Below are 56,831 nucleotides of genomic sequence, written 5' to 3' on the forward strand. Positions count from 1 at the left end.
ATGCCGGGGTGACGACCGCCGCCGGTGTCAGGCCGTTGAAGTTGGTGTTGAAAACACTTTTGGCCGAAGCGAATTGCCCGCCGCTGTCCGGAAGTACCACTTTCCCGTTGATGGCAGCCGAGAGGTCACCCCAGCCGGCCGGATCCGCACTGGCCCGGCTCGACCCGAACACCGCGCCGACGGCCAACGCGCCCACGGCGCCGCGCAGGAACGTCTGACGCGAGACCCCACGCGGCGACTCCCGCGGTTCCGTCATATCCGCATTGTGAGCTGCCCGGGATCAAAAGCCCCGCTCATGCTTGGCGTGTCGCGTCAATGGTCGTTGACGGGCGGAGCCGATGGCGCGTGTCAAATCACCCGAATCACGATGTTGCGATCGGAGATATACGCTCCGCCCGACACCCAGACTTGGTCAGAGCCATCGTCAAACTTCTTCCGCCACAACTCCTTCCCACTGGCGTCGACACAGATCACATCCCGTTGGTCACGGTACAAGTACCGCGCACCATCGGATCCGAGGAAGAAGGTCATCTGCACATTCGCGGTTGGCGCAACGTTGACATCCTGGCAACTACCAGCCTTCAGCTTGGCATCCGAGGTCTCCTGCACACCGATCACGCACAATTCGCCACTGCCGAATCCCCCGATCATGTTGGCAAGCACCGCATCTGCGCCGGCGGGATACGTCCAGAGAATGCGTCCGGATTGCCCGTCGAACGCACGGAATTCGCCGGTAGATCGGTTGTAGGCCAGCGGATAGTAGAAACCTGACGACCCGTACGGGTCGTTGTCGGGACGCCCCAAGGGAAATTGGTATATTCCGGAGCCCGCATTGCCCATCAGTGTGTATCCCTCGCTGGGCACAGTGGCGGTGTTTCTACCGCTGAAGTCAAAGAACTTGAACGAGTTTGCAAATGCCACCGCGAATCCCGATGCAAAAGCGGTATTCGAGGTGCTCGGTTCGCTCACGATGGGCTTCCCGGTGTTGGCGTCAAGCACCTCATGCTCGGTGATGACGACCCCTTGATCGCCGAACACCGAGACGCCGTCATGCCGAACACGCCATGCCTCGTTGCCGTCCGCGCCATACGAGACCAGTTCATTGCGAAAAACGACAGCGATGCCGTCACCGCTTCCTTGAAGATTGGTTATCCGGTCCGACGGCAACGAAGGCTGGCTCAATATGCGTCCGGTTGCCACGTCGAGGAACACCAGCACCTCGGGATCTCCACAGCAGAGATTCAGATTGAGTCCACATCCCATGGTCTTTGCCGAGCGGGTGATGACGCACTTGGCACTCCCAAACCGGTTGATATTGACCGTGGGCGGCTTGACTCCTTGCGACCAGCGTGGTTCGCCGGTCTCCTTGTCCAAGGCCATCACGCCTTGATCCGACCCGACCACCACGGTGTAGGCATCGCCGCCGAGCACGTAGGCATCAATGCCGGTCTCGTAGGTCCAGCGTGGTGTGTCGATCGGCTGCTCAAGCGAGGGCAACGCTACGTCGGCCGGCGGCCGTAAGTCGCCCAGCGGCGGCACGGACGCCGGCAGCGGTCCCCCGCCGGCCGCAGTCACCTCGCCGGCCCCGCCGCCGCCGCGGTTCAACCACCACAGAAGAGTGCCGATCCCCGCGGACGCGACGACGACGGCAGCCACCACGGTGAGCACCAACCACACCTTGCGCTTCTTGCGCGGAGGTTCAGGCGGTGGCCCTGCCGGTTGATATCCGGCCTGAAAAACCGGAGGAAACTGACCGAACGACGGGTCCGCCGGTGGGAATTGAGGACCACCGCCCTGGAACGGACTCGCCGGCGGCTGGTTGCCGAAGGGGTTCGAGTGAGGGTTCGGCGCGCCCCCCGCCGACGAAAACGGGTCGTTCGGATAAGTCACCGTCATTCCGTACCACGCCGCCAGGCCGGTAGCAATGTTGTGCGGTTTGCCGACGTGGCTGCCATCCCCCGCTTTTCGTGCACGCGTCGACTCGTAACCGCGGTTACGATCGCCCCGCCGGGCGGATTCGCTCGTCCCCACAACATCTGGAGGCCAGCGCTGTGAGCGCACCGTCGAACCCGAACGTGATCCCCGCGTACGCCGCGCTTCCCGACCTCGCGTTGGACGACGAGGACCGCGCCACCTTGACCTCAGAGATCTGGGGCATGCTGGTCACCGGCAACGACGACGTCGAGGACTTCCTCGACACCTATGCCGAGGACTACGAGCTCACCGAGGAACAGCTCACAGTCGCCTTCACGTCGCTACGCGAAGCGAGACTGCGCCAGCAGACCGAGATCGGTGACTACCGGTCCCGGACACACGCGGCGTTCGAGGAACTCAACGCCAACGGCGTGATCGCCCGCGCCGACTTTTCCTGCTGCGGAACCTGCGCGTCAGCCGAGATCGGCGACGAGCGCGACGACAGCCGCCACTGGAGCGGCTACATCTACTTCCACAGCCAGGACACCGACCGCCTGGTCGAGGACGGCGCCACCTATGTCGGCTATGGAGCGTTCGAGCCGGAGAACTTCGACGAGGAGGCCTACAACCGGCTGAGCGATCAGGCGAAGGAAGACCTTTACACCAGCGACGTGACCCGGATGCTCGACGAGGTGGTGTTCCCCATCGTGCGGCACCACGGCATCGAGCCGGAGTGGAACCGCGACCTCGGAACGCGGGTGCTGCTCACCAACGCCGACTGGTACGCGCCGATCGAGAGCTGACGATCTGTAACTCCTGTGGCGGGCGCGCCGACATACAGTTCAGCGCGTCCGAAGGAGGTTAGCCCGATGCCGAATCATCGTCGCCGCGCAATGACCGCCGTCGGTGCTGCGCTTGCCGTGCCGGCCGTCCTGAACATCGCCACTGCCCATGCGGCCCCGCTGCCCGGTTTCTGTGTGCCGCCCAACGTCGTCGACAACGTGTGCACAGCGCGACTGACATCCGTGACGGCCGACGTCATCGACGGGACGATCACCGGGACGCCGGTCGGCGGCGGGTCGGCGATCACCCTTGCGGGACAAGCGGATGCGTACCTGAAATCGACCGGATTCGGCGATACGCCGCCGGACCCGGTTCAAGAATGGGACACCCAGATCGACGAGGTCGGCAACCTCGACACCTCGCCCTCCAACCCCAATTGGTACGGCAACGCGAAGGCCAGGGTCTTCCTGCCCCGGACACTGAACGACCTGGCCACCAAGTTTCCTCCCGACACCTTGATCGTCCGGTTCGTGTCCGACGACGCCCGGCCGGACGCGTTGCGGTTGGTGTCGATTCAGCCGACCGCTACGCCCGACGCTGCGCCAACCCGGCCAGGTGCTTGAGCGAGTTGTCCAGGTGCTGCCGGTCGAACGGCGGGAACTCGATCTCTTCGCGAAGCGCGGGCGGCACCGCCGACCAGTCGTACGTGAGGGTGACCTCGGTCCGCTCGTCGCCGCGCGGCTCAAGGTCATAGCGCCAGATCCAGCCGCCGAACTCGATATTGGCGTCGTCATCGCCCTGGCCCGGTAGCCACGCAATCGCACGCGGAGGCTCGAAAACCTCGACCCGGTTGGCCATTTCGTAGTGCATGCCGCCGTAGTTGTCGTGGTACATCGCCATCCGGAAGATCTGGCCGGTGTCGGTCAGCGGCTTGCCGTCGAGTGACTCGCGCACCCAGCCGGTGCCGTCGATCGCCTGGTGGGTGGTCGGGTCCGCCAACACCGCGAACACGGTTTCCGCCGGCGCGTTGATGGTGCACGTGGCGCTCATTGTTTCGTCAGTCATATCGGTACCGACCCGCGATGGCTCACAAACTCATCGACGGATCAAGCGCGAATACCTGTACCGCTGCTGACTTGCCTTTCAGCTCGTGAGGCCCGCGATCGGCGAGTCCGGCTGGACGCACGTACATGGCGTCGACGGTCGGCTGGGTCAGCAGGATCAGATCGCCGGTTGCCTTGTTCAGTTGCTCGACGCGCGCGGCCACATTGACGGCGTCACCGATCAGCGTGAACTCCAACTTGCCCCCGCCGCCGATGGTGCCGGCGATCACCACGCCGGTATTGATACCGATCCCGATCCGTAGTGCGCCCTCGAATCGTTCGGCGACCAGTCGCTGCATCGACACCGCGGCACTTACCGCGGCGTCGGCATGATTGGCAAGTTCATTCGGCGCCCCGAACACCGCCAGCGCGCCGTCACCGAGGAACTTGTTGACGTGCCCTTCTGCGTCGACCACAGCGGGCACGACGATTTCGAACAGAGCGTTCAAGCGTGCCACGGTGTCTTCTGCGGTGTTTGCCTCGGCGAACGGAGTGAAATCTCGGACGTCGATGAACATCACCGTCACCTCACGACGCTCACCGGTGAACACATCGTCGCCTTGTTCAAGTAGCCGCGTGGCCAGGACCGGGTCGACATAGGTGCCGAATGCCGCGTGAAGCCGCTGCCGCTCGGCCAAGCCCGCCTGCATCCGGTTGAACGACGCCGCCAGAGCGCCCAAGTCATCGTCCTGAACCACCGGTAGCCGTTGGCTATAGTCGCCCACCGCAACACGTTCCGTCCCCTCGGCGAGGTCGCGAAGGGGACGCAACGACGGCGCGAATGAAGCGCCGACGGTGATCGGTACGGCGAAGACGAGCGTCAGCCCCGACCCGATCACGACGACGAGCACCGGTATTTCACTGACCCGATTGACAGCCGCCGCCAACATGGCGCCGGCGAGCGCGAAAATGAACGCCGTGGCAAGCACCGACAGGTCCGACCACCGGGCGAAAGTTGGGTGCGCGCGCGGCAGTTCGTCACCCGCTGCAGTGTCAGCAGTGAGCGCAACCCTGGCCGGCCGCATGGCGGCTTCCGGATAACTGTGTACTGCGACCAGCACCGCCGAAGCCCCCGAAGCCGCGCCCAGAATCGCGTACTGGACCAACCGTGCTCCGGTCGCCCCGGCGATCGCACCCACAACGACGAATGCCAACGCGATGAAAACCCCATTGGCCCACAATGCTCGGCGCCCTGCCAACCGACTCCAGGTGTAGGTGGCGTCCAGCACCCGAACCCGATCGACGTCGTGCCCGGCTACCCACCGCTCCACGAGACGGCTTCCGCCGAACCCTGGCAGGGCCGTCACATATTCGGTCACCACTACCGCACCAAGGGTCACCGCGGCCGCCGCGACATAGCGGTCCGACCGCTCCAGAGCCACGATCATGAGCGCCAACACCAGGTAGACCGAGAGCAGTTCGGCGACGGTGACCGCGAAGATCACCCACGAGTACCGCGCTGCATAGCGATCCCACGCCCACTGCCAGATGCGATTCATGGCACGACAGCAGTCAGCCCACGTAGTGGTGGGTTTCGCCGCACCCGCGTCCCCAGGCCGACGGGCCACCGCTCGACTGCCATCCTGGCCTCCCTCGGTGGTTACCAGGAAACGCTATTTCGCTTTGCACAGTGGCGAATGAGTAGCCTCCTACTCGTTTCGGAGGACAATCTCATAAGCCATCGCGCAATGCAGTGACAACCTCTGCGAACGCTCCTCAAGAGTGGCCGGATGGGGTTGCTCCCAGGCGAAGTAAAACATCCACGCCCATCGGTCCGAGGGACTTTCCCCGCAGCCAAGGGGCGACAGACTGAGTACGTCCACGTTCGCAGCCTCACCGCGTCCCACCACGAAAACACCCCCGGCCCAAAAGGACCGGGGGTGTTCTACGTGACTACTTAGTGAGCGTGGCCGTGATGGCCGTGCCCGTGATCTTCTTCCTCGGCCGGCTTGTCCACGACGGCCGTCTCGGTCGTCAGGATCATCCGCGCCACGGATGCGGCGTTGAGCACCGCCGAGCGGGTCACCTTGGCCGGATCCACGATGCCCTCGGCGACCAGGTCACCGTAGGTCAGGGTGGCGGCGTTGAAGCCCTGCCCGTTGGACTGCTCGCTGACCTTGTTCACCACAACGGAGCCGTCCAGGCCGGCGTTGGTGGCGATCCAGTACAGCGGGGCCGACAGCGCGGAGGAGAAGACGTCGACACCGAGAGCCTCGTCGCCCTTGACCTCGCCGCGCAGCTTGTCGAGGGCCGCGCGGGCCTGCACGAGTGCCGCGCCACCACCGGTGACGATGCCCTCCTCGACGGCAGCCTTGGCCGCCGCGACGGCGTCCTCGACCGCTTCCTTGCGCTTCTTCAGGTCGGTCTCGGTGGCCGCGCCGACCTTGATCACCGCGACGCCACCGGACAGCTTGGCCAGCCGCTCCTGCAGCTTCTCCCGATCCCAGTCGGAATCGGTGGTCTCGATCTCGGCCTTGAGCTGCTTGACGCGGTCGGCGACCGCGTCCTTGGAGCCGCCACCGTCGACGATCACGGTGCTGTCCTTGGTGACCACGACGCGACGGGCCGAGCCCAGCACGTCGAGGCCGGCCTCGCGCAGCACCAGGCCCACGTCGGGGTTGACGACCTGGCCGCCGGTGACGATGGCGAGATCGTCCAGGAACGCCTTGCGACGATCGCCGAAGAACGGCGCCTTGACGGCGACGGCCTTGAGCGTCTTGCGGATGGCGTTGACGACCAGCGTGGACAGGGCCTCGCCCTCGATGTCCTCGGCGATGATCAGCAGCGGCTTGCCCGATTCGGCGACCTTCTCCAGCAACGGCAGCAGGTCGGGCAGCGAGCTGATCTTGTCGCGGTGCAGCAGCACCACCGCGTCCTCGAGCACCGCTTCCTGCGAGTCGAAGTCGTTGACGAAGTAGGCCGAGATGAAGCCCTTGTCGAAGCCGACACCCTCGGTGACCTCGAGCTCGGTGTTGAGCGTCGAAGACTCTTCGATGGTGACGACACCGTCGTGACCGACCTTGGTCATGGCCTCGCCGACCAGCTGGCCGATCTGCTCATCGCGTGAGGACACCGTGGCGACCTGGGCGATGGCCTTTTCGTCCGACACCGGGGTGGCCGCGGCCAGCAGGGCCTCGGACACGGCGTCGGCGGCCTTGCTGATGCCCTGCCCCAGGGCGATGGGGTTGGCACCGGCCGCGACGTTGCGCAGCCCCGCCTTGACCAGAGCCTGTGCCAGGACGGTGGCGGTGGTGGTGCCGTCGCCTGCGACGTCGTTGGTCTTGGTGGCCACCGACTTCACCAGCTGGGCACCGAGGTTCTCGAACGGGTCTTCCAGGTCGATCTCGCGTGCGATGGTCACACCGTCATTGGTGACCTGCGGGCCGCCGAAAGCCTTGGCGAGCACCACGTTCCGACCGCGCGGACCCAGCGTCACCTTGACCGCATCGGCGAGCTTGTCGACGCCGGCCTCCATGGCACGGCGCGCAGTCTCGTTGAACTCAATCTGCTTGCTCATAAGTCTCTTTCATGACTCCTAACGCATACCGCCCCGGAAACCGCCCGCATTGAGCGCGGGGATCTCCGGGGCGGACGCACGAGTACTTACTTAGCGACGACAGCCAGCACGTCGCGGGCGGACAGGATCAGGTACTCCTCGCCGTTGTACTTGATCTCGGTGCCGCCGTACTTGCTGTAGATGACGGTGTCGCCCTCGGCAACGTCCAGGGGGATCCGCTTCTCGCCATCCTCATCCCAGCGGCCGGGGCCAACTGCGACGACGGTGCCTTCCTGCGGCTTTTCCTTGGCGGTGTCGGGGATAACCAGACCGGAAGCGGTCGTGGTCTCGGCCGCGTTGGCCTGAACGAGGATCTTGTCCTCGAGTGGCTTGATGTTGACTGCCACGATGGAAGCCCTCCACTTGTTTGGGTATCGAGTCCCGGTGTGCTCCGGGGCCCTCGGGTTAACCAGGTGTTCGGCATGCGCCCGTACCCCTCGCTCCGTCGTCGCGGGTGCCGGCGCTGGGGGTTGGCCGCGTGCCACCTAGCACTCTATACATGCGAGTGCTAGCACTCAAGGGTGGGTTGTGCGCCGCCCGCGAACTCATCTACGGGCTGAAACCCTGTCAAAAGGTTCGAGTCAGTGAACAGTGCTACACTCGAACACATGTTCGAAGTTGGTTGGAACATCGACCCCGACGCCACGGAGGCGGCGTTGGTCGACCAGCTAGCTGCGATGACCCGCGCGACCGCCGGTATTGCAGCGGCACAGGCCAGAGTGACGACGATGCTGGAAGCCAAGCGTCTCGCCCGTAAGGCCGCTGAGGGTGTGCCTGCCGCCAGACGCGCTCAAGGGCTGGCGTCCGAGGTGGGGCTGGCCCGCAAATCCTCCCCTTGGCACGGGGCCAAGTATCTGAAGATGTCCAGGATCCTGGTCGACGACATGCCCTACACGCTCGCGGCTCTGCAGTCCGGCGTGCTTACCGAAGACCGGGCGATGATCATCGCGGACCAGGCCGCCTGCCTGTCACCAGCAGATCGACACGCGATGGACGCCGAACTGTGCGCGGATCCTGCCGTGCTGGATGGTCTGGGGGACAGAAAGGTTGAGGCTGAGGCCGGCCGGGTGGCTTTTCGGCTCGACCACGACGCGGTGATGTCGCGCATCAGCCGCCATCAGTGCGATCGCACTGTCACGCTGCGTCCGGCCCCGCACGGCATGGCGTACGTGACGGCGCTGCTGACCTCCGCAGAAGGCGTTACGGCCTATCAAGCGCTGCAGGCGGAGGCCGCCGCCGCCGGGGCCGCCTCGATCGCCGCCGGAGGTGGATGCCAGGGGCGAGGCCCGTTGATGGCCGATGCCTTCTACCGACGGGCCACCGGGCGTGAGGTCGAAGCCGCGGTCCCGGTCGCGCTCAATCTGGTGGTCTCCGACGAGAGCTTGTTGGCCCAGGGTTCCGAACCGGCGGTGCTGCAGGGATACGGCCCCATCCCGGCAGAGGTGGCCCGACAGATGGCCTTGGCGGCGCTGCTGGACCCCCAGGCCGAGGCCGCGGTGCGCAAGCTCTACGCCGATCCGGCCAGCGGCAACCTGGTCGCCATGGAGTCCACCGCCCGGGCGTTCCCCAAGGGGCTGCGCTGGCTGATCGCCATGCGCGACCAAAAGTGCCGCACGCCGTATTGCGACGCCCCCATCCGGCACATCGACCACATCACCCGGCACGCCGACGGTGGCGCGACCACCTCCGTCAACGGGCAAGGGCTTTGCGAACGCTGCAATTACACAAAGGAAAGCCCCGGGTGGCAGACCGCGACCACCTACGACGGTTACGGCCGGCACACCACAGAACTCACTACGCCGACCGGCCGGACCTATCGAAGTACCGCCCCGCCGCTACCCACCGGCGCGCGGGTGTTCACCAGCGACATCCACGTCGTGCGGATTCACGCTGCCGCCTGACCGGTCGACCCGGTCCAGCTCTTCATCCCTCGGCGCGCCGGCAGGCATCTGCGCCGCCATGGCCACCAGTCCGTAGGCCACCGCGAACCGATGCCCCAGCTGACCGGCCACGTTTCCCCGGCCCACACTCACGTCGTGGCCGAGCTGCTCGCTGACGGCCCGGACCAGTTCGTCGTCACTGGCGCCACCTCCGACGAGCAGCACTCCGGTCACGCCGGGGGCCGCCTGCTCGATACCCCGCATCACGTTGCCACCGATCACCTGTCGTTTGGCGGCCAGGCGCCAACTGCGCCACTCGGCACCCGACAGCCGTGACGTGAAGGGCAGCCAACCGCTGGGGGCGGCCGTCAGCAACCACCCACTGCACCGGCCGCTGACCGGCGTGTCCAAGAACTGTCGCCGGCCGTGTTCGTCCTCGATGATCTGGACGGTGACGGCCGTGACCGCCTCCGCCCGTTTGGCGTATTCGGCGGCGCTTCGGGAGATGTCCAGGGCGGTGGCCGTCGCCGCCGTCAGCAGCTGTCCCGCACCCGGCAGCACGATGCGGGATCCGTCGGACACGACGTCGACGGTGCCCCCGCCGACATCCACCACTACGACCTCGGGGGTGATCCCGGGAGTGGTGAGAGCGCCGACGCGGGCCGCTGCGGCTTCCGAGTCGACGCGTGTCACCGGCACACCCAACGCCCGGGCCAACTCGTCGGCCCCGGCCGGCGGCTCCTGCTCGCCGGCCATGTTCGCCATCACCAGGCTGTCCACGGTGACCGATCCGCGCCGCGAGTTGGCTTGCGCCGCGATGTCGGCGAGGTAGACCACGTGGGCGCCCTCCCCCATGGGCCGGACGACGGGTGCGGCAGCCACCGGTTCGGAATCGCCGAGGCTGACCACCGCACAGGCACTGTCGAACAGTTGATCGGCGATCACACGGGCATCGGCCCGCTCGGCCTCACCCAGCCCGAACGCATCGGCGAGCCAGAAGGGATCGGTGAGGTGTTGCAGAGGTGCGACGCCCTGGCGTACTTCGACGGCGACGCGGGCAGCCGGCAGCAGCGACTTGATATCGACGTCGTCGACGACGGGCAGAGCAGTGTTCAGCCGATTCGACACCAGCACGGCCTCATCGTTGGCCGTCAACACCGCGGTGACGTTGCATCCTTGGGCTACAGCGTCATTCACGCGCTGCGCGACCTCACGGTATCCCCACTGCGCCGTGGCGCAAGCGACGACCGGGCGGCCGGGATCCACGTCACCGAGGCACTCGACCGGAACCGGCTGCCCCACACCGACCGCATCCCCCGCGGTGGTGGCGGCCGACCGGGTGACGATCGTCAGCCTGCCTGTCTGTCGGGTCTCGAGTTGAACCTGTTCGACGGTGGACTTCACGGGCGGAGTCGGGGCGAAGGCCGCCCGGTCGATCACCAGCCCATGCGACTCGGCCAGGCGCCGCACCAACTGCGCAGCGCCCTGCACCGCCCGGGGCGATCCCTTGCCACCACGGGTCGGGGTGCGGGCGCTGGCCAGCACCGTCAGTTCGGCGTCCATCCGGCAGAGCACCACCTCGGTGGTGGAGTTGCCGATGTCGACACCGGCCCAGACGGTCACCGCAGCAGGCCGCGCCGCTGGTAGGCCGTCGCGGCCTCCCGGACGAGTGCGGCGCAGGTGGGTGCGTCCCGGTCGGCGAGACGTTGTGCCAGTTCCTGCAATTCGGCGAAGCTCGACCGGCGGGGCCTGAGCGCCTCGTAGGCGTCAAGCATCTCCTCGGAGCTGAGTGCGGTCATCTCAGCAGCCCGCCGCAGGTTCATCGCCAATTGCAGGGATCCGGAGCGCTCCGCGATATCGGCTTGGGACAGAAGGGTTTCGCGGCTGATCCGGATGTCGTCGAGAACCAGTTCGCCGTTGCGGGCGGCCTCGACCGTCACCTCGGTAAGGCTGCGGCCCGAGTGTGCGGTGATCGTCATCGCTTGAGCTCCAATTCCATGTTCAGGCCGTGGTCGTCGCACTCGGACCGTTCGATCGCCACCATCGACACGACTCTGGTGTGGTAGCGGGCGGTGATCGCCTCGTCGGTGTACGCGTTGCGCATCGGGGCAGGTGTCGCACCCTTGGCGTGCCGGCCGGCGTTGATGCCGATCAGCCGGTACATCTCCGGGGTGATCAGTGGTGCCACACTGAGCAATTCGAGGTTGGCCAACGGCGGGAGATCACGGCGGTGGATCAGTGTGGTCCCCTTGGCCTGAAGCCCGACACCGATCCCGGATCCGGACAGCCGGGCCGCGGACTTGCCGATCACCCCGAGATCCACGGAGTCGGCGATCCGAACCAGGCGCGGTACACACTGCTCCTCTTCCAGTCCGGCCAGGATCTGTTCCAGCGCGTCGTAGACGGTCATCCCCGACAGGGTGCGAAACAGCTTGACGCCGAACGCGGGAGACACCCCGATGACCACTTCGCGGGGATCTTCTCCCACATCCGCGACCCCGCTCACGATAAGCCGATCCGGATGGGCGAAGGTCGCCTGCTCCTTGACCAGGTCCGTCACCGACCGCGCCTGACGCACGGCATCGATCTGAGCCTGACGCTCCGCCGTCGGCCGGTACCCGGTGCCGGGACCGCGGTAGTCGTTCGGATCCTGCAGCGCTGACAGCACATTCATCTGTTCGTCGAAGATCGCCGCGGTCTGCAGGTAGTCGCCGGTGACGCGGGCCTTGGCCATGTTCAGGACCCGTTCGGCGATATCGGTGAATCCCGTCTCGGCGAGCGCGGCGACGATGTCGAGGACCGTCAGACCCGACTGCTCGATCATCCGGGCGGCGCTGAGCACCTTCACCCCGTCGGTGGGCGGCAGGTCCTTGGAACCCGCCGCCCCGACAACGGTTTCCACATGCTCGTCGTCGAAATCGGCCAGCCCCAGATATTCGAATACCGCACGGGTGGCCTCGGCGGCCTGCCGGCGCATGGCTTCCAGAGTCGTCGGGTCCACCGACCGCAGCCCGCCGTCGACACCCCAGTCGCGCTGCATCACCAGATAGTCATCGAGGTCGGCGGCATTGAAGTTGGACGGGCCGAACATGTTGTCGTAGGCCACCACCGAACCGAAGCCGGAGAAGATGAAATCCGATCCGGACAACAGAACCGGCAACGTCCGACTGGTTCGCCGCATCGTGGACTCGGAGACCAGCGAGTCGTTGCCGCTGCAGGATTCCAGCCCGCGCAACATGACCATCAGGTTCTCGGCGATGAGTTCGCGGACACCGCCCGGCACCGACGCGGTGATCGAGGCGCCGTCGATGCCACCGTTCTGAACCCCCTGTGCGCCAATCCCTTTGGCCAGGGCGACGCAGCGGGACTCCAGGTAGTTCATCGACTTGCGCTCGGCCTGGCCCATCAGCACCTCCGAGCCTGCCCCGCTGGACAGCCGCATCTTGATACCGCGGGAGGCGTAGGACGAAGTGAGAAACGCCTTTGACCACGGGGTGTCGTCACCGTCGGTGAACACCTGCTCGGTGCCGTACACCGAGACCGTCTCGGCGTAGGACACCAGGCCGCGGACCCCGAGTTCCAGCTCGCGCGCCTCCTCGACCGAGCACTGTGTCAGCGCCCCGGGCGCGGGTACCTGCGACCCGATGAGCAGGCCGACAGCGACGGCCGGGGCGTCGTCGAGCACCGGGACGGTGGCTTCCAGCTCCCGGAACCCGTAGACGACTGCGGTGGCGGCATCGGCCGCGATGAGCAAGGGGTCGTCGAGGCGGTTGGTGACATGGGCCTGGTTCGCAGGCGTGCGGCGGGCCCGCATCTTCATCATCGCCATCTGGATCTCGACGGGCTGCAGGAGCGCCACCACCCGGGCCATCTTGGCCGGGGTCAATCCGCCGCAGACTCGCAGCACCTCCTCGCGCGGCACATCCGAGTGGACGATCATCCGGGCCAGCTCGACGTCACTCATCGCCATCGATCGCGGTGCCTCCGCAGGATCGACGGCGTAGCGGACGATGAACTCGTCGATGGTGTCGAAGTCGGCGACGGGCTTCGAATCCATCTCCACCACGGTGCCGTCGTCGGCCACCTTCCAGGACGGTTCCGGATCGTGGGGCGACAGATGGGAGATCATGCCCAGCTCGGGGTCGGCCTGGGCGAATCCATCCAGGTTGACGCGCTGCTCATCCAGCAGTCGGATGCGTCCCAGCCGGTGATCCTGCTCGGTTTCGCTGCTGTCCGGGTTCATTGCAGTCGTCGTACCTCTCTGTCGGCGCGACGGATGCGTCGCGTAACCGGCCAAGCATCGACTGGATGCCGCGGTGGAAACAACATCCACTCGGCACCTTCCAACAAAGTGTGTGACTGCGCGGCGGCCGATGTGAACTGGCTTACAACAAGGTGTTGGAAAGTGACCTACTGCAGTGGCGAAGCGGCCTGTGATTCTCGCAAACTTGCCCCGGACTTCACCCGGCCGCCAACTGCGGTCGGCAGTTAGGAGGAATCAACCCAATGACCGAGGTTGTCAACGCGGGCCAGAAGACCCCACCTGATACGTCATCGGACGGCCGTCCGGCCAAATTGCGCGGCCACCTCGGCGTGCCCGCGATCGTGCTGATGGTCGTGGCGGCCTCGGCGCCGCTGTCGACCATCGGCGGCAATGTGCCGATCGCGATGGCGTTGGGCAACACCACCGGCATCCCGGTCGCCTTCATCGTCGCGGGCGTCATCTTCGGCCTGTTCGCGGCCAGCTTCGTCGCGATGTCGAAGTACGTCACCGACGCCGGGGCCTTCTACGCCTACATCCGTGAGTCGCTCGGCCGGGCGGCCGGAACCGGAGCGGCCGTGCTCGCGCTCCCGGCCTACATGGCGACTCTGATCGCCGTGGCCGCCTACGACGGCGTCATCCTCAACGAACTGATCACCCGGTTCGGTGGACCCGATCTCCCCTGGTGGCTGTTGACCGGCGTAGTGCTGGCGGCCGTCGGTTGGCTCGGCTACCGCGACATCGACCTCAGCGCCAAGGTGCTCGGTGTCTTCCTGGTGTCCGAGGTCGCGATCCTCATGGTGGTGGATCTGGTCATCGTGGTGCGCGGCGGCGAGCACGGGCTCACCGGTGACTCGTTCACCCCGCAGGGCATCGCCGGCGGATTCGGCATCGCCCTGCTCTACGCCCTGTGGGGTTTCGTCGGCGTCGAGGCGACCGCGGTTTTCCGGGACGAGGCCAAGGACCCCGACCGCACCGTGCCCCGGGCCACCTACTGGGCGGTGGGCATCGTCGCGGTCTTCTACGCCTTCACCAGCTGGGCCCTCGTCGAGGGCAACGGCGGGCACGACGCCATCCAGCTCGCCACCGACGACCCCGACAACTTCATGGTGAACACCGCGGGCAAGTACCTCGGCATGGTCGGACGTGACCTGAACACCATCCTGTGGTCGGTCAGTGTCTTCGCATGTGCCCTCGCGTTCCACAACATCGCGTCTCGGTACGCGTTCGTGCTCGGACAGAGCGGCGTGTTCTCGAAGAAGATCGGCAAGGTGCACGAGCGTCACGGCTCACCGTCGAACGCCTCGCTGGTCATCACCGTGGCCTCGTTCGTCGTGATGGGGATCTGCGCCGCGCTTCAGCTGGACCCGGTGTTGCAGATCTTCGGACCGGGCGGTGGCCTCGGCATCCTGGCCCTCGCGCTGCTGTGGCTGCTGACCACGATCTCGGTGGTGATCTTCTTCGTCCGGCGGGGCAATTCGACCGGCAAGGTGGTGCTGGCCTCGTTCGCGACGCTCGCCCTGGCGGCGGCCCTGGTGCTGGTGGTGTCCAACCTGACCCTGGTGGTCGGCGGCACTCCCGCCCTGGCGGCGATCTTCGGTGTGATGCCACTGATCTTCTTCGCAGTAGGCATGCTGCTGAGCCGACGGTCCACCGAGGAACTAGCCTCGATCTCGTCCGTCGGCTGAACCAACCCCGACGGCGGTGGCCACCTGCCGGGCAGGTGGCCACCGCCGTCGCTGGTCGCTGATACCGTCGGCTTCGACCCACCGCCGAGCAGTTGATCAGAAGGGAAGCGGCATGTCCGAGGACTCGTCGCTGAGCGTGGCGGCGGTCTTGACGATTCCACCCCTGGACCAGGGTTCAGTGGTCGCCGGCCACCGCGGACTGGACCGCGAGGTCCGCTGGGTGGACATCATCCACGCACCCGCCGAGGACTTCGTCCGGCCCGGCGACCTGGTGCTCACCACCGGCGCCGACCTCAAACAACCCGGTGTGCGCGAATTCCTGGTCTCCCTGGTGGCCTCACCGGCCGCCGGCATCATTCTCAGCCCGCCCCCCGACGTGGACGCCCACGACCTCCTCGAGCTGCTGATCCCGCTCGCCGACCAGCATGCGTGTCCATTTGTGCTGCTGCCCTGGGAGATTGCCTTCGCCGACGTCCAGAAGACCATCCTGCCGCTGGTCGGTCCGTCTCCGCCGGAGACCGGGGTGCAGATGGTCATCGGTCGCCGCGTGCGCGACGATCCTCAGTGGGGCGAAGCCGCCGACAGGTTCGCCAACGCCCTGCGCGAATTGGCGCTCGCCGCCGGCCTGACAGTCACGTCGTCGGTGACCGACGACCTGGTCATGGGTCATTTCTCTTCGGCCCCAACGGAATCCACGGTTTCCGGGTTGGTCGATTCCGCACAGCGACTCAGCGGGCTCCCCGAGGATCTCGTGACCTGGGCCCTGTTGGCGCCCGCACACGGCCATGCGGTCACCGTCGCGGCTCCGGTTTCGTCGCCACTGCCCGAAGGCCCGGTCGGTCCCATGCAGTTCGCCGAGGTGCTGCGTCAGCACCCGCGCAGCATGGCCACTGTCCTGCAGACGTTGCAGCCACTCGTCGAGTACGACAAGACCCGACGTGGGCAACTCGTGCACACCCTGGAGATCCTGCTCGACGAGGCCACCAACACCAGTGCGGCGGCGCGGGCGCTGTTCCTGAACCGCCACTCGCTGCTGTACCGGATCAAACTCATCGAGGAACTCACCGGGCTGTCACTCAAGAACCCCGCCGACCGTTTCCAGCTGGAGGTCAGTGTGCGGGTTCACCACATCAACGAAGCGCGCTGACCTAGCGTCCGTACTGTCGCGGGTCGACGTTCAGATGCGCCGAGACATCCCCCACCATCTCCACGTCGACCTTGCGTTCGGTGAAGTGCCAGCCCTCGTCATCCCGCGCGAACGTGTCGATGTACCGCCCGACCACGATGGGCTGTAGGGGAACGGGACTCGGGCCGTCCGGGACGTGCTGCACGACGCAGAACGTCGACCGGGCTTCGGCCCGATCGCCGTCGAGTTCGACGATCGGATTGAGCACCAGGTGACGGGTCCGGGTGCGGTTGTCGTGGTCGGGGAACCTGCGCGTCGTGTGGGCGAACAACTTCGCGATGGTCTGGGCTGCAGACACGCTGCCAGAGGCCGGGCCGCCGAACGTGGCCCGGCCCAGTAACTGCCCGACCCCGTCGAAGTCGCCGGCGTCGATCAGTTCGGCATAGCGGTACAGCAGCTCGGTGACTTCAAGCTTGTCCACAACCGAACTCATGCCACCTGTCCCTTCACCACCGGCAATCCCGGATCACTGGCCGCATCCAGCGGCGACGGTTCCGCGCCGGCTGCGATCAGGTGCGCCGCGAACGAGGCGATCATCGCGCCGTTGTCGGTGCACAGCCGGGGCCGCGGCACCCGCAGCGTCAGACCCGCTGCGGCGCAGCGTTCCTCAGCGAGTTCCCGCAGCCGTGAGTTGGCTGCCACCCCGCCCGCGATGAGCAGGGTGGACGCCCCGAGATCGGTGGCGGCGCGCACAGCCTTGGCGGTCAGCACGTCGGCGACGGCCTCCTGGAAGCCGGCGGCGACATCGGCCTGCGAGGCCTCCGGGTGGGCCTCGACGTACCGGGCTACCGCGGTCTTGAGTCCCGAGAAGCTGAACACGTACGGGTCGTCGCGTGGCCCGGTCATACCGCGGGGGAAGACGATGGCGTCACGGTCCCCGGTGCGGGCCAGCTCGTCGAGCACCCGTCCACCCGGATAGCCCAGTCCGAGCAGCCGGGCCACCTTGTCGTAGGCCTCACCGGCGGCGTCGTCGACGGTGCTGCCGAGCTCGATGATGGGCTCCCCCAACGACCGGACATGCAGCAGATGGGTGTGACCACCCGAGACCAGCAGACCGACACTTTCGGGCAGCGGCCCGTGGTCGTACACGTCGGCGGCCAGGTGCCCGCCGAGGTGATTGACCCCGTAGAAGGGAACGTTCCAGCCGGCCGCGTATGCCTTGGCGGCCGCCACCCCGACCAGCAGCGCCCCGGCCAGTCCGGGGCCGATGGTCGCGGCGACGACGTCGGGCCGCTCGATGCCTGCGGCGTCCAGCGCCCGGCGCATGGTCGGCCCCAGCGCTTCCAGATGCGCGCGTGAGGCGATCTCGGGAACGACACCGCCGAAGCGGGCGTGCTCGTCGACGCTGGAGGCGACCTCGTCGGCGAGAAGCGTTACGGTTCCGTCGGCGGCGAGATCGGCGATGCCGACTCCCGTTTCGTCACAAGAACTTTCGATGGCCAGAATAATCACGTCGGGCCCCCTTGGGGAAGGCGTTGCATGGTGTAGGCGTCGGCGCCGCTGGCGCGGTAGTACCGCTTGCGCAGGCCGATGTTGACGAATCCGACGCTCTCGTAGAGCGCGATGGCCGGTTCGTTGTCGGTGCGGACCTCCAGGAAAACCGTTCCGCCCGAGGCGTAGTCGAGCAGGTCGTCGAGCAGCCTGCGCCCGATCCCCTGCCCCTGGAACTCGGGATCGACACCGATGGTGTGGATCTCGTACTCGTACGGGCGCATCCGGCCCAGCCGGGAGATGCCGGCATAGCCGACCAGAACGCCGTCGTTGCGGGCCGCGATGTAGCGATTGTGCTTGGCGTCGAGTTCGGCCAAAAACGCCCGGGCCGGCCACGGGTCGTCGCCGACGAACAGCTTGGCTTCCAGCTCGGCGCACCGCGTGGCGTCGGCACGGGTCAGCGCGTCGAACACGGTCACTTCCGCACCGCCGCAGAGGGTTTCGCATCGGGCCGGCGCAGATACAACGGCACCAAAGACTGCGGGGCGCCCCAGTCGCCGACCGCAAGCACCAGTCCCGCCGGCGTCGGGTACACCACGTCGAGCCGGGGCAGCGCGAACAGGGCCGCATGATCGGGTGAACCGGCCACCGCGGCCGAGGACTCCGGCGCCACATCGGCAGGTGCGTTGACGGCGGGCCCGTCGACCCGAACTCCGTCGCGGTAGCGCGCCCAGTACACCTCGCGCCGCCGCGCGTCGGTGACCACCAGCACGTCGCCGTCGGTGTGGACACCGATGGCGTCCAGGCTGCACACCCCGTGCACCGGAACGCCCAATGCGTGGCCGAAGGCTGCGGCACTGGCCATCCCCACCCGCAGCCCGGTGAACGGGCCCGGCCCGCAGCCGACGACGACCGCGTCGAGCTCCGCGACAGTGATCCCGGCATCGGACACGGCACCGAGCACGTTGGGTGTGAGCTGCTCGGCGTGGGCCCGGGCGTCCAACGTCACCCGTTCCGCGAGGGTGCGCACGGCGCCATCCTCGGCGCGGTGGACCACGCCGGCGCTGACCGCCGGGGTCGCGGTGTCGATGGTCAAGATGTTCATGGCGCGCTCCACTGCCAGATCACCGTGCGCGTCTCGGTGTCGGTGTCGCGCTCGATGCGGATGTCCAGGTGATGATCGGAGAGCCGTTCGGCCAGGCCCTCGCCCCACTCGACCACCACTACGGCGTCGTCGAGATCGGTGTCGAGGTCGAGTGCATCGAGCTCCCCCAACAGGTCGACGCCGGGATGGTCGAGCAGCCGGTACATGTCCACATGCACCATCGCCGGTCGGCCGGCCTGCCGGGCGGGATGCACCCGGGCCAACACGTACGTCGGCGAGACCACCGGCCCGTCCACATCCATCGCCGCCGCGATGCCCTTGGCCATCACCGTCTTGCCCGCCCCCAGCGGGCCCGACAACACCACCACGTCACCGGCTTTGAGCCCCGCACCCAGCGTCGCGCCCAGGGCGATGGTGTCCTCGGTGGTGGCGAGCTCGGCCGTGCCGGCGCTGCGCTCAGCCACGGAACCGGACCCGATCGCGGACCCGGCGGGACAGTGTGACCAGTTTGGAGGGCGTAGCCCGCTCCACCAGACGGACCAGTGCGTCGTCGATCACCACGGGCTCCTCAAGCTGGACCAGATGACCGGCTCCCCCGACGATCACCAGTTCGGAGCGGGGTAGCTGTGCGGCCATGGCCTTTGAGTATTCCATCGGGGTGAGCAGGTCCCGGTCACCGCAGGCGATGAGTGTCGGCACCTTGGCAAGTACCCGTAGGGCGCCGGCCTCGTCGTGGACCTCGAGGGCGTGCAGGAATTCGACCAGCGTGGTGATCGACGTGCCGTGCATCATCCGCTGGGAGAACTCGACCACGCTCGGACTGACCGACTCGTCGCCGTAGGACGCGGCGCGCAAGATCGGCCCGATCACCGAGCGGGCCGCGCCGCGGGTGCGGTGCACGGCACCGGGGGCATAACGGGCCAGGAACCGCACCGCCTCCAGCGCCGGGTTGCGCAGGATCTCGCCCAGCGGTGAGCGCGCCACACCCTCGACTGCCGAGGAGATCACCGCGGCACCGACAATCTGCTTCGGGTAGCGGTGCGGGAACTGCCGGGCATGCGAGAGGACCGTCATGCCGCCCATCGAATGGCCGACGAGCACCGCGGGCCCGCGCGGAACCGTCACCGCCAGAACGGCTTCCAGATCACGTCCGAGTTGTTCGACGGAATATGTGTCCGGTGGCGCCGTCCCCGACTGGCCGTGGCCGCGCTGGTCGTAGAACACCATCCGCACCTGCGGGCCCCACTGTTCGGCCAGGCGGGTGCGCTGAAAGTAGAAGGCGCCCATGCGCAAACAGAATCCGTGGGCGAACACCACCGTCAGCGGTGCGTCGTTGGGGCCGACCTCACGCACGGCCAGCGGCACCCCGTCATCCGTCGTGACCACGGAACTGCGGTCTGCGTCCAGGCGTTCGAAATCTTCGCCCAGGTAGGGATCCTCGTCGGTGCTGCGCCGGGTCAATGAGCGCGCCACCGACCTGCCCGCCACCGTGCCCACGGCGGTGAGCCCGGCGGCACCGGCCAGCCACTGAGCATTGCGACTCAACGCTCGCGACCTGCCTGCAGATAGGTGCGGGCGATCCGGCCACGCGGGCTGGTGGCCACCTCGTAGTTGATGGTGCCGAGCAGTTCGGCCCAGTCCTGGGCGGTCTGTTCGCCCTGGGTCCCGGGACCGAACAGGATCGCGTCGTCGCCTTCGGCGACGTCGGTGGCATCCGGGCCCAGGTCGACGACGAACTGATCCATGCAGATCCGCCCGACGGCCTGGCGACGCCTGCCCTTGATCAGCACCTCGATTCTCCCGCTCAACGAGCGGAAGATGCCGTCGGCGTAGCCCACCGGCAGCAGCGCCAGCGTGGTGTCCCGGTCCGCGATCCACCGGTGGCCGTAGGACACCCCGTCGCCAGCATGTACCGAACGGACCAGTGCAACAGGGCATTTCACCGTCATGGCAGGGATCAGACCCATATCGCCCAGCTCGGGGATGGGGCTCAGCCCGTAGACCGCGATCCCGGGCCGCACCATGTCGAACGCCAGATCCGGCCGGGTCATGGCTGCCGGCGAGTTCGCGATATGGGCCACCTCGAACACCACACCCTGCTCGGCGGCCTGCTCGCGCATCGCGGTCAGGCGCTTGCCCTGCATCTCGTTGAACGGGTTGTCGGGGTCGTCGCCGTGCACCAGGTGACTCATGATGCCGCGCACCCGGATCGCGCCGTCGGTCTGGGCCCGGGCCAGCGCAGCGACCATCGCGGGGAAATCTGCCGGGCTGACACCGTTGCGGCTCAACCCGGTGTCCACCTTCACCGTGACCGTCGCGGCGCGGCCGGTCTGGCGCACGGCGGCCAGCACGTCGTCGAGCTGGCGCACCGCGGACACCGCGATCTGCACATCGTTTTCCAGCGCCGGCGTGAAGTCGGTGCCCGGCGGGTGCAGCCAGCACAGCACCGGCGCGGTGATCCCGCCTGCCCGCAGCGCGACTGCCTCGGCGATGGTCACCACCCCGAGTTCGGCGGCTCCGGCGGCCAACGCGGCCGTACCCACCTCTACGGCGCCGTGGCCGTAACCGTCGGCTTTGACCACAGCCATCACGCGGGCGCCGCCGGCATGTTCCCGCAGCAGGCGGACGTTGTGGTCGATCGCGCCGAGGTCCACCACCGCCTGCGGCGATGCGTGCGGGGTCAGCGAGGTCGCGAGTTCGGTCGTCTGCATGTCATATCACCGCCGACCATTGTCCCAGAGGTACCAATCCGGCCTGATCAGCGGACCGGGCCGGCCCATCTAATGCGCAAACGGCTGCAGGTCGTCGAACGCTCCGCGCGGCTTGAGCGCGTCGAGCCGGCCGAGCACCGTAATGGTGTCCTCCTTGAGCGCCCGGGCGAGATCGGCCGAGAACCCCTCGCGCACGACGACCCGCAGCACCACGACGTCGGTGGCGCCCTCGGGCATGGAGTAGGCCGGCACCTGCCAGCCGAAGGAACGCAGCCCCTCGGACACGTCGAACTCGGTGTAGCCCGGTTTTCCCTTGAGCCGGAAGCTGACCACGGGGATGGCGGAGCCGTCGGTGATCAGCTCGAAGTGCTCGCTGTCGCGCAGCTCATCACCGAGCCAGCGGGCCGTCTGCGACAGGCACTGCATCACCTGGGTGTATCCGGCCCGGCCCAACCGCAGGAAGTTGTAGTACTGGCCCACCACCTGGTTGCCGGGCCGGGAGAAGTTCAGGGTGAACGTCGGCATGTCCCCACCGAGGTAGTTGACCCGGAACACCAGGTCCTCGGGCAGGTATTCCTTGCTGCGCCACACCACGAAGCCGATACCCGGGTAGGTCAGCCCGTACTTGTGACCGCTGACGTTGATCGACACCACGCGCGGCAACCGGAAATCCCACTCCAGGTCGGGGTGCAGGAACGGGACGACGAATCCGCCGCTGGCGGCGTCGACGTGCACGGGGATGTCCAGGCCCTTGTCTTGCGAGAGCTGGTCCAGCGCCGCGCAGATCTCCGCGATCGGCTCCAGCTCGCCGGTATAGGTGGTGCCGAGGATCGCGACGACGCCGATGGTGTCCTCGTCGACCGCGTCGAGCACCTGCTCGGGGGTGATGACGTAGCGCCCCTCTTCCATCGGCAGGTAACGCGGCTCGACGTCGAAGTACCGGCAGAACTTCTCCCACACCACCTGGACGTTGGACCCCATCACCAGGTTGGGGGTGCGTCCCTTCCAATCCTTCCCGACCTTCTCGCGCCAGCGCCATTTCATGGCCAGCCCGCCCAGCATCACTGCCTCGCTGGAACCGATCGTCGAGACTCCACATGCGGCCGAAGCGTCGTCGTCGCTCAGGCCTTCGGCATGAAACAGGTCGGCGACCATGCTCACGCAGCGCGCCTCGATCGCCGCGGTGGCCGGGTACTCGTCCTTGTCGATCATGTTCTTGTCGAACGTCTCGGCCATGAGCTTCTCGGCCTCGGGGTCCATCCACGTGGTGACGAAGGTCGCGAGATTCAACCGTGAGCTGCCGTCGAGCATGAGCTCGTCGTGGATGAAGCGGTACGCCGCACCGGGTTCCATCGCATCGTCGGGTAGGCGGAGTGAGGGAACCGGCGCCATCGCCAATCTGCCGGTATAGGCGGGCGAGATGTGCGGGGCGCGATGGTGCTTGTGCGGCATGGAGTTCCTTTTCTTCTACAGCGCGGCGATTGCCGCGCGGACATGAGCGAGGATGCGTGACGCCGAGGTCGGCGCCGGGTTGGGACCGGGATCGGCCGCCGACAAGTTGGCGGCGCGGGCATGGACGAAGGCGGCAGCGGCCGCGGCTTCTCCGGGCGGCAATCCGGCGGCCAGCAGGGATCCGATGATCCCGGACAGCACATCTCCGGATCCGGCTGTGGCAGCCCATGATTGGCCTGCGGGGTTGAGATAGGTGGTCATTCCTGATCCCCCGGTCGCTGCGCTCCTGCCCGCCGAACCGGGTTCGGCGATGACGGTGACGTTGCCTTTGAGCAGCACGGTGGCACCTAGTCGCTCGGCCAGACCCCGCGCGGCGGCGATGCGGTCGGGGCCCGGCGGATCTCCTGCCAGCCGTTCGAATTCCCCGGCATGCGGGGTGAGCACGGTCGGCGCGGTGCGTCCGGCGAGCAGGCCGGGTTCGGCGGCGAGCAGGGTGAGACCGTCGGCATCGACGATCACCGGCAGGTCGGTTTCGAGCGCGAAGCGCAGCGCGGACTTGGCCGTGTCATCGGTACCGAGTCCCGGCCCGACCACCCAGGCCTGGACTCGCCCCGCTTCCCGCGGACTGGGTGCGGCGATCACCTCGGGCCAGTGTGAAAGCACCTGCGGGCCGGCGCTTCCCGCATACCGGACCATGCCGGAGGTGGCGGCCACGGCGGCGCCGGTGCTCAACACCGCCGCACCGGGGTAGGTCGCCGAGCCGGACACCACACCCGTCACCCCTTGGGTGTACTTGTCGTCGTGTGGTCCCGGTATCGGCCAGAGCTCCCGGACGTCGGCTGCCTCCAGGCCGGCCAGATCGGTGGGCGCCAGATCCAGACCGATGTCGACGAGCTCGACGCGGCCGCACTCACCCAGTGCGTGTACGGGTTTGAGGGCGCCGAACGTGACGGTCAGGACGGCATGCACATGGGGGCCGTCGGCGGCGCCGGTCTGTACGTCGAGGCCGCTGGGGAGGTCGACGGCGACCACAGGGGCGGTGTTGGCTTCGAACACCGCCGCGGCGTTGGCGCGCAGCGGGCCGCGCCCCGAGATGCCGACAACGCCGTCGATCACCAGATCGGTTGCCGCAGAGATTCCGGACACCACCCGTCCCCCGGCGCGCCGGAACGCCGCCAGACCTTTGGCGTGAGCCTTCTCGGGATTGAGTAGGACCGCATCGGCAGCGGCTCCGCGTCGGCGCAGGAACGTCGCCGCCCACAGGGCGTCACCACCGTTGTCACCGGAGCCCACCACCGCGCAGATCCGTCGGCCGGCGACACCACCGGTGCGCAGCTTCAACTCGGTCGCGATCGCCGTCGCCAGCCCATAGGCGGCGCGGCCCATCAGTACCCCGTCGGGCAGCGATGCCAGTAGCGGCGCTTCGGCGGCACGGATCGCATCGGCCGAGTAGTAGTACCGCATTCGCTCCGCTCCGCTCGATGTGCCGTCGACTTTGCCGCGCGCCAACAGGTTACGTGTGTTTGCTGTCGAGCGTCACCGAATGTGACGCTACGGCTGCTACCGAGCCTCGGCAGCGACCGCTGCGTCACTTTCGCGTGATCCGCGCGATCGTGGCTGCCGCTTCGCGCAACCGGTCGGGTGGATGCGATGCGTAACCGAGAACCAGGCCGGGCGGTCCGGGCAGCCGCCGGTGCCACGACACGGGATGCACGAGGACACCGGCGTCACGCAGATCGTCGGCCAGCGCCACATCATCGACGTCGTCGGGCAACGTGACGAGCAGGTGCAGGCCCGCGGCGACACCGCTCACCCTCGCGGCGGGCATCGCCGCGGTCACCGCGTCCAGCAGTGCGTCGCGCCGTGCCCGGTGCCGCGTGCGCACCAGCCGGACGTGCCGGTCGTATTCACCTGATTCGAGTAATCGCGCGAGCACCAGTTGCGGCACGGTCGGGCTGCCGAGGTCGGTGGCATGTTTGGCCGCCACCAGCTCGGGATGGCGTCGCGGGGGCGCGATCACCCAACCCAGCCGCAGCGCGGGCGCCAGGCTCTTCGAGGTGCTCCCGGCATAGGCGATGCGATCGGGCGCTGAAGCGTGCATGGCCGGAACAGGTGCCCGGTCGTAACGGTATTCGGCGTCGTAGTCGTCCTCGATGATCAGTGCGCCGTCCCATTCCAGCAGCTCGCGGCGCCGATGCGGGCCCAGCACCACGCCCGTCGGGAACTGATGCGCCGGGGTCAGGAAGACAGTCGGTGCGCCGCTGGCGGTGAGTTCGGTGACGAGGATTCCGTTGTCGTCGACGGGGACGGGCACCGGGTGCAGACCCCAGTGCTCGAGTTCGTCGACGGCCCCGCGCGAACCGGGATCCTCGACGGCGATCGTGTCGAGGCCTTCGCCGCGCAACTGCTGGGCGAGCAGGGCGACGGCCTGGGCAACGCCGGCGACCACCAGGATGTCGTCGGGAGCGACGCGCAGTCCGCGGGTCCGGCCGAGCCACGGGGCCAGTGCGGCCCGTAATCGCGGATGGCCCCGGGGATCGCCGTAACCGAGGTCGTCGGGAGACGTCTCGGCCAGCACCGCGCGTTCGGCACGCAGCCAGGTGCTGCGCGGAAATGCCGACAGATCGGGCACGCCCGGCGACAGGTCGATGCCCTCACCGACCGGCAGTCGGGGCCTCGGCAGACGCGCCACCAGCGACGTCAAGGGTTCAGCCCGGGGCGGCCGGACCGGCTGCGTCAGCACATGGGTGCCGCCACCCGCGTGCCCGCCGACCAGACCTTCGTCCGCCAGCCGCCGATAGGCCTCGACGACCACCCCGCGTGATATCGCCAGTTCGCCGGCCAACACCCTGGTGGGTGGAAACCGGGTGCCCGGGGTCAGCCTCCCGTCTGCGATCGCCGTGCGCAGGGCATCCGCGAGCCAGTCGGTGAGCCCGCGTGCCGGAGCAGTCGACGGGTCGAGCTGCAGGAAGTCCGTGCCCGCAATTTGGTCCACGATAGATGTCCAAACTTGGTTCTACTTGTTGGACCATACTGGCGTCAGCATGGGTTACATGTCCAGCCCCACCCGAGCCGGCTTGTCCGGCGCACTCGGCATGACCTTCGTCGGTGGCAGCGTGGCCGTTTCGAGCGCGCTCGCCGACGCGCCACTACACACAGCGCAGGCATTGCGCTACGCCACGGCGTGCATGCTGCTGCTCGCGTGGGCCAGGCTCACCGGCCAACCATTGCGCCTCCCAAGGGGTTCCGAATGGCTGTGGCTGCTGAGTGTGACCGCGAGCGGCCTGGTGCTGTTCAACGTGGCTCTGGTGTACGGATCACGCCACGCCGAGCCTGCGGTGCTGGCGGTCGCGGTCGCATGCGTGCCGGTTGCGCTGGCGACGATGGGGCCACTGCTGGAAGGCCACACACCGCGCAGCAGGTTGCTGGGCGCGGCGGTCGTGGTCAGCGTCGGGGCGGTGGTCGTGGAAGGACTGGGGCGGGCGGACGGAATCGGATTGTTCTGGGCCACGGTGGTATTCGTCTGCGAAGCCGGATTCACGTTGCTGGCCGTGCCAGTGCTCGGTTCACACGGTCCAGCGGGAGTTTCGGTGCACACCACCTGGATGGCCGCCGCGGTGTTCGCTGTGCTCGCGCTGGCCACCGAAGGATGGAGAGCGGCAAGCAGTTTCAGTATCGGCGAGATCCTGGCGATCGGCTATCTGGCCGTCTGCGTGACGGCGGTCGCGTTCGTGCTCTGGTACACCTGCGTGCGCACGCTGGGGGCCGGGGCCGCCGGGTTGCTGACCGGAGTGGCGCCCATTGCCGCCGCGGCCATCGGCGTACCCGTCACCGGGGCCTTACCCGCCGCGGCGGTATGGGCCGGCATCGGCCTGATCGGGGGCGGGCTGGCACTGGGACTGAGCGACAACGGTGCCGCCGGTCAGGCAAAAGGCTCACCGGAACGCATGCCCGACATGAGCAGGTGCAATCCGAACTCGAATCGTGCGTCGAAGTCGAGTAGTCGCTCGACGGGGCTGGACGCGAGGTGCGGATAGTCGCCTACACGAACCACGCCTTCGAGCGTCTCGGTCTCACCCCCGGCCGCACCCTGCTGCTCGAGAACTTCACCGAGGACGTAGCAGAACAGTGAGCTCGCCGCCCACAAGGCGGATTCACGGGCGAGCCCGCCGGCCTGGATACTGCCGACGAGCGTGTCGACGAAGGTCAGGTTGGCTCGCTTGGCGGCGTAGTTCCCGCCGACGATCCGGGCTCCGTCGCGCTGCGCCAGGAGGGCCGAACGGAGTCCCGCAGCAAGGCTTTTGACGCGATGAGCCCATTCGGGGTCGCCAGTCTCGGCGTTTTCCAGTGCCTTCGCCAGGATCGTCTCGGCCATCTCGTCGATGAGGGCGTCCTTGCCGTCGACCAGTCGGTAGATCGTCGGGAGGTGCGCTTGCAGCCGGTCGGCGAGCCGGCGCATCGTCAGCGATTCCAGTCCACCGTCGTTGACCAGCGCCAGGGCCTCCCCGACCACGCGGTCGACCGACAGCTTGGCGAGCGCCACGCGATCGCGGCCAGTCGAGGCGGTTGACACGTTAACGATGTTAACACTACGCTCTGACCTGCAATTAACATTGTTAACACGGAAGTGAGGTGTGGTGTGGGCAGCGAACTGACGGCCGACGGGATCGGCGTCGCCGTCCGCCAACTCCGATGGGAGGCCGACGGCGTGGTGTCCGTGCAACTGCAGCCGCGTGCCGGCGAACTGCTGCCGGCGTGGGAACCCGGCGCACACATCGATCTGCTCCTGCCGACCGGCATCCAGCGCCAGTACTCGTTGTGCGGGCCCGTCGGTGAGCGGTCGTACTACCGCATCGGAGTGCGGCGGGAACGCACCAGCCGCGGCGGTTCCGAGTACGTGCATGCGTTTCTGCGTCCTGGACAACAACTCACGGTTGCCGGGCTACGCAACACATTCGAGCTGCGTCGCGCCATCTCATATGTCTTCGTGGCCGGCGGCATCGGAATCACCCCCATCCTTCCGATGATCCGTCAGGCCGAATCCTGGAGCCTGGACTGGAAACTGCTCTACGGTGGGCACACCGCGAGCTCGATGCCGTTCTCGGGCGAACTCCGCCGATACGGAACACGCGTGAGTTTCTATGCCTCCGACGCCGAGGGCCGCATCCCGCTCGGTGAGCAGTTCGCACAGGTCCGGCCCGGCGCGAAGATCTACGCGTGCGGCCCCTCGGCGCTGCTGTCGGCACTGCAGGACGCCACCGACCATTGGCCGGCGGACAGTCTGCATCTCGAGCGCTTCAAGCCACGTAAGCGGGCGGCATCCGCCGAAGACAAACCGGTCGAAGTGGTGTGTGCCGCGTCGGACAGGACCGTCAACGTCGAAGCGGGCCAGAGCGTTCTCGCCGCGCTCGACGGTGCCGGGATCAACGTGCCCTCGTCGTGCCGATCGGGGATCTGCGGTGCCTGCGAGACCGCTGTCATCGAGGGCGTACCCGACCATCGGGACGACATCCTCTCCGAGTCCGAACGCGCCGCCAACGATCGCATGTTCGTCTGCGTTTCCCGGGCGCAGACTCCCCGGCTGGTTCTGGACGTCTAGGGAACTCGATGATGAAAACCACAGGCACGGCGGCAGACTCGTACTCCCCCGTCTCCATGGAGCGGGTCAGGGAGATCGTCGGATACCCAGAGCGATTCATCGCCGAGAAGAAGGAGCCGAAACTCGGTGAATTCTCGGCTCGGTTCATCGCACACAGCCCGTTCTTCTGCATGGCGACCGTGGGTGCCGACGGTCAATTGGACACCAGCCCGCGAGGAGACCCACCCGGTTCGGTGCGGATCCTCGACCCATGGACGCTCGCCATCCCCGACCGGCCGGGCAACAAGCTCGCCGATACCCACAAGAACATCACCACGCATCCCGCGGTGGGGTTGGTCTTCTTCGTGCCGGGTATCCGCGAGGTGATCCGCGTGAACGGGGACGCGTTCGTCACCGACGACCCGGAACTACTCGAAATGCTCAGCGCCGACGGCAAACCCGCGGTGCTGGCCACCATCGTGCGCATCCGCGAGGTGTTCGGGCAATGCGGCAAGGCCGTGATCCGGGCCAAGCTCTGGGAGGGCGACAGCCGGGGACTGGCCGACGCCGTGACATTGGGCGGGGACTTCTACACCCTCTCGATCACCGAGAGTGCGGCGAAGATGGCCGAGAAACTCGGCGACCTGGCCGACTCGCTTCATGCCGTGATCGACGACCACTATGAAAACGAGCTGTACTGACCTCAGACCGAGGCGGTCGCCGCGGCAGGTTCGACCGTCACCTTGATGGCCTCACCGTTCTGGACGATCGAGAACGCGTCGAGCACGTCGTCGAGCGGGATGTGGCGCGTGATGAGGTCTTTCACCGGTACCTGGCCCGTCGAGATGTACTGCAGCGCACGCTTGTTGTGCTCCGGCGCGGAACCGTTGGCACCGTGGATGTGCAACTGGCGGTAGTGCACCACGTTCGAATCGCAGGTGATGGTCGGGTTGGTCTTGGGCAGTCCGCCGAAGAACGAGATACGCCCGTTTCGGGCCGCCATCGCGATGGCCTGTTCCTGGGTGACGTTGGCCGCGGTGGCGGTGATGACGACGTCGGCACCGCGGCCACCGGTCAGTGCCATCACCTTCTCGACGACGTCGACCTCCGCCGCATTGATCACCTCATCGGGATGGACGGCGTCGGCCGAGATCTTGAGTCGGCTTTCGTTCACGTCGACGAGATAGACGGGTCCGCAGTTGTGCACGCCGCGCGCGATGCGGGTGTGCATGCAGCCGATGGGTCCGGCACCGAACACCACGACTGTGTCGCCCTCTTCGATCCCGAGCAGATCCTGCGCGTTGATCGCACACGCGAACGGTTCGGCCGCCGACGCCTCGTCGTAGCTGACATTGTCCGGAATCCGGTTCAGCCCATCGACCTTCAGCACCTGGCGCGGAACGATCATGTACTCGGCGAACCCGCCGTCGTACTGGTAGCCCATCGATGTCTGGTTCTGGCAGACGGCCATCCAGCCCTTGCGGCACTCATGACATTCTCCGCACGGGACCGCCGCGATCACCTGAACCCGGTCTCCCTCGGCCCAATCGGTGCCATAGGTGGAATTGACGTCGGCACCGACTTCCACGATGTCACCGGCGATCTCGTGGCCGATGGTGCGCGGCGGGGTCAGGTTCTGATGTCCGTTGTGCAGGATCTTGACGTCGGTGCCGCAGGTGGAGCAGTTGCGCACCCGAATCTTCACCTCGTGGGGACCGCACTGGGGCTCCGGCACATCCTCGAGCCGGACATCCTCGGGGGCGTAGAAACGCAGGGCTTTCATGACGGTCCTCTCGACGGGCAGGGACTGGCGATAACCGTGTTGATATCAGCACCCTAACCCCAATCCGGTCATAAAACCACAATTTGAGATGCCCATTTAAGCCCAATTGCTTGCACTCATGCCCATTTGTGCGGTGTACTGGCAGTGCATGTGACCGGCGTCACCCAGCAGCCGGCAAGATCGGAGGTCGTCAGATGTCCACTGTCGAAGCGCCACGCACCGGAGTTCGGGTGTACGTGCAGAAGCTGGGCACCTCGCTGTCGAACATGGTGATGCCGAATATCGGCGCCTTCATCGCCTGGGGTCTGATCACAGCTCTATTCATCGAGCAGGGCTGGCTACAGGCCATCTTCTCCGGACTCAGGAACCCCGACGGCTGGGTGGCCAAGATCGGCGGCTGGGGCAGCTACGACAGCGCCGGAATCGTCGGCCCGATGATCACCTATCTGCTGCCCGTTCTGATCGGTTACACCGGTGGCCGGATGATCCACGGCAACCGGGGCGCCGTCGTCGGTGCGATCGCCACCATGGGGGTGGTCGCCGGCGCCGATGTCCCGATGTTCATGGGCGCGATGATCATGGGGCCGCTCGGCGGCTGGGCGATGAAGAAGGCCGACGCGCTCTGGGAAGGCAAGATCCGGCCCGGATTCGAGATGCTCGTCGACAACTTCTCCGCAGGCATCCTGGGCATGCTGCTGGCCATCCTCGGCTTCTTCGGCGTCGGGCCGATCGTGTCGTCTTTCACCCGCGCCGCCGGCAATGCGGTGGATTTCCTGGTCAACAATGACCTGCTGCCCCTGACCTCGATACTCATCGAGCCGGCGAAGGTCCTGTTTCTCAACAACGCCATCAACCACGGGGTGCTGACACCGCTGGGCACCACCCAGGCGCTCGAGACCGGCAAGTCAATTCTCTTCCTACTCGAGACCAACCCCGGGCCCGGACTGGGAGTCCTGTTGGCGTTCATGGTGTTCGGCCGCGGTGTTGCCCGCGCGTCGGCACCGGGCGCCGCGATCATCCAGTTCTTCGGCGGTATCCACGAGATCTACTTCCCGTACGTGCTGATGAAACCCAAGCTGATCGCCGCCACCATCCTCGGCGGTATGACCGGCGTCTTCATCAACGTGCTGTTCGGTTCCGGACTGCGCGCGCCGGCCGCGCCCGGTTCGATCATCGCCATCTACGCGCAGACCGCCGGCGGCAGCTTCCTCGGCGTGACGTTGTCGGTGCTCGGCGCCACCGCCGTCTCGTTTGCCGTCGCCTCACTGCTGCTCAAGACCGACCGTGCCGAAGACGAGCCGGATCTGGCCGCGGCCACCGCCGAGATGGAGGCACTGAAGGGCAAGAGGTCCAGCGTGGCCTCCGCCCTGGTCGGCGCGCACCGCGGACCGGTGAACAGCATCGTGTTCGCCTGTGACGCCGGCATGGGGTCCTCGGCGATGGGGGCGTCGGTGCTGCGCAAGAAGATCCGGTCCGCGGGATTCGGCGACATCACCGTGACCAACCAATCGATCGCGAACCTGACCGACACCTACGACCTGGTGGTCACCCACCGCGATCTGACCGACCGCGCCCGCCTGAAAACCGCCTCGGCCGTTCATGTCTCGGTCGAGGACTTCATGAGTTCCCCTCGCTACGACGAGATCGTCGAGATGTTGCAGAACACGAACGCGGCTTCGGATGAGCAGACAACCGAGGCTGCGCGCTCGCCCGAAGACCAGACAGCCGGCGCCGAGGTTCTGCCCCTCGAATCGATCGTGCTGGCCGGCTCGGCCACCTCGGCGGACGCCGCGATCGACGAGGCCGGTGCACTCTTGGTGGCAGCTGACTCCGTCGAGCCGGCCTACGTGGATGCCATGCACGAACGCGAGAAGTCGGTGTCGACGTACATGGGTAATGGTCTGGCCATCCCGCACGGCACCAACGAGGCCAAGACTGCGATCCGCCGTACCGGGATCTCCTTCGTGCGCTACCCCGAACCCATCGACTGGAACGGCAAACCCGCCGAGTTCGTCGTCGGCATCGCCGGGCTGGGCAACGACCATATGGCACTGCTGACCAAGATCGCCCATGTCTTCCTCGACAAGGACGAGGTCGCCCGACTGCGGGCTGCCACCAGCGCCGACGAGGTGCGTGCAGTGCTCTCCGACAGCAAATAAGCGACGCCGCACCCGGGTGCCCCAGAATGGCAAGCGTGGATTCAGATACCCGCCAGAGCCGCATCGTCGAGTTCGCGCGCAGCCGGGGCCGCGTCGATGTGCTGACGTTGGCCTCCGAACTCGACGTCGCAGCCGAGACCATCCGTCGCGACCTCAAGGCGCTGGCCGGGAGACGACTGCTCAAACGTGTGCACGGGGGTGCGATCCCGCTGGAGACCGCAGCGTTCGAATCCACCGTCGAATACCGCAGCCAGGTGGACCTGGCCCAGAAGCACCGCATCGCTGCCGCGGCGGCACATCAGTTGCATGGCGCCGAAACCGTCTACCTGGACGAGGGTTTCACGCCACGCCTGATCGCCGAACAGCTCGCCGATCAGGAGCTGACCGTGGTGACGTCATCGCTGCTGGCAGCCGAAGCACTGGCACACAGCGAGACCGTCACCGTCCTGATGATCGGTGGGCGAATGCGTGGACGCACCCTGGCCACCGTCGACCACTGGGCGGTGGAGCGCCTGAACAGCCTCGTCATCGACATCGCATTCCTGGGCACCAACGGGATCACTACCGAGCATGGCCTCACCACACCGGATCCCGCCGTGGCGGCGGTGAAGCAGACTGCGGTGAACGTCGCGCAACGGCGCGTACTGGTGGCCGCCCATTCCAAGTTCGGGGAGACGAGTTTCTGCCGGTTTGCGAACGTCTCCGACTTCGAGTCGATCGTCACCGGCACCGAGTTACCCGCAGAGGAAGCACAGCACTATGAAGCGCTGGGGCCGTCGGTGATCCGCGCCTGAAGATCCTCGTCGGCCTACGCCGCGTTCCAGAACCGGCCCGCACGTCGCGCGATCTCTTCGGGGTACTCACCGTTGATGGCGTGAGAAGCATCGGCCCAGAGTTCGACTTCCCCGCGCGCCAGCACCTCCCGCGCCCGCGCGACGGCACGCTCGGGGTCGAGCATGACGCTGCGCCCCGCGATCAACGCAAGCACCGGCACGTCGAGCCCCCGCAACTGCTCCTCGGTGAACATTTTCGGCGCCGGTACGCGCAGCGTGAAATCCTTTGCCCCGGCATCGATCAGCGCGGATTCGCTCGCGGCGGCCTGCAGGTCCGCACCACCGGCAATCCAGCTGTGCACCCTCCGGCGCCAGCGCTCCGGCGCGCCCGGGGCGAACAGCGCCACCGAAGCGAGAATGGCCTTCGCCGGGATTCCGGTGAAGGTGAAAACCGGGTCGAGCAGCGTAAGCGAGGCTATCCGGCCGGGCCGGTGCACCGCGCAATTCGCCGCCGTCCACCCGCCCATCGACACTCCCAGCAGGTGCGCCGCTTCCAGGCCCAGGCCGGCCAGCGTCTCGTCGAGCCATTGTGCCTGATCCGGTGCACCGCGAATCGCCTTGTCCTGCACCGACAGACCGGCCTCACCGAGCAGGTCGATCGCATACACCGTGCGCTGTTGCAGCAACGGCCCGAGGTTGGTCCGGTACATCGGCGTCGACGCGTTGCGGCCCGGCAGCAGCACCACCGGCGCACCTGAGTCCGGTCCGGCGAACCGGTAGGCCCGGACCGTTCCGAACGAGGTCGGCACGTCGAACAGTTCGAACGGCGGCAACGTCGCCATCCCGGCCCGGTAGGCGCCCAGGAAGTGCTCGAACGCCGACTCGGAGACGAAGGCCCCCAACCCGTTCCGGTCCCGCCGTCGGGCAATGTTGACCTTGGGAACCTGCAGATCCATCAGACCTCGGCGCCGAACGTGAAGACCGGACTACTCGACGGTGACGGACTTGGCCAGGTTGCGCGGCTTGTCGACGTCGTAACCCCGCGCCCGCGCCACCCCGGCCGCGAACACCTGCAGCGGGATGGTCGACAGCAACGGCTGGAAAAGCGTTGACACCGCCGGGATCTCGATCAGGTGATCGGCGTACGGCCGCACCGTGTCGTCACCCTCTTCAGCGATCACGATGGTCACCGCGCCGCGGGCCTGGATCTCGCGGATGTTGGACAGCAGCTTGGCGTGCAGCATCTGGGCGTTCTTGGGTGACGGCATCACCACGATCACGGGCAGGTCGTCGTCGATCAATGCGATCGGACCGTGCTTGAGCTCACCGGCGGCGAAGCCCTCGGCATGCATGTAGGCCAGCTCCTTGAGCTTGAGCGCACCCTCCAACGCCACCGGGTAGCCGACGTGCCGGCCCAGGAACAGCACCGTGGGCGACTTCGCGAACCGCTGCGCCAACTGCCCGACCGGCTCGATGCCGGCCAGCACCCGGGCAATCAGGTCCGGCATGGCCTCCAGGTCGTGGTACTCGCGCTCGACCTCGTCGGAGTACTTGGTCCCGCGGGCCTGCGCCAGGGCCAGCCCCACCAGGTAATTCGCGGCGATCTGGGCCAGGAACGTCTTGGTGGCGGCCACACCGATCTCGGGCCCGGCCCTGGTGTAGAGCACTGCGTCGGCCTCGCGCGGGATCTGGCTGCCGTTGGTGTTGCAGATGGCCAGCACCTTGGCCTTCTGAGTCTTGGCGTGCCGCACCGCTTCCAGGGTGTCGGCGGTCTCGCCGGACTGCGAGATGGCGATCACCAGGGTGCTGCGGTCCAGCACCGGGTCCCGGTACCGAAACTCGCTGGCGAGTTCGACCTCGACGGGCAGCCGGGTCCAGTGCTCGATGGCGTACTTGGCCAGCAGACCCGAGTGGTAGGCGGTGCCGCAGGCGACGATGAAGACCTTGTCGATCTCGCGGAGTTCCTGATCGCTCAGGCGCTGCTCGTCGAGCACGATGCTGCCGTCGACGAAATGCCCCAGCAGGGTGTCGGCGACCGCGGCGGGCTGCTCGGCGATCTCCTTGAGCATGAAGTAGTCGTAGCCACCCTTTTCGGCGGCATCGAGATCCCAGTCGATGTGGAACTCGCGGTAGTCCCGGCCGGCCTGCAGGTCATCGCGGCCGAAGAAGTCGGTGATCCGGTAGCCGTCGGCGGTCAGCACCACGGCCTGGTCCTGGCCCAGCTCCACGGCGTGCCGGGTGTGCTCGATGAACGCCGCCACATCGGAGCCGACGAACATCTCGCCGTCACCGATACCGACCACCAGTGGGGTGGACCGGCGCGCGGCCACGATCGTTCCCGGATCGTCGGCGTTGGCGAATACCAGGGTGAAGTGGCCTTCGAGGCGCTGCAGCACGGCCAGCACGGAGGCCGGGAAATCGCCGGCGGTGGCGCCCTGTGCGTACTGACGGGCCACGAGGTGCACCGCCACCTCGGAGTCGGTGTCGCTGGAGAATTCGACCCCGTCGGCTTCGAGCTCGGCGCGCAGAACCGCGAAGTTCTCGATGATGCCGTTGTGGACGACGGCGATCTTGGCCGCTGCGTCACGGTGTGGGTGGGCGTTGCGGTCGGTGGGACGGCCGTGGGTGGCCCAGCGGGTGTGGCCGAGGCCGGTACTGCCGGTCAGGATGCCATCGTCGGTCTCGGCGAGGGCGGTCTCCAGGTTGGCCAGCCGGCCGGCGCGGCGACGCACCGTCAACCCGCCGTTGCCGTCGATCAACGCGATTCCCGCGGAGTCGTAGCCCCGGTATTCCATCCGCCGCAGCGCGTCGACCACGATGCCGCGGGCCGGGCGCGCCCCGACGTAGCCGACGATTCCACACATAGGGTCCCAGGGTAGTGCAGTCGGCCGCCTGACCCGATTCTGCGGCGGCGGGGTTTGACACAAATCACCGTGTTGGCACATGGGCGCGACTCAGGTTCAATCGGCGGTCACGCGCCAGTCGCCCTGCGCTACGGTCAACGCGTGGCCAGCACAAAGAAGCTCTTCGCAGGGTTGACCCGCCGCGGACCGCATCGAGTCCTGCGCGGTGACCTGGCGTTCGCCGGCATGCCGGGAGTGGTCTACACGCCCGAGGCCGGCCTGAATCTGCCCGGTGTGGTGTTCGGCCACGAGTGGATGACACGGGCGGAGAACTACACGGGCACGCTCGAGCACCTGGCGTCCTGGGGCATCGTGGCGGCGGCACCCGATACCGAGACCAGCGTGGCTCCGTCGGTGCTCAATTTCGCGTTTGACCTGGGCGCGGCCCTGGAAATCATCACCGGCGTGCGGCTGGGCACCGGCAAGATCAGCGTGCACCCGGGCAATCGGGGTGTGGTGGGGCACGGTTTCGGTGGGTCGGCCGCGGTGTTCGCTGCCGCAGGTATGGGAGGTGATCCGCACCGCCCGAAGGCCGTGGTCTCGCTGTTCCCGACGGTGACCAAGCCGCCCGCCGAACAACCGGCGTCGACGCTGCAGGTCCCCGGCCTGGTCCTGACCGCGCCCGGGGATCCGATGACGCTGCGGTCCAATGCCGTGGAACTGGCTCGCACCTGGGAGGGTGCGACGTTGCGGACCGTCAGCAAGGCGCAGGCCGGCGGCCTGGTCGAGGGACGCCGCCTGGCTCGGTTCATCGGCCTGCCCGGCGCCGACAAGGACACCCAGAAGATCATCCGCGGCCTGCTCACCGGGTACCTGCTGGCCACGCTGGCCGGCGACAAGTCCTACCGCGACTTCGCCGATCCCGACGCCACACTGCCCCATACCGAACCGGCCGACCCGAACGCCGATCCGGTCGCCCTTGAAGACAAGGTCGTCGCGCTACTCAAGCCGTGATCGGGAGTCACACCAAGGTCGTACCGCCGTCCACTGTCAGCACGACCCCGGTGCCGAACTCCTGCTCCATCAGGTACGCGTACGCCAGCGCGGTGTCGGATGGTTCGCCAATCCGGCCGACGGGGAGATTGCTCGCGAACTGCTCGTAGATGGCCTCCCGATCCTCCTCACCGAGTGCCGACCACAGCGGCGTCCGGATCGGACCGGGGGCGACGGCGTTTACGCGCAACGGCGCCAGTTCGACGGCCAGCGCCCTGGTCATCGCGTCGATTGCGCCGCATACCGCGGTGGGCAGCACGCCGAGTCCCGGTTTTTCGGCGGCAGTGCCGCTGGTGAGGGTGATCGACCCGCCCGGCGTGATCCGGGGCGCGAACTCCCGCACCGTCTGCAGCTGGCCGATGAGTCGAGTGCTGATGAACTCGGTGATGGTCGCAGCGGTCAGATCGGTCAGGCCGACCATCGTGAGCGACTCCCCCGCGCTGAATACCAGGTGCTCGATCTGCCCGACCTCATCGACGAGACGACCGAGCGAGGCGGGGTCGGCGAGGTCGACGGTCATCCCCCGGGCGTTCTCACCCAGTTCGGCGACAGCTCGATCGACGTTGGACTGGTTGCGCGACACCACGATCGGGATGCCACCTCGGTCCGCCACCACAGCCGCCACCCCCAGGCCGATGCCGGAGGTGCCGCCGATGATCAGGACACGTGCGTTCTTGAGGTTCATGAGTCCACTGTGAATTCGCGGCGACTTCGTCGTCCAAGACTCTTTTCGTCGTTCGGCGATACCCTCGGGGTATGAGCACCGCGGACCTCGACCTGCGCAAGCTGCGGTACTTCGTCGCGGTCGCCGAGGAGCTGAATTTCGGTCGGGCGGCCCAGCGTCTCCATATCGCACAACCCGTGCTGTCGCGGCAGATTCGGGCGTTCGAGAGCGAGCTCGGTGCTCAGTTGTTCATCCGCGGCTCGACCGGTACCCAGCTGACCGCCGTCGGCGCGCAGCTGCTGCGGGACGCCAAGGTTCTGCTCGACGACGCGCACGCGCTGCGACAGCGCCTGTCCCGCGCCGCCGGACACCCGGTGATTGTGACGGTCGGAGTGATCGCCGGGTTGCGGGCAACAGCGGCGGCCGCGGCGTTCGAGGCGGGCGGCCCGCGGCGTCGGGCAGTCGTGCGGCAGGTCCCGTGGCCCGAGCAGGCGGAGTTGGTCCGGTCGGGCGAGGTCGACGTGGTCTATGCCCGGGAGCCGGTCGACCACCGCGGACTGGGCAGCGCAGCCCTGCTGGAAGAACCCATGGACGCGGTGCTGCCGGCAGACGACGCCTTGGTGACGCGCGCCGCGGTGCGCCTCGCCGATCTCGCATCCAGGCTGTTGCTACTGCCGGACCCTGCAATGGTGCCGGACTGGGTGTGCGCGGCCGCACCCGATCAGCGGTGGGCACCGCCGCGCGACGAGTTCCGCAGCGTGGAGGACAAACTCGAACACGTTGCCGCGCACGAGGGTTTCGTCATCCTGCCCCGATCCACCACCGCCTACTACCGCCGACCCGATGTGAAAGCCGTGCCGATCGAAGACCTGGGGCCCTCCCGCGTGACACTGATCTGGAACGCCAACACGGACAACCCGGCGCGGGACGAATTCGTGGCAGCTGCGCTGGCGTGCCGAGCGGAGACGATCTGATGTCCGACCAGCCCACCTGGGTACGAGCAGCAGAGCCCATCATTCCTCCGGCGCTGGCAGTCCAGAAGACGGTCGGGGTACCGGATTTCGAGATCTATCAGTTGCTGACGATGAAGTGGGGAATGCTTCCCAGGCGGGCCATGATCGATTGGACCCTGACGGAGTACGGGATCTCCACCGAGGACGCGCAACGCATCCACCAGCGTGTCGTCGGGCTACTGGACGACGAATCCTCTCGCTTCGAGAACCTGAAACAGGTTGTCGGCGTGGCGAAACAGGACTCGACTTCGTTGTCGTTCTGCAGCGTGTTGTGGCCGGGTTTCGAGTTCACCGCACACACCGGGCCGGCCGGAACAATTGAGGCAGCGCAGTACTGCCGCGCCGGGGGCTATCCGCTGCCCGCCGATTCGCCCGGCGAGCAGCCCACGTGGAGCATGGACACCGCCGAATTCATCGAGTATTTCGGCCCCGCCACCCTCACAAACCGGCATCCCCTCACCGACGATGTTCTTCCCGCGCACGAGGTGTACGACTTCGAGTGGAACGGCAGGCGGTACGGCGCCGGCTTCAGCTGGGGCCTGTTCCTGCTCGCGGGTCAGTACTGGGAATGAAGCCGCGGCTCGGCGGCTACGTTTCCAGGATCCCCAAACTCGCTCCGACCGGGTACGTTTCGTCCTCCTCGGCCGAACCGTGGCGCAGCACCCCGGCGCTGGGCGCCGGAATATCGGCCGACACCTTGTCGGTACCGACGGTGTAGAGGTCCTCACCCTCCTCCACGACCGTCCCGTCGGGTACCAGCCAGCCGAGAAAGGTGCCCTCGGTCATCGTCACGTCGAGTTTCGGCATCTTGATTTCCATCGTGGGTCAGCCTTTCAGTTTGGTCGGCGGGCGATGCTCAGGGCCAGCGCGGGGCACGACTCCACCGCCTTCTGCGCCAATTGCCCTTTTTCCGGCGGGATTTCGTCGACCACCAGCTCAACCTGACCGCTGGCGCCGACCTCGAACAGATCGGGAGCCACGGCCTCACAGATCCCGTTCCCGACACACCGATCCGGATCGACAGTCACCTTCATCGCTGCACCCCTATCTGGCGAGGATCGTGCAGCCGCTGAGGCCAGGGGCACCGTAGACGTGCGACAGTGCGACTCTGGGTTCTCCCGGGACCTGGCGTTCGCCCGCGGTACCGCGCAGTTGCAGAACGTTCTCGTGGATCTGCCGCAGCCCTGAGGCCCCGATCGGTTCGCCGTTGGCCAGGCATCCGCCATCGGTGTTGATCGGCAGTCGTCCGGAGAGTTCGGTTGCGCCGGAATAGATCAGCTCGGCCTGTTCACCGTCGGCGCACAGTCCGGTCTCGGCCAGGTGGATGATCTCCGCGCCGGCATCGGTGTCCTGCAGCTGGGCCAGGTCCACGTCGGCGGGACCGATGCCCGCCAGCTCGAACGCCGCAGCCGCGGCCCCGACGGTCGGGCTGGCCCCACGACGCACCGACAGCGACGGACTGAGTACCTCGAACGAGCCGGGCCGGCGCGTCCGTACCGCCGAGGAGGCGACGTACACCGGATGCGGACTGTACTGCTTGGCCTTGTCCGCATTGCACAGCACCACCGCGGTGGCTCCGTCACCCGGCGAGCACAGCATGTACTGGCGCAACGGATCCGACAGCATCATCGAGGCTTCGATGTCAGCTTCCGACAAGGGTTTACGGCGCCAGGCGTTGGGATTGAGCGAGCCGTTGCGGAACGCCTTGGCCGCCACCTTGGCCAGCAGCCGCTCCGGCAGGCCGAACTCGTGCAGGTACCGCTTGATCTTCAGTGCGAAGAACTGGGACGTGAGGGCGAGGCCGGATGGGCCGTACCACTCGCCGAGACCCATCGCGGCGGGGTCGATCGCGAATGCTCCGCGCGGATGCGAGTCGAAACCCACTACCAGTGCCAGGTCAGCCGCCCCGGCCTCGATGGTGTGCACCGCCGAGATCAGCGAACTGCTGCCGGTGGCACAGCCGTTGAACACGTTGACGAAAGGAACACCGGTCAAACCGAGATCGGACACCAGCGTGTCGGCCGACCCCGCTGACATGCTGCCGCCCACGGCGTACTCGATCTGCGGCCAGGTCACCGACGCATCGGCCAGTGCCTGTCGCACGGCCGCCACGGCCTCGTGCCGAACCGAGGTGTCTTGATAGCGCCCGAACGGTCGGCATCCGACCCCGATGATCGCCACCGAATTCATGACAGATTCCCTCCTTGCGCAACCGGCGCGAAAGCGAAAGTCTGTCGGGTTTCCCCGGTTTCGGTGACGACTTCGACGCTCACCAGGGTCATCGGCATACCGATCCGCAGCCGCTCCGGGTCCGACTCGGTCAGGCGCGCCTCCACGATGACCTCGCCGGGCAGTTCCACGTAGCCCACGCCGAACGGAGCGAAGTCGTCGGCGCCGCCGAAGTACGGCGGGCTCGGTGGCGGGAACCGCTGCACGGTCCAACTCCAGAGGACACCCGAAGCTGCCAGCGGCACCGTCGTGATGTCGGCAGCGCCGCAGTCCCGACACGACTGCTTGTGCGGGAACTCGATCTCACCGCAGGCGTCGCAGCGGCCGCCGACCAGGTTGAGCCGTCCGTCGTTGACCTTCATGATGCCCGGATCGATGACCTCAGCCACCCGACTCCCCCTGTCCTGCTTGTTGTTCTGGTTGGGCACGCAGTTTGCGCACTCCGCGTTTCTCCACCGTCACGTCTCCCAGCACGCCCGCCTGGCAGGCCAACCGCACATGCTCGCCGCGCCCACCCTGATCGCCGCTGAGGTTGCGAACTTCCTGGGCTTCAGACGCCGACGGCTCCGACAGGTTCTCCGATCCCTCGAGCACGCCGATGTGGCAGACCAGGCAGTCCCCGTTTCCCCCGCACACCGTCGGCCACCGAACATCCGCCGCCCGCGCGGCGGCCATCACCGTCTGCCCCTGTGCCGCCTCGAAAGTGATCCCGGAGGGCCGGACGGTGACGGTCGGCATGTCAGCTGCGCCGCAGTTCACGCCACGGCTTGCCACGGCCGGGGTCGATCTCGCGTTCCAGGCCCAGCACCCGCTCACCCACGATGTTGCGCTGCACCTCGGACGTGCCGCCGGCGATGGTGAAGCGGCGGCTGTCCAGCAGGTTGTGCGTCTCGGGAGGCATCGTGTCGTCCCAGTAGGCGGCTTCGGCACCGCCCACCTCGAAGCCGAGTTCGCTGATCTCCTGGGACAATTCGGACAGCACCAGCTTGGTGATCGAACCCGTGGGAGATCCGCCGGGCGTACGGGACTCGGCGATCGAACGCAGATTGGTCAGCGCCAGGGCATGCTCGACGGCGAACAGGTCTACCAGCCGATCCCGGATCACAGGGTCATTCCAGCGGCCGTTCCGACGCGCGAGCTCGAGCACGGGCGCGAGCGGCACACCGCTGGCACCGGAGGTTTCCGAGAGCCCGGACCGTTCGGCGTTCAACGTCGTCATGGCCACGCGCCAACCGTCGTTGACCTCACCGAGCACCGTCTCCGGCCCCAACACCAGGTCCTCGAGGAACACCTCGCAGAAGTGTTCGTCGCCGGTGAGTTGGCGCAGCGGCCGCACGGTCACCCCCGGTGAGGCCATATCGACCAGGAAGCAGGTGATCCCGGCGTTCTTCGGCCGGTCCGGATCGGTCCGAGCCAGCAACATCCCGTAGCGGGAACCCGCGGCGAACGAACTCCACACCTTCTGCCCGTTGATCCGCCACGACGCACCTTCGGGCACGGCTCGGGTGGCCAGGCTCGCCAGGTCGGATCCGGCGCCCGGCTCGCTGAACAGCTGACACCACATGTCGGCACCGGCCACGATCCCGGGCAGATACCGGTGTTTCTGTTCCGGTGTGCCCCAGTCCATGATGGCCGGGCCGATCAGCATCAGCGGCACGAAGTAGTGGTCCGGCAGGCCGGCTCCGCGTTCGATCAGCACCGATCGCACCACGGCGGCCTGCTGTTCGGTGTAGCCCAGGCCCCCATGCTCGCGTGGCCAGTGCGGCACGGTGTAGCCGCGTTCGCCGAGTGCCGCGTACCACGCTTCGGCCGCGTCGCGGTCTATGTCGGAAAGCAGCACGCGTCTACCGGATGTCACTGCACCACGGAACTTCTCGGGAAAGTGCTCGGCGACCCAGCGGTCGACTTCTCTGCGGAGTTCATCGTCGTGTTCAGCCACTTCACGCCTCCCGTCGATCGATGAGGCCGGCCAGGCGGCTTCGACACTTGCTCGGCGAACCGGTCAGCGCGACAACAGAGTTGGCCCTTCGCAGGTAACGGTGCGCCCAATGCTCCCAGGTGATCGCGATACCCCCGTGCAACTGGACGGCAGCCTTGGTGACCGCGAGCGCGGTTTGCCGCGACAGCAGTGCCGCCACCGCCAGGTCGATGTCGGTGCCCAATGCCTGAGGTTCGCTGCCGACCCGCCAGGCCGCCCCGTAGACGGCCGAGCGGGTGAGTTCGACGGCGGCCAGCAGATTCACCAGGCGGTGCTTGACCGATTGGAAGGAACCGATTGTCCGACCGAATTGGACTCGCTTGTCGACGTACTGCACCGTCGCGTCCAGCACGCGCTGTGCCACACCGAGCAGTTCAGCCGAGATGACCAGGTCGGCCCGGCGGGCCAGGGCGGTACGTACTGCTTCGGCCTCCGCGCCGTGCAGCAGGACGGCCGGTTGCACCGCACGGGCGGTCCACCGCCCCAGAGAGCGGGACAGATCGAGCCCGGACAGTTCTTCGGCAAGCCCCGCCGCACTGTCGAGGAGAGCCACCGCAGGCCTGCCGTCGAGTGTTCCGGTGACCACCACGACGTCGGCTCCGGTGGCATTCCACACCGGAACCGCGGTCACGTCGATGCCACCGGACAGATTCGTGCTCAGTTGTGCGCCCCTGGCGGCCGCGACGGTTCGCGTCCCGTCGCGGAGCGGTGCCAGCAGCGCGGCGTTCCCGACCCCCGCTGCCAGCACGCCCGCCGAGACGCTGGGCAGCAGCGGGCCGCCGAACAGGGCTGCGCCGGCACACTCGGCGAGGATCGCCAAGTCCACGGCTGTCGCCGAGGAGTCCGGCAGTCCGCTGTCGAAGACGATCTCGTCGGCACCGACGTCGGACAACAGTTTGCGCCAACCGTCATCGCCGGGGGCCTCGAAGAACTCCCCGAGCACGTCGCGCAGGGCGGTGTGCTCCGCGGTGAATTCAAACTCCGCAGAAGCGGCTTCGCGCGCAAGTTCGGCGGTCTCCATCAGGGCCTCCCGGCCGGCGTCGGAGCAGCGCCCGTTCGGGCCAGGTACCGGGCCCGCAGCTGCCGCTTGTTCAGTTTCCCCATCACCGAACGCAGATCGAAGTCCACGATCTCGATCAGATTCGGACATTTGTAGTGCGCCAGTCATTCTCGCGTCCAATCGACCAATTCCCCCGGTGTCACCTCGGTTTCGGTGCTCACCACGAGGGCACACAGCTGTTCCCCGAGATCGTCGTGGGGAACGCCGATCACGGCCACGTCGGCGACGGCGGGGTGCCGGCGCAGCACGGCCTCGGACTCGGCCGGGTACACGTTGACCCCGCCGCTGACCACCATGTCGGAGGCACGATCGGTGAGGTACAGATAGCCGTCAGCATCGAGGTAACCGATCTCTCCGAGCGCGAACACCCCGTCGGCCACGTAGCTGCGCCGTGTCTTCTCCGGATCGCCGTGATAGGCCGGATGATGTCCGACCGTGGACTGCACACACACCAAACCCGTTGTGCCGGTGGGCACAATCTCGCCGTCCTCGGTGCGGACGGTCAGGTTGTAGCCGGGCATGGCGCGCCCCACCGATCCCGGGTGCTCAAGCCACTCGGGCGAGGTGATCAGGGTGACCGTGCCGGCTTCGGTGGAGCCGTAGGCCTCGATCAGGATCGGGCCGAACCACTCGATCATGGCGCGTTTGACCTCGACCGGGCAGGCCGCGCCGGTGTGCACGATGCTGCGCAGGCTGGAGACGTCGTAGCGGTCGCGCGCCTCGTCGGGCACTCGCAGCAGTCGGGAGAAGTGCGTGGGCACCATCATGGTGGCCTCGACGCGCTCCCGAGCGATGGTGGCCAGCACCTGCTCGGCGTCGAAGCGCGGGAGGATCACCAACGGCTGGGCGGCCAGGATCCCGCGCACCCCGGCCATCGGACCGGTGTGGTGCATAGGGGCGACGACAAGTTGCCTGCCCGGGGTTCGAATCGGTGAATCGATTACTCGCGCAACATATTCGACCATCGAGGCGCCACCGGGAAACATCTGGTCCGGCAGCTCCACCCCTTTGGGATATCCGGTGGTCCCGGAGGTGTAGTAGAGCGGCTTGGCCGGTGCGATGTCTGCGGACGGTTCGGAAGCCGGATACTGCGCCAGCGCGGAGTCCAGGTCATCCCAGGAGACCACTTGAACATCGGCGTCCGCGGCGCGCACGGTGGCGGCGGTTTCGGTGCTGCACAGCACCGTGTGCACCGCCCCGTCACGCAGGATGTAGCCGATCTCGTCGGCGGTCAGGTGATAGTTCACCGGCACCGCCGACAATCCCGCGTACGTGACGGCCAGGTGCGCCAGCACCACGTGCACACTGTTGACACCAAGCACCGCCACCCGCCGGCCCGACGGAATCTCCTGGGAAAGCAGCCAATTGACGGTGCGGTTCAGCCGCTCGTTGAGCTGCGTCCAGGTCAACGAGGTGGCGCCATCGGAGAGGGCGAGGGCTTGCGCGTCCCGACGAGCGTAGTGCTCGATCGCATGGACCACGAAGATTAGCCGTTCGATCCGGCGGCGGCCCGCGACCGCAAGACTGCCTGCTTGGCGGCTGCCACGATGGCGTCCTCGCCCGGGACGAATGCGTCCTCGAGCACTTTGGCGAACGGGACCGGGGTGTCCGGACCGGCCACCCGAGCCACCGGAGCGCCGAGTTCGTCGAACAGGTTCTCGGTGATCAGCGCGGCGAGCTCGGCTCCGTATCCGCCGCGGCGCACGGCCTCGTGGATCACCACTGCGTGCCTCGTGCGGGCCACGGATTCCAGCACCGTGCGCTCGTCCAGCGGCACGAGCGATCGCAGGTCGATCACCTCGGCGTCGATCGATTCCTGTGCCAACTGCTCGGCAGCGGCCAAGGCGGTGTGCACCTGCCTGCCATAGCTGATCAGGGTGACGTCGCGGCCCGGGCGCACCGTTGCCGCCGAACCCAGCGGCACCACGTGGTGGCCGACGGGAACCGGCTGTGGCGGGGCGAAGTACAGCAGGCTCTGCTCGACGATCACCACCGGGTCGGGGTCGAAGATCGCCGCGGTGAGCAGCCCTTTGGCGTCGGCGGGATTGCTGGGCACGACGACCTTGAGACCTGGAACGTGGGTGAGCCAGGCCTCGAGCATCTCCGAATGTTGTGCCCCGAACTGCATCCCGGCGCCGGCCGCGCAACGGATGGTCAGCGGCACGGTGGTCTGCCCGCCCGACATGTAGCGCAGCTTGGCGGCGTGATTGGACACCTGGTCCAGGCACACGGCCAGGAAATCCATCAGCATGATCTCGGCAACCGGCTTCATGCCGGCGATCGCGGCGCCCACCGCCGCGCCGACGATGGCCTGCTCGCTGATCGGGGTCGCGCGCACCCGGTCGGCGCCGTACTTGGTCGACAGCCCGGCAGACACCTTGAACACCCCGCCACTGGGGTCGGCGATGTCCTCGCCCAGCAGGATCACCGACGGGTCCCGGGACAGTGCGTCGTCGAGCGCGCTGCCGAGAGCCTGGAAGCCGAGCATCGGGACGGTCTCTACGGTTTCAGTGGTCGCTGTCGCGGCGGTCATACCTCACACCCCTTCGTAGACATCGGTCAACAGCTCGGAAAGGTCGGGAACCGGGCTGGATTCGGCGAATTCGAAGGCGTCGTTCACCTCGGCCTTGGCCTGCGCCTCGATGGCCGCGGCGCCGTCTTCGGTGAGCACCTGCTCCTCGATCAGCTTGGCTCGCAACCGAAGCACCGGGTCGGCAGCACGCTCGGCGTCGAGTTCGCCTGGTTTCATGTATTCGTTCTGATCTGACATCTGATGGCCGTAGAACCGGAAGGTCATGGCTTCCAAAAGGGTTGGCCCGTCACCCGTACGAGCCCGATCGATCGCGGTGCGTGCCGCGCTGTACATCGCCACCGCGTCGTTGCCGTCGACCCGTACGCCGGGCATCTTGTAGGACACCGCACGGTCGGCCACCCGGTCCACGCTGGTGCCGTCCTCGAAGGACGTGTGTTCGGCGTAGCGGTTGTTGTGGCAACAGAACACCACCGGCAGTTTCCACAGCGATGCCAGGTTGCAGGCCTCGTGGAACGCGCCGATGTTGGTCGCGCCGTCACCGAAGTTGACGATGGTGACCCGGTCACCGCCTTGCAGCTGGGACGCCAGGGCCAGGCCGTTGGCGATGGGCAGCCCGCTGCCCACGATCCCGGTGGTGACCATCAGCCCGGATTCGGGGTGGGTGATGTGCATCGGGCCGCCCTTGCCCTTGCAGGTGCCGGTGGCCTTGCCGAAGAACTCGGCCCACAGTTCCCGCATCGGCACACCTTTGGCGAGCTGATCATGCAGACCGCGATAGGTGGTGACCAGATAGTCGTCCGGTCGCAGCAGCGCGCCGATCGATGCGGACACGATCTCCTGCCCACGCGGCGAGTAGTACTGGGCGCTGACCTGGCCGGTGAGGATCAGCGACCGGAACTTCTCATCGCAGATCTTGATGCGCGTGGCGGTGGTGAAGATCTGCGTCAGCTCTGCGGTTCCAGGCGTCATCAGCTTCCCATCTATTGGTCGGTCAGATAATTAATTAGTAACAGAGATCACTTCTCAGTGTCAACGACGGTTTCTTGGGCATCCGGCCCGGTTCACCCTGCGGGTAGGGCGCAAAAGTACGAGAGGCCCGCACCCTCAGCGCGGAGTCAGCGCGGAACGAAAGCCTGCCGGTACAGCGGGCTGTCCACGCTGTAGTAGCTGCAGTGGAAGCCGCTCGGGATCCGGAACGGGATGACCGCGCTGGCGATCGGCCCGGCGGCGATATCGGCGGCATCGAAGACCACCAGCTCACTTTCTGCGGCGCCGGCGCGATGCACCAATGTCACGGCATAGCCGTCGAGTTCGTGCGTGCTGCCGACCCGCGGCGCGAAGATCAGCTCCCCTACCGCGGTGCCCGCGCCGAAGTGGTAGAGATCCTCGACCCCGGTCACGGTGTCCACCCGCAGGGCCGAATCCATGCCCTCCACCCGCCCGTCGCACGACTGCAGATTGCTGTTCGCAAACGCGTGCCGGCTGCGCTGCGCCATCAAGCGGTCGTCGGGCCGTGGGAACTGGATGTCGCGGTCGTTGACGATCTCCTCGTTGAGGGTGTCCGACGGCGCCAGCGGATCAATCGTCCAGCGCCGCAGGCTCTGTCGGGTTTCGGCATGGTCGGCCCGATTTCCGTGGATGTCGGGGAACAGTGCGGTGCCCTCCGCGGCGGCGACATCGGCGACGATCTTGCCGTCCTGCTCCCACACGTTGGCCTCGTGCAGCATGTGCCGGGCCTCCACCTCGATCCAGCGCACGTCGGCGGCGGTCCCCCGGCGTGGCATCAGGCCCAGCTTGGAGGGCCGGTCGGGCACCCAGGCCGTCATCGGCCCGCCACTCATGGCTCGCTGCAAGCTCAGCTCCAACGGCATCACCGGGAACACCACCCAGTTCTCGGTGACGAAGAAGGTGTGCAGCATCGTCATATGCGGTACCGGGATCAGCTCCGTCACCACGGGTACGCCGTCGAAATCGATGACGTCATAACGAATCACCGCATCCCCGCCCAGCCCGTGCACCGCGTTGCCGATGTTGATCAGCTCGCCGGTGGCGTAGTCCACCTTGGGATGAGCCGAGAAGGTGGTGGAGATGAGGCCGTCGTAAGTCTCCTCGCCGAGGGTGTCCAGAGTTCGCGGGTCCAACGCCACCGGCGGTGCGCCCTCCATCAGGGCGAGCAGCTTGCCGCCGTGGATGATGACGTTGGTGTTGGCGGTGTTGTAGCGGGTGCCCACCGCCCCCGGGTCAGTTGTCATCGGGTTTCCGAGCACACCGAACATCCGGCGGCCCTGCCCCCGTTCGAGCAGGAACTTGTCGGTGCGCACCCAACGGTTGCGCATCGACACCCTGCCGTTCTCGATGAAGAACGCATAGACCATGCCGTCGCCGTCGAACCAGTGGTAGTCCTCGTCGGACGGCGGGTACAGCGGCTCGGCGCCATTGCGGTAGAACACCCCGGCCAAATCGTCCGGCAGTCGCCCTCGGACCACCAGGTCGGGTGCATCGACCTCCATCCGGTTGGGCTGGTGATGACCGGTCAGGAAGGGGCTGTCCCGAACAAGGCTGGCATCCATGGGTTTCTCCGAAGTTCGTGTGTACTGGCAGGCGTCACGCCAACCGGCGCAGCAGCCGTAATCTCTTGTCGGTGTACGGCGGATAGAACATGGCCGTCAGATCCGGGCGAGTCCGCTTGGTGAGCACCGATTTACGGTGACTGAACTCCTCGAATCCGAACCTGCCGTGATAGGCACCCATCCCCGATGGCCCGACACCGCCGAATGGCATCTTCGCCGTCGCCACCTGAAGCAGCAGCTGGTTGATCACCATGCCGCCTGCCGGCACCCGACGAACCACCTGTTCTCGGGTCTGCTTGGAAGCGGTGAACAGATACACGGCAAGGGGTTTGGGCCGCCGTCGGACGAATTCGATCGCGCTCTCGACCGATTCGACAGTCAGTACCGGCAGGACCGGGCCGAAGATCTCGTCGGTCATCAGCGGTTCGTCTGCACTGGGGTCGACGACGACCGTGGGCTGGAGCTCCAAACGCCCGGCATCGCTGCCGCCGCCGACCACGACGTCACCGGCGGTGGCGGTCAGCGCGGCGGTCAGGCGGGCGAAGTGACGGTCGTTGACGATCGGCAACCCGGTCGGCATTCCGGCCCGGAACTCCTCGATGGCCGCGCGGATCTCCTCCAGGAACCGATCCCGCACGGCCGCGTGCACCAGGACGTAATCGGGAGCGATGCAGATCTGGCCGGAATTCATCACCTTGATCCAGGCGATCCGCCGCGCAGCAGTCTTCACGTCGGCGTCGGCGGCGATGATCACCGGGCTCTTACCACCCAACTCCAACGTGACCGGGGTCAGATGATCGGCTGCGGTCGCCATGATCTTGTGACCGATCGCGGTGCCGCCGGTGAACAGCACCCGGTCCAGCCCCTGCGCGATCAATTGTTGGGTAGTGACTCCGTCGCCCTCGACAACGGTGACCGCCTCGGGGTCGAGGTAGCGCGGTATCAGCTCGGACATCAACTTCGACGATGCCGGTGCGAGTTCGGATGGCTTGAGCACCACGGTGTTTCCGGCGGCGATCGCCCCGATCGCGGGGGTCAGGGTGAGTTGGAACGGGACGTTCCACGGACCGATGATCAACACGGTGCCGTACGGCTCGTACTGGATCCAGGCCCGCCCCGGCAATTGCGTCCACTCCAGTAACCGGTGCCTGCGCCGCGTCCAGCGGCCGACATTGCGCGCTGCGTAGCGAGCCTCGTTCACCGTCGCGACGATCTCGGCCAGCCAGGTCTCGAACGGTGGGCGGCGAAGGTCCGCCGACACCGCCTCCACGATGGCATCGCCGTTGTCGGTCAGCATCGCGATGAGTGCCCGCAGTTGGGCGCGGCGCCAGTCGAGATCGAGAGTCCGCCCGGTGTCGAAGGTCTCGCGTAGCCGAGCGACAGTCGCCGGGAGGTCGGGGGCGGGCATCGATTACGAAGCGCTGTCCGATTCGAGGAGCAGCCTCCCGAACAACTGGTTCATCGAATCCATGACCGCGACGTCGGTATTGGCCGCGGCGTGCGCGAAGCCGTCGACGATCGCACTGATCATGCCTGCGACGGCGACCGGGTCCAGCTCATCCGGGATCAGGGCAGCCTGTTGGCCTGCGGTCACCGCCTGCGCCAGCGTCGTTGTCATGGCCTCCGCCTGCTTGCGGAACGCCTCGGACAGCTCGGGATGGCGCCGGGCATCGATGGGTGCGGTGGCCACGAATCCGGCCAGCTCCGGCGATTCGTGGTTGATCCGCATCGATTCGGCGAGCACCGCCCGTAACAGGCCGCGCACCGAGTGCGGGCCGGCCAGCGCCTCGACCGAGCGCGCGACGATCTTGCCGTACACGTAATCGCAGACTGCCTCGAAGAGATTGCTCTTGGACCCGAAGTGGTAGTGCAACGAGCCCGCGGTGACCCCGGCCATCTCCGCGATCAGGTTGTTGGTGGCCGGTCCGTAGCCGTACTGCGCGAAACATTGGCAGGCCGCGTCGAGCACTCGCTGACGGGTGTCCACACTGTCGGTGCCCGCCGGCCGGCCCGGACCCGATCGGTTGCTGGTGACCTCGCTCATGCCGACATCATTGCGCAGCGCGATGCCCGACGGGGCGTTCACTGACAGTTCAGTTGTCACTTGCGAGGCACCGATCCAGGTCCTGGTGGAACTGACGTATCCGGACTTCCTGGTAATTCGCCAGCGTCACACCGGGTTTGGTCATCGATTGCAGACCGCGCTGCACCCGTGGCAGATTCGCCAGGTCCTGGTTGAACACCGCGCACAATCCACCGAGCTCGGGCGCGGCACTGTAGTCCTCATCGGCTTCGAGCCAATGCGGCGGCGCAGTCTTGGGTTTGGGCACTCCTGTCGGTAGCGGGATCAGCATCATGATGTCAAAGATGCACCGATCGGGGTCGTTGCCGTACGGCCGGAACCGGTACGTCAACGGTGCACCAACGCCCGCCCAGGGCACCATGTTCGGAAACACGAAGTACTGGATCGCATCGACGATCTCCGAATCACTGGTGCCGGAGAGGTCGGCGCCGGTGGTCTGCGCGAGATTGTCACGCATGGCCGCCGCCACGATCGGGCGGGCCGACTGACCGTCGGGAACCTCGAATGTGCCGACCCCCTCGGGGAAGAAGTCACGGAACATGGCATCGAGTACGTCCTGGGGTTCCAACGGCTCCAGGTGCGGGCTGCTTGTCGCTTGCGGAGTGATCATCCGGTTGAAGCCGGGCTGGTCGTCGGTCCGGGTGTAGATGTCGTACTGGGTGTTGGCGTCCCCGAGATACTCCAGCAGTTGGGGGTGCGTGGCGATGACGTGGTAGGACTCCAGGAACGCCTCCATTCCCACCTTCCAATTGCAGTCGACAACCTTGGCGACGTGGATCGCCTTGAAACGGTCCTGCAGATGGAACGGCGCGAAGTGTTTCTCCAGATCACCCAGGTAGTCCGACAGCGGGGCCGCTTCCAGGTCGGCGTTGACGAAGACGAATCCGGCCCAGGTCCCGGTCTGGGCTTCCGGCAGGGCAAACGTCATGTCGTCGACATGCGGGAAATCCCACCGTCCGGGCACATCGGTGAGCTTGCCCTCCAGACTCCAGGTGAAGCCGTGGAACGGACAGCGCAACTGGTTGACCCGGCCGGCGTCATCGCACAACCGCGTGCCGCGGTGCAGGCAGGAATTGTGGAACGCCCTGATCGCACCGGCAGCGGTGCGAAGCACGATCAACGACATGTCCGCGACGTCGTAGACGTGGTAATCGCCGGGGTCGGGGATGTCCTCCTCGCGGCAGGCGAACTGCCAGACCTTCTTCCACATTCGATCCACCTCCAGCCGGTGGAACTCGGTGGTGAAGTAACGCTCCTTGTCGATGTCGGCCGACCCGAGGAACTCGTAGGACTCCTCCAGGAGTGGCGACGGGACTTCCCGGGTGTCCTCGGCGAGCAGACTCTGCACCGTCGGCCCCGAGGACCGCGCCTCACCCGGCCTGGTCACCTCGTTGTCCGTTCTGTCGGTTGCCCGCGTCACACCGCCTCCTCTGTCAAAGCCGCCTTCTGGGGCGTTGCGGGCAGTCCCGCGATGTGCTGCTGCACGGCGGTCCCGATGAATGCGGATCCGTTGATTCCCCATCCGCCGTCGACGTAGAGCACCTGGCCGGTGATGTAGCCGGCCTGGGCCGAGGCCAGGAAGGCCACTGCCGCGGCGACGTCGTCGGGCTCACCGATGCGCCCCAACGGCATCGACTCACCGATGGCCGACCGCAACCCCGGATCGGCGAACTCACCCGCGGTGCCGTCGGTGAGGACCAGGCCCGGGCCGACGGCGTTGACGCGGATACCGCGCGGCGCGTACTCGGTTGCCATCTGCTTGGTCAGCGCGACGAGCGCGGCTTTCGATGCCGGATAGATCCCGCGGCCCGCGCCACCGAGTTCGGCCAGTACCGATGTCAGGTTCACGATCGCGCCGCCGGCCCCGAACGTGTCGAGTAGCGCGCGGGTGACCAGCCAGCTGCCGAGCACGTTGACCCGCAGCACGGTGTCGACCTCATCGACAGTGCTCTCGGCCAGAGTGCTCGAGCGCCAGATACCGGCGTTGTTGACCAGCACGTCGATCGGGCCGATCTGGCTGACGTAGTCGGCCAACGCCGCCACCGACCCCTCCACGGCGACATCGCAGTGGACGGCTCGACCGCCGATCGACCGAGCCACTTCGTCGGCGGCGGCCGCATCGACATCCACCACGACCACGTCCGCGCCGTCGGCCGAGAGGCGTTCCGAGATCGCTCGACCGATCCCTCTGCCGGCTCCTGTCACGACTGCTGTTGGCACCGATTCGCCTCGCTCTCCCGGCTGATTTCCGAGCCTTGATTATGATCCACCTCACTATTATATTGGTCCACCAATTAGTCAAGTGGACATTCAAAAGCCCCGAGCAGCCCTTGCCTACCAACTCTGGAGACGGCCTTGACCGATATCAGCAGCCCGCCCACCACCTGCCCGATCGCATCGTTCGATCCGCTGGATCCGCAGACGATGCAGGAGCCGCACCCGTGGTACCAGGCGCTGCGGAGCCAGGCGCCGGTTCAATTCGTCGCCGACCGGGGAATGTGGTTCGTGACCTCACGGGAACTGGTTTCCGCGGCGTTGACCAACCACGAGGTGTTCTCCTCGGCTTTTGGCCTGCCGCAGATGCCGCCACCGGAGTCGGTGGCCAACGAGGTCGAAGCGCTCAAGGCACAGGGATGGGACATGATCCCCACGCTGTTGACCGCCGACCCGCCCGACCACCACTACTACCGACGCATGGTCGCCCGCGCATTCACCCCGCGCTTCGTCGCTCAGCGCGAACCCGGGATCCGCACGATCGTCGATGAACTGCTCGACACGCTGCCGACCGACAAGCCGGTGGAGATCGTCGAGCAATTCGCCGCGCCGTTGCCGTTGCGGATCATCGCTGCCGCGCTCAACGTCCCCGACGATCGCATCGACGACTTCCGGCGCTGGTCCGATCAATTCGCGTTGACCATCGGCGCCGAGATCGACGATGCCGGTGCCCTCGAGCAGGCGCGCAGCCTACTGGAGTACCAGCGGTACTTCGCCGCCGAACTCGATGACCGCCGCACCAACCCGCAGGACGACCTGATCACCGGTTTGGTCCAGGCGTCCAACGCCAACGACGACGAACCACTCACCACCGGCGCGGCGTTGAGCATCATCCAGCAGATCCTGATCGCCGGTAACGAAACCTCGCGCAAGCTGATGACGGGCACGTTGCACCAACTCGGCCTGAACCCCAAGTGGTGGCGCTGGTTGCAGGAGGATCCGGCCGCCCATTCGGAGCAGATGGTGGAGGAAGCGCTGCGCTTCCTCACCCCGGTCCAGTCGATGTTCCGGATCACCAAGGCCGAGGCAAAGCTCGGCGAGTACACCATCCCGGCCGGCTCGCTGGTGGTGCTGGTGTTCGGATCGGCCAACCGCGACGAAGCCCAGTTCGACGACGGCGAGGAGTTCAACCCGCAACGTCCGAATGCCAAGACGCACTTGGCCTTCAGCCAGGGCATCCATGCCTGTCTGGGTGCCTCCCTGGCGCGTCTGCAGGCGCGGATCGCGCTGGAGGCCATCGCCCGTCGGTATGGTTCCGTCGAGCTGGCACCCGACAACGACTACGAGTACGAGCCCAGCTTCATGCTCCGCGGCCTCAAGCGGCTCAACCTGACATTCCGGGCCCGCTGACCGTGCCGCACACGCCGTCGGGCGCAGACGCCGCTGACACCGCAGCGACCGATCGGGTCCTGCGGTGGGGGCGGGGCTACCTGGATCGGCACCCCCTCGCTTCGCTGCGCACTGTGGGTGGACAGTGCGTCCTGGCGGTGCGCGCAGTCCAGTACCTGTTCAGCGATGTGCTGCGGGGCCGCTTCCCGTTCTGGGAGTTCGTCGAACAGGCGGTCTTTATGGCCCGCACCGCCGTGGTGCCGACGCTGTTCATCGCGATACCCATCAGCGTCACCCTGGCGGTCCAATTCAGCCTGCTGGCAGGGCAACTCGGTGCCACGGCATTGGCCGGTGCGGCCAACGGGCTTGCCGTGATCAAGCAGGGAGCACCACTGGTCGCCGCGATCCTGATGGCTGCCGCCGTCGGTTCCGCCATGAGCGCCGATCTCGGCGCCCGGACCATCCGCGACGAGACGGACGCGATGGAGGTCATGGGCATTTCGGTGATCCAGCGGTTGGTGGTCCCCCGCCTGGCCGCGGCCGTGATCGTGTCGGTGGCACTCACCGGATTCACCTGCTTCATCGGGTTTTTGGCCGGCTACGCCTTCACGGTCATGCTGCAGGGCGGCACCCCGGGCAGCTACACCACGACGTTCTCGTCGTTCGCCACGGTCGACGACCTCGTCCTCACCATGATCAAGGCCGTGGTGTTCGGTGTCATCGTCGCTGTCATCGCCTGTTACAAGGGACTGGACACCCGAGGTGGGCCGGCCGGCGTCGCGAACTCGGTGAACGCCGCTGTCGTGCAATCGATCCTGTTGTTGTTATTGGCGAACACCCTGATCAGTCAGATGTACCTCGTACTCTTCCCGAAGACGAGTTTCTGACATGGCCGCCACGTACCTGCCAACCGGCGCCCGACCCGTCATCGCCGTCGTCCGCGCCACCGAATTCCAGATGGCCCGCAATGGGCACATCGTGGCGTTCTTCTTCCGCACGCTGGCCGGCATCCCCATCGTCATCAAGAAATACCCCCGCGAATTCCTGCGGTTGTCTTCCGATGTCACGTGGGGCAACGGCTCGATCGTGGTCGGCGGAGGTACCGCGGGTGTGGTGTTGGTGGTCGGTGCGGCCGCCGGCGCCGTGGTGGCGATCGAGGGCTACAACGCACTGAACCTGCTCGGTCTGGGCCCCGCGACCGGGCTGTTGACCGCACTGGCGACCGTGCGCGAGCTGGCGCCCATGATGGCCGCGCTGGCCTTCGCGATCCAGGCCGGGTGCCGATTCACCGCGCAGCTGGGCTCGATGCGCATCTCCGAAGAGATCGACGCGTTGGAATCCGTTGCCATCCGACCGATCCCGTATCTGGTGACCACCCGGGTCCTGGCCTCGGCAATGGCTGTCATCCCGCTGTTCGTCGTGTGCCTGGCGCTGAATTTCGTGGTGTGCCAGCTCGTGGTGTACCTGGCCAGCGGCCAGGCCTCGGGGACATATCTGCACTACTTCGCGCTGATGCTCTCGGGCCGCGACATGTTCTTCGCGGTGATCAAGGTCGCGGTGTTCGTGGCGATCATGTCGACGGTGCAGTGCTACTACGGGTTCTACGCAGCCGGCGGCCCCCAGGGTGTCGGCATCGCCGCCGGACGCGCCATGCGGTTGTCGATCACGCTGATGGTCGTCACCAACATGATGCTCACCATGGCGTTCTGGGGCGTCGACGCCGGCGGAAGGTTGGGTGGCTGATGCCCAACCAGTTCGAGATGGACGGCCGCGGCCCCTCCGAGCGGGCCCTGCTCGTCACCTGCCTGGTGTTCCTGGTGGTCTGCGCCATCGCCGGCA

At 66.9% G+C, this 56,831-nt stretch carries 55 protein-coding genes and 1 pseudogene (2 of these 56 running past the window's edge); 17 read left to right on the forward strand and 39 right to left on the reverse strand.

The features are described 5' to 3' along the window. A pseudogene (locus AC4ELH_RS15960) lies at positions 1-256 on the reverse strand (FAD-dependent oxidoreductase) (it extends 1,197 nt beyond the left edge of the window). 92 nt (positions 257-348) lie between these two features. Then, on the reverse strand, positions 349-2,031 hold the full coding sequence (locus AC4ELH_RS15965) for an outer membrane protein assembly factor BamB family protein (protein ID WP_498885334.1): 1,683 nt from the start codon (positions 2,029-2,031) through the stop codon (positions 349-351). A gap of 20 nt (positions 2,032-2,051) precedes the next feature. On the opposite strand from AC4ELH_RS15965, the gene AC4ELH_RS15970 reads away from it, so the two are divergent. Together AC4ELH_RS15970 and AC4ELH_RS15975 are read left to right on the forward strand one after the other, a co-directional pair. After that, positions 2,052-2,717, forward strand: coding sequence for a DUF6891 domain-containing protein (locus tag AC4ELH_RS15970; RefSeq protein WP_448445732.1), 666 nt, complete (start codon positions 2,052-2,054; stop codon positions 2,715-2,717). Positions 2,718-2,783: 66 nt separating this feature from the next. Then, positions 2,784-3,320, forward strand: a complete 537-nt coding sequence (locus AC4ELH_RS15975; RefSeq protein ID WP_448445734.1) for a hypothetical protein — start codon at positions 2,784-2,786, stop codon at positions 3,318-3,320. Here AC4ELH_RS15975 and AC4ELH_RS15980 read toward each other — a convergent pair. The 4 genes from AC4ELH_RS15980 to groES form a co-directional block, all read right to left on the reverse strand. Beyond that, complete coding sequence (locus tag AC4ELH_RS15980) at positions 3,283-3,762, reverse strand: SRPBCC family protein (RefSeq protein ID WP_448445736.1); 480 nt, start codon at positions 3,760-3,762, stop codon at positions 3,283-3,285. The genes AC4ELH_RS15975 and AC4ELH_RS15980 overlap by 38 nt on opposite strands. A gap of 22 nt (positions 3,763-3,784) precedes the next feature. Next, positions 3,785-5,299 (reverse strand): adenylate/guanylate cyclase domain-containing protein, encoded by a 1,515-nt coding sequence (locus tag AC4ELH_RS15985; RefSeq protein WP_498885337.1) that lies wholly within the window; start codon positions 5,297-5,299, stop codon positions 3,785-3,787. Between the two features lie 398 nt (positions 5,300-5,697). After that, positions 5,698-7,317: a chaperonin GroEL gene (gene groL, locus AC4ELH_RS15990; protein WP_055109763.1), complete on the reverse strand. Its 1,620-nt coding sequence runs from the start codon at positions 7,315-7,317 to the stop codon at positions 5,698-5,700. 86 nt (positions 7,318-7,403) lie between these two features. Then, positions 7,404-7,706, reverse strand: coding sequence for a co-chaperone GroES (gene groES / locus AC4ELH_RS15995; RefSeq protein ID WP_036390082.1), 303 nt, complete (start codon positions 7,704-7,706; stop codon positions 7,404-7,406). A 258-nt stretch (positions 7,707-7,964) separates the two neighbouring features. Between groES and AC4ELH_RS16000 the strand changes: the two genes are divergently transcribed. Further along, positions 7,965-9,257 (forward strand): HNH endonuclease signature motif containing protein, encoded by a 1,293-nt coding sequence (locus AC4ELH_RS16000; protein WP_498885339.1) that lies wholly within the window; start codon positions 7,965-7,967, stop codon positions 9,255-9,257. On the opposite strand, the gene AC4ELH_RS16005 is transcribed toward AC4ELH_RS16000, so the two are convergent. Genes AC4ELH_RS16005 through AC4ELH_RS16015 form a run of 3 tightly spaced genes read right to left on the reverse strand, consistent with a single transcriptional unit; the run spans position 9,192 to position 13,479 of the window. Then, positions 9,192-10,859 carry a diol dehydratase reactivase ATPase-like domain-containing protein gene (locus AC4ELH_RS16005; RefSeq protein WP_498885341.1) on the reverse strand — a complete coding sequence of 556 codons (1,668 nt, stop codon included), beginning with the start codon at positions 10,857-10,859 and terminating at the stop codon, positions 9,192-9,194. The genes AC4ELH_RS16000 and AC4ELH_RS16005 overlap by 66 nt on opposite strands. Then, a complete protein-coding gene (locus AC4ELH_RS16010; protein ID WP_448445745.1) occupies positions 10,856-11,215 on the reverse strand; it encodes a diol dehydratase small subunit in 360 nt (119 codons plus the stop codon). The genes AC4ELH_RS16005 and AC4ELH_RS16010 overlap by 4 nt, the downstream gene beginning before the upstream one ends. Beyond that, positions 11,212-13,479, reverse strand: a complete 2,268-nt coding sequence (locus AC4ELH_RS16015; RefSeq protein ID WP_448445747.1) for a propanediol/glycerol family dehydratase large subunit — start codon at positions 13,477-13,479, stop codon at positions 11,212-11,214. Before AC4ELH_RS16015 ends, AC4ELH_RS16010 begins: the two co-directional genes overlap by 4 nt. 263 nt (positions 13,480-13,742) lie before the next feature. On the opposite strand from AC4ELH_RS16015, the gene AC4ELH_RS16020 reads away from it, so the two are divergent. Together AC4ELH_RS16020 and AC4ELH_RS16025 are read left to right on the forward strand one after the other, a co-directional pair. Beyond that, positions 13,743-15,185 (forward strand): APC family permease, encoded by a 1,443-nt coding sequence (locus AC4ELH_RS16020; protein WP_064878338.1) that lies wholly within the window; start codon positions 13,743-13,745, stop codon positions 15,183-15,185. 112 nt (positions 15,186-15,297) lie between these two features. Beyond that, positions 15,298-16,332 carry a PucR family transcriptional regulator ligand-binding domain-containing protein gene (locus tag AC4ELH_RS16025; protein WP_498885343.1) on the forward strand — a complete coding sequence of 345 codons (1,035 nt, stop codon included), beginning with the start codon at positions 15,298-15,300 and terminating at the stop codon, positions 16,330-16,332. 1 nt (position 16,333) lies between these two features. Here the strand turns inward: AC4ELH_RS16025 and AC4ELH_RS16030 are convergent, their stop codons facing one another. From AC4ELH_RS16030 to pdxR, 10 genes are all read right to left on the reverse strand, one after another. Next, on the reverse strand, positions 16,334-16,804 hold the full coding sequence (locus AC4ELH_RS16030; RefSeq protein WP_498885345.1) for a nuclear transport factor 2 family protein: 471 nt from the start codon (positions 16,802-16,804) through the stop codon (positions 16,334-16,336). Then, positions 16,801-17,823, reverse strand: coding sequence for a tRNA (adenosine(37)-N6)-threonylcarbamoyltransferase complex transferase subunit TsaD (tsaD, locus tag AC4ELH_RS16035; RefSeq protein WP_498885347.1), 1,023 nt, complete (start codon positions 17,821-17,823; stop codon positions 16,801-16,803). Before tsaD ends, AC4ELH_RS16030 begins: the two co-directional genes overlap by 4 nt. Then, positions 17,820-18,281 carry a ribosomal protein S18-alanine N-acetyltransferase gene (rimI, locus tag AC4ELH_RS16040; RefSeq protein WP_064888076.1) on the reverse strand — a complete coding sequence of 154 codons (462 nt, stop codon included), beginning with the start codon at positions 18,279-18,281 and terminating at the stop codon, positions 17,820-17,822. Before rimI ends, tsaD begins: the two co-directional genes overlap by 4 nt. Beyond that, positions 18,278-18,907 carry a tRNA (adenosine(37)-N6)-threonylcarbamoyltransferase complex dimerization subunit type 1 TsaB gene (gene tsaB / locus AC4ELH_RS16045; protein WP_064888096.1) on the reverse strand — a complete coding sequence of 210 codons (630 nt, stop codon included), beginning with the start codon at positions 18,905-18,907 and terminating at the stop codon, positions 18,278-18,280. The genes rimI and tsaB overlap by 4 nt, the downstream gene beginning before the upstream one ends. Continuing rightward, entirely contained in the window at positions 18,904-19,371 is a 468-nt protein-coding gene (gene tsaE / locus AC4ELH_RS16050) for a tRNA (adenosine(37)-N6)-threonylcarbamoyltransferase complex ATPase subunit type 1 TsaE (protein WP_055109778.1), read from the reverse strand. Before tsaE ends, tsaB begins: the two co-directional genes overlap by 4 nt. Beyond that, positions 19,364-20,452, reverse strand: coding sequence for an alpha/beta fold hydrolase (locus AC4ELH_RS16055; protein ID WP_064960068.1), 1,089 nt, complete (start codon positions 20,450-20,452; stop codon positions 19,364-19,366). Before AC4ELH_RS16055 ends, tsaE begins: the two co-directional genes overlap by 8 nt. Next, entirely contained in the window at positions 20,449-21,618 is a 1,170-nt protein-coding gene (alr, locus tag AC4ELH_RS16060; protein WP_448445757.1) for an alanine racemase, read from the reverse strand. Before alr ends, AC4ELH_RS16055 begins: the two co-directional genes overlap by 4 nt. 69 nt (positions 21,619-21,687) lie before the next feature. Beyond that, positions 21,688-23,070, reverse strand: a complete 1,383-nt coding sequence (gene gad, locus AC4ELH_RS16065) for a glutamate decarboxylase (RefSeq protein WP_064888068.1) — start codon at positions 23,068-23,070, stop codon at positions 21,688-21,690. Between the two features lie 15 nt (positions 23,071-23,085). Further along, on the reverse strand, positions 23,086-24,534 hold the full coding sequence (locus AC4ELH_RS16070) for an NAD(P)H-hydrate dehydratase (protein ID WP_498885351.1): 1,449 nt from the start codon (positions 24,532-24,534) through the stop codon (positions 23,086-23,088). Positions 24,535-24,658: 124 nt separating this feature from the next. Then, on the reverse strand, positions 24,659-26,065 hold the full coding sequence (gene pdxR, locus AC4ELH_RS16075; protein ID WP_498885353.1) for a MocR-like pyridoxine biosynthesis transcription factor PdxR: 1,407 nt from the start codon (positions 26,063-26,065) through the stop codon (positions 24,659-24,661). Between the two features lie 58 nt (positions 26,066-26,123). On the opposite strand from pdxR, the gene AC4ELH_RS16080 reads away from it, so the two are divergent. Beyond that, entirely contained in the window at positions 26,124-27,107 is a 984-nt protein-coding gene (locus AC4ELH_RS16080; RefSeq protein WP_498885355.1) for a DMT family transporter, read from the forward strand. Here AC4ELH_RS16080 and AC4ELH_RS16085 read toward each other — a convergent pair. Next, a complete protein-coding gene (locus AC4ELH_RS16085) occupies positions 26,993-27,643 on the reverse strand; it encodes a TetR/AcrR family transcriptional regulator C-terminal domain-containing protein (protein ID WP_498885356.1) in 651 nt (216 codons plus the stop codon). The genes AC4ELH_RS16080 and AC4ELH_RS16085 overlap by 115 nt on opposite strands. 66 nt (positions 27,644-27,709) lie before the next feature. Here AC4ELH_RS16085 and AC4ELH_RS16090 point away from each other — a divergent pair, with 66 nt between their 5' ends. Continuing rightward, the gene (locus AC4ELH_RS16090) at positions 27,710-28,669 is read left to right on the forward strand and encodes a PDR/VanB family oxidoreductase (protein WP_498885358.1); all 960 of its coding nucleotides are present in this window, start codon (positions 27,710-27,712) and stop codon (positions 28,667-28,669) included. A gap of 11 nt (positions 28,670-28,680) precedes the next feature. Beyond that, positions 28,681-29,349, forward strand: a complete 669-nt coding sequence (locus tag AC4ELH_RS16095; protein ID WP_498885360.1) for an MSMEG_1061 family FMN-dependent PPOX-type flavoprotein — start codon at positions 28,681-28,683, stop codon at positions 29,347-29,349. A gap of 2 nt (positions 29,350-29,351) precedes the next feature. On the opposite strand, the gene AC4ELH_RS16100 is transcribed toward AC4ELH_RS16095, so the two are convergent. Further along, the gene (locus tag AC4ELH_RS16100) at positions 29,352-30,431 is read right to left on the reverse strand and encodes a zinc-dependent dehydrogenase (protein WP_498885362.1); all 1,080 of its coding nucleotides are present in this window, start codon (positions 30,429-30,431) and stop codon (positions 29,352-29,354) included. 194 nt (positions 30,432-30,625) lie between these two features. On the opposite strand from AC4ELH_RS16100, the gene AC4ELH_RS16105 reads away from it, so the two are divergent. Together AC4ELH_RS16105 and AC4ELH_RS16110 are read left to right on the forward strand one after the other, a co-directional pair. Continuing rightward, positions 30,626-32,590 (forward strand): PTS mannitol transporter subunit IICBA, encoded by a 1,965-nt coding sequence (locus AC4ELH_RS16105; protein ID WP_498885363.1) that lies wholly within the window; start codon positions 30,626-30,628, stop codon positions 32,588-32,590. Between the two features lie 35 nt (positions 32,591-32,625). Then, positions 32,626-33,384 (forward strand): DeoR/GlpR family DNA-binding transcription regulator, encoded by a 759-nt coding sequence (locus AC4ELH_RS16110; RefSeq protein WP_498885365.1) that lies wholly within the window; start codon positions 32,626-32,628, stop codon positions 33,382-33,384. A gap of 14 nt (positions 33,385-33,398) precedes the next feature. Here the strand turns inward: AC4ELH_RS16110 and AC4ELH_RS16115 are convergent, their stop codons facing one another. Continuing rightward, a complete protein-coding gene (locus tag AC4ELH_RS16115) occupies positions 33,399-34,319 on the reverse strand; it encodes an alpha/beta fold hydrolase (protein ID WP_498885367.1) in 921 nt (306 codons plus the stop codon). Between the two features lie 30 nt (positions 34,320-34,349). Beyond that, entirely contained in the window at positions 34,350-36,227 is a 1,878-nt protein-coding gene (gene glmS, locus AC4ELH_RS16120; protein ID WP_448445777.1) for a glutamine--fructose-6-phosphate transaminase (isomerizing), read from the reverse strand. A 141-nt stretch (positions 36,228-36,368) separates the two neighbouring features. Here glmS and AC4ELH_RS16125 point away from each other — a divergent pair, with 141 nt between their 5' ends. Further along, positions 36,369-37,220 carry a dienelactone hydrolase family protein gene (locus AC4ELH_RS16125; RefSeq protein WP_498885368.1) on the forward strand — a complete coding sequence of 284 codons (852 nt, stop codon included), beginning with the start codon at positions 36,369-36,371 and terminating at the stop codon, positions 37,218-37,220. Between the two features lie 7 nt (positions 37,221-37,227). Here the strand turns inward: AC4ELH_RS16125 and AC4ELH_RS16130 are convergent, their stop codons facing one another. Continuing rightward, positions 37,228-37,944 (reverse strand): SDR family oxidoreductase, encoded by a 717-nt coding sequence (locus AC4ELH_RS16130; protein WP_498885370.1) that lies wholly within the window; start codon positions 37,942-37,944, stop codon positions 37,228-37,230. A gap of 71 nt (positions 37,945-38,015) precedes the next feature. Between AC4ELH_RS16130 and AC4ELH_RS16135 the strand changes: the two genes are divergently transcribed. Both AC4ELH_RS16135 and AC4ELH_RS16140 read left to right on the forward strand, forming a co-directional pair. Then, complete coding sequence (locus tag AC4ELH_RS16135; protein ID WP_498885372.1) at positions 38,016-38,897, forward strand: LysR family transcriptional regulator; 882 nt, start codon at positions 38,016-38,018, stop codon at positions 38,895-38,897. Continuing rightward, positions 38,897-39,508: a hypothetical protein gene (locus AC4ELH_RS16140; protein ID WP_498885373.1), complete on the forward strand. Its 612-nt coding sequence runs from the start codon at positions 38,897-38,899 to the stop codon at positions 39,506-39,508. The genes AC4ELH_RS16135 and AC4ELH_RS16140 overlap by 1 nt, the downstream gene beginning before the upstream one ends. Positions 39,509-39,524: 16 nt before the next feature. Here AC4ELH_RS16140 and AC4ELH_RS16145 read toward each other — a convergent pair whose 3' ends face one another. From AC4ELH_RS16145 to AC4ELH_RS16215, 15 genes are all read right to left on the reverse strand, one after another. Continuing rightward, the gene (locus AC4ELH_RS16145) at positions 39,525-39,755 is read right to left on the reverse strand and encodes a biotin/lipoyl-containing protein (RefSeq protein WP_448445785.1); all 231 of its coding nucleotides are present in this window, start codon (positions 39,753-39,755) and stop codon (positions 39,525-39,527) included. 14 nt (positions 39,756-39,769) lie between these two features. Beyond that, positions 39,770-39,970, reverse strand: coding sequence for a ferredoxin (locus AC4ELH_RS16150; RefSeq protein ID WP_448445787.1), 201 nt, complete (start codon positions 39,968-39,970; stop codon positions 39,770-39,772). A 10-nt stretch (positions 39,971-39,980) separates the two neighbouring features. Continuing rightward, positions 39,981-41,126 carry a thiolase family protein gene (locus AC4ELH_RS16155; protein WP_498885375.1) on the reverse strand — a complete coding sequence of 382 codons (1,146 nt, stop codon included), beginning with the start codon at positions 41,124-41,126 and terminating at the stop codon, positions 39,981-39,983. Beyond that, positions 41,123-41,554 carry a Zn-ribbon domain-containing OB-fold protein gene (locus AC4ELH_RS16160; protein ID WP_498885377.1) on the reverse strand — a complete coding sequence of 144 codons (432 nt, stop codon included), beginning with the start codon at positions 41,552-41,554 and terminating at the stop codon, positions 41,123-41,125. Before AC4ELH_RS16160 ends, AC4ELH_RS16155 begins: the two co-directional genes overlap by 4 nt. Beyond that, positions 41,547-41,903 (reverse strand): 2Fe-2S iron-sulfur cluster-binding protein, encoded by a 357-nt coding sequence (locus tag AC4ELH_RS16165; RefSeq protein WP_498885379.1) that lies wholly within the window; start codon positions 41,901-41,903, stop codon positions 41,547-41,549. Before AC4ELH_RS16165 ends, AC4ELH_RS16160 begins: the two co-directional genes overlap by 8 nt. A gap of 1 nt (position 41,904) precedes the next feature. Then, a complete protein-coding gene (locus AC4ELH_RS16170) occupies positions 41,905-43,104 on the reverse strand; it encodes an acyl-CoA dehydrogenase family protein (protein ID WP_498885381.1) in 1,200 nt (399 codons plus the stop codon). Position 43,105: 1 nt separating this feature from the next. After that, positions 43,106-44,164 carry an acyl-CoA dehydrogenase family protein gene (locus AC4ELH_RS16175; RefSeq protein WP_498885383.1) on the reverse strand — a complete coding sequence of 353 codons (1,059 nt, stop codon included), beginning with the start codon at positions 44,162-44,164 and terminating at the stop codon, positions 43,106-43,108. A 143-nt stretch (positions 44,165-44,307) separates the two neighbouring features. Then, positions 44,308-45,684 (reverse strand): AMP-binding protein, encoded by a 1,377-nt coding sequence (locus AC4ELH_RS16180; RefSeq protein WP_498885385.1) that lies wholly within the window; start codon positions 45,682-45,684, stop codon positions 44,308-44,310. A 5-nt stretch (positions 45,685-45,689) separates the two neighbouring features. Then, complete coding sequence (locus tag AC4ELH_RS16185) at positions 45,690-46,736, reverse strand: alpha-ketoacid dehydrogenase subunit beta (RefSeq protein WP_448445802.1); 1,047 nt, start codon at positions 46,734-46,736, stop codon at positions 45,690-45,692. Between the two features lie 3 nt (positions 46,737-46,739). Continuing rightward, positions 46,740-47,705 (reverse strand): thiamine pyrophosphate-dependent dehydrogenase E1 component subunit alpha, encoded by a 966-nt coding sequence (locus tag AC4ELH_RS16190; RefSeq protein ID WP_498885387.1) that lies wholly within the window; start codon positions 47,703-47,705, stop codon positions 46,740-46,742. 146 nt (positions 47,706-47,851) lie between these two features. Beyond that, the gene (locus AC4ELH_RS16195) at positions 47,852-49,306 is read right to left on the reverse strand and encodes a carotenoid oxygenase family protein (RefSeq protein ID WP_448445806.1); all 1,455 of its coding nucleotides are present in this window, start codon (positions 49,304-49,306) and stop codon (positions 47,852-47,854) included. 34 nt (positions 49,307-49,340) lie between these two features. Beyond that, positions 49,341-50,714 (reverse strand): aldehyde dehydrogenase family protein, encoded by a 1,374-nt coding sequence (locus tag AC4ELH_RS16200; RefSeq protein ID WP_498885389.1) that lies wholly within the window; start codon positions 50,712-50,714, stop codon positions 49,341-49,343. A gap of 3 nt (positions 50,715-50,717) precedes the next feature. Further along, a complete protein-coding gene (locus AC4ELH_RS16205) occupies positions 50,718-51,410 on the reverse strand; it encodes a TetR/AcrR family transcriptional regulator (RefSeq protein ID WP_498885391.1) in 693 nt (230 codons plus the stop codon). Then, entirely contained in the window at positions 51,400-52,809 is a 1,410-nt protein-coding gene (locus AC4ELH_RS16210; RefSeq protein ID WP_498885393.1) for an aromatic ring-hydroxylating oxygenase subunit alpha, read from the reverse strand. Before AC4ELH_RS16210 ends, AC4ELH_RS16205 begins: the two co-directional genes overlap by 11 nt. Continuing rightward, positions 52,806-53,609, reverse strand: coding sequence for an SDR family NAD(P)-dependent oxidoreductase (locus tag AC4ELH_RS16215; protein WP_498885395.1), 804 nt, complete (start codon positions 53,607-53,609; stop codon positions 52,806-52,808). The genes AC4ELH_RS16210 and AC4ELH_RS16215 overlap by 4 nt, the downstream gene beginning before the upstream one ends. Positions 53,610-53,744: 135 nt before the next feature. Here AC4ELH_RS16215 and AC4ELH_RS16220 point away from each other — a divergent pair, with 135 nt between their 5' ends. The 4 genes in view from AC4ELH_RS16220 to AC4ELH_RS16235 are tightly spaced (at most 1 nt apart) and all read left to right on the forward strand, a layout consistent with a single transcriptional unit that may run on beyond the window. Continuing rightward, positions 53,745-55,013, forward strand: a complete 1,269-nt coding sequence (locus tag AC4ELH_RS16220; protein WP_498885397.1) for a cytochrome P450 — start codon at positions 53,745-53,747, stop codon at positions 55,011-55,013. Beyond that, entirely contained in the window at positions 55,010-55,879 is an 870-nt protein-coding gene (locus AC4ELH_RS16225; RefSeq protein WP_448446053.1) for an MlaE family ABC transporter permease, read from the forward strand. Before AC4ELH_RS16220 ends, AC4ELH_RS16225 begins: the two co-directional genes overlap by 4 nt. Position 55,880: 1 nt before the next feature. After that, complete coding sequence (locus tag AC4ELH_RS16230; RefSeq protein WP_448445819.1) at positions 55,881-56,735, forward strand: ABC transporter permease; 855 nt, start codon at positions 55,881-55,883, stop codon at positions 56,733-56,735. Further along, on the forward strand, positions 56,735-56,831 hold the start of the coding sequence (locus tag AC4ELH_RS16235) for an MlaD family protein (RefSeq protein WP_498885399.1). 1,250 nt of this gene lie beyond the right edge of the window; only the first 97 of its 1,347 coding nucleotides appear in the window; its start codon is at positions 56,735-56,737; its stop codon lies off the right edge, out of view. Before AC4ELH_RS16230 ends, AC4ELH_RS16235 begins: the two co-directional genes overlap by 1 nt.

Source organism: Mycobacterium shunyiense, from assembly GCF_058270075.1.

Excerpts from the sequence above, each read along its gene's own strand:
- AC4ELH_RS15975 (WP_448445734.1), top strand. The coding sequence starts at position 2,784 with ATGCCGAATCATCGTCGCCGCGCAATGACCGCCGTCGGTGCTGCGCTT.
- AC4ELH_RS15980 (WP_448445736.1), bottom strand. The coding sequence starts at position 3,762 with ATGACTGACGAAACAATGAGCGCCACGTGCACCATCAACGCGCCGGCG.
- AC4ELH_RS15985 (WP_498885337.1), bottom strand. The coding sequence starts at position 5,299 with ATGAATCGCATCTGGCAGTGGGCGTGGGATCGCTATGCAGCGCGGTAC.
- groL (WP_055109763.1), bottom strand. The coding sequence starts at position 7,317 with ATGAGCAAGCAGATTGAGTTCAACGAGACTGCGCGCCGTGCCATGGAG.
- AC4ELH_RS16000 (WP_498885339.1), top strand. The coding sequence starts at position 7,965 with ATGTTCGAAGTTGGTTGGAACATCGACCCCGACGCCACGGAGGCGGCG.
- AC4ELH_RS16010 (WP_448445745.1), bottom strand. The coding sequence starts at position 11,215 with ATGACGATCACCGCACACTCGGGCCGCAGCCTTACCGAGGTGACGGTC.
- AC4ELH_RS16015 (WP_448445747.1), bottom strand. The coding sequence starts at position 13,479 with ATGAACCCGGACAGCAGCGAAACCGAGCAGGATCACCGGCTGGGACGC.
- AC4ELH_RS16020 (WP_064878338.1), top strand. The coding sequence starts at position 13,743 with ATGACCGAGGTTGTCAACGCGGGCCAGAAGACCCCACCTGATACGTCA.
- AC4ELH_RS16025 (WP_498885343.1), top strand. The coding sequence starts at position 15,298 with ATGTCCGAGGACTCGTCGCTGAGCGTGGCGGCGGTCTTGACGATTCCA.
- AC4ELH_RS16030 (WP_498885345.1), bottom strand. The coding sequence starts at position 16,804 with ATGAGTTCGGTTGTGGACAAGCTTGAAGTCACCGAGCTGCTGTACCGC.
- tsaB (WP_064888096.1), bottom strand. The coding sequence starts at position 18,907 with ATGAACATCTTGACCATCGACACCGCGACCCCGGCGGTCAGCGCCGGC.
- alr (WP_448445757.1), bottom strand. The coding sequence starts at position 21,618 with ATGCAGACGACCGAACTCGCGACCTCGCTGACCCCGCACGCATCGCCG.
- gad (WP_064888068.1), bottom strand. The coding sequence starts at position 23,070 with ATGCCGCACAAGCACCATCGCGCCCCGCACATCTCGCCCGCCTATACC.
- AC4ELH_RS16070 (WP_498885351.1), bottom strand. The coding sequence starts at position 24,534 with ATGCGGTACTACTACTCGGCCGATGCGATCCGTGCCGCCGAAGCGCCG.
- AC4ELH_RS16080 (WP_498885355.1), top strand. The coding sequence starts at position 26,124 with ATGTCCAGCCCCACCCGAGCCGGCTTGTCCGGCGCACTCGGCATGACC.
- AC4ELH_RS16095 (WP_498885360.1), top strand. The coding sequence starts at position 28,681 with ATGAAAACCACAGGCACGGCGGCAGACTCGTACTCCCCCGTCTCCATG.
- AC4ELH_RS16100 (WP_498885362.1), bottom strand. The coding sequence starts at position 30,431 with ATGAAAGCCCTGCGTTTCTACGCCCCCGAGGATGTCCGGCTCGAGGAT.
- AC4ELH_RS16105 (WP_498885363.1), top strand. The coding sequence starts at position 30,626 with ATGTCCACTGTCGAAGCGCCACGCACCGGAGTTCGGGTGTACGTGCAG.
- AC4ELH_RS16115 (WP_498885367.1), bottom strand. The coding sequence starts at position 34,319 with ATGGATCTGCAGGTTCCCAAGGTCAACATTGCCCGACGGCGGGACCGG.
- glmS (WP_448445777.1), bottom strand. The coding sequence starts at position 36,227 with ATGTGTGGAATCGTCGGCTACGTCGGGGCGCGCCCGGCCCGCGGCATC.
- AC4ELH_RS16130 (WP_498885370.1), bottom strand. The coding sequence starts at position 37,944 with ATGAACCTCAAGAACGCACGTGTCCTGATCATCGGCGGCACCTCCGGC.
- AC4ELH_RS16135 (WP_498885372.1), top strand. The coding sequence starts at position 38,016 with ATGAGCACCGCGGACCTCGACCTGCGCAAGCTGCGGTACTTCGTCGCG.
- AC4ELH_RS16140 (WP_498885373.1), top strand. The coding sequence starts at position 38,897 with ATGTCCGACCAGCCCACCTGGGTACGAGCAGCAGAGCCCATCATTCCT.
- AC4ELH_RS16145 (WP_448445785.1), bottom strand. The coding sequence starts at position 39,755 with ATGGAAATCAAGATGCCGAAACTCGACGTGACGATGACCGAGGGCACC.
- AC4ELH_RS16150 (WP_448445787.1), bottom strand. The coding sequence starts at position 39,970 with ATGAAGGTGACTGTCGATCCGGATCGGTGTGTCGGGAACGGGATCTGT.
- AC4ELH_RS16155 (WP_498885375.1), bottom strand. The coding sequence starts at position 41,126 with ATGAATTCGGTGGCGATCATCGGGGTCGGATGCCGACCGTTCGGGCGC.
- AC4ELH_RS16165 (WP_498885379.1), bottom strand. The coding sequence starts at position 41,903 with ATGCCGACCGTCACCGTCCGGCCCTCCGGGATCACTTTCGAGGCGGCA.
- AC4ELH_RS16175 (WP_498885383.1), bottom strand. The coding sequence starts at position 44,164 with ATGGAGACCGCCGAACTTGCGCGCGAAGCCGCTTCTGCGGAGTTTGAA.
- AC4ELH_RS16185 (WP_448445802.1), bottom strand. The coding sequence starts at position 46,736 with ATGACCGCCGCGACAGCGACCACTGAAACCGTAGAGACCGTCCCGATG.
- AC4ELH_RS16190 (WP_498885387.1), bottom strand. The coding sequence starts at position 47,705 with ATGACGCCTGGAACCGCAGAGCTGACGCAGATCTTCACCACCGCCACG.
- AC4ELH_RS16195 (WP_448445806.1), bottom strand. The coding sequence starts at position 49,306 with ATGGATGCCAGCCTTGTTCGGGACAGCCCCTTCCTGACCGGTCATCAC.
- AC4ELH_RS16200 (WP_498885389.1), bottom strand. The coding sequence starts at position 50,714 with ATGCCCGCCCCCGACCTCCCGGCGACTGTCGCTCGGCTACGCGAGACC.
- AC4ELH_RS16230 (WP_448445819.1), top strand. The coding sequence starts at position 55,881 with ATGGCCGCCACGTACCTGCCAACCGGCGCCCGACCCGTCATCGCCGTC.